Annotated in this window: 53 protein-coding genes and 1 pseudogene (2 of these 54 cut by a window edge); 17 read left to right on the top strand and 37 right to left on the bottom strand. The window is 69.9% G+C overall.

The window, feature by feature from the left end; all coding sequences use genetic code 11:
* Positions 1-389, top strand: the 3' end of a protein-coding gene (locus NRF20_RS30855; RefSeq protein WP_413753692.1) for an ABC transporter ATP-binding protein. It extends 1543 nt beyond the left edge of the window; only the last 389 of its 1932 coding nucleotides appear in the window; the start codon falls outside the window, past its left edge; it ends in the stop codon at positions 387-389.
* Between the two features lie 151 nt (positions 390-540).
* On the opposite strand, the gene NRF20_RS30850 is transcribed toward NRF20_RS30855, so the two are convergent.
* The 7 genes from NRF20_RS30850 to NRF20_RS30820 all read right to left on the bottom strand — a co-directional run bounded on the left by NRF20_RS30850 (position 541) and on the right by NRF20_RS30820 (position 8271).
* Positions 541-1644, bottom strand: coding sequence for an RNA polymerase sigma factor (locus NRF20_RS30850; RefSeq protein WP_398628647.1), 1104 nt, complete (start codon positions 1642-1644; stop codon positions 541-543).
* A gap of 273 nt (positions 1645-1917) precedes the next feature.
* Positions 1918-3825, bottom strand: a complete 1908-nt coding sequence (gene dnaG / locus NRF20_RS30845) for a DNA primase (RefSeq protein ID WP_398628648.1) — start codon at positions 3823-3825, stop codon at positions 1918-1920.
* Positions 3826-3984: 159 nt separating this feature from the next.
* A complete protein-coding gene (locus NRF20_RS30840; RefSeq protein WP_398628649.1) occupies positions 3985-5244 on the bottom strand; it encodes an NAD(P)/FAD-dependent oxidoreductase in 1260 nt (419 codons plus the stop codon).
* A 182-nt stretch (positions 5245-5426) separates the two neighbouring features.
* A complete protein-coding gene (locus NRF20_RS30835; protein ID WP_398628951.1) occupies positions 5427-6746 on the bottom strand; it encodes a deoxyguanosinetriphosphate triphosphohydrolase in 1320 nt (439 codons plus the stop codon).
* Between the two features lie 45 nt (positions 6747-6791).
* The gene (locus NRF20_RS30830) at positions 6792-7022 is read right to left on the bottom strand and encodes a hypothetical protein (protein ID WP_413753691.1); all 231 of its coding nucleotides are present in this window, start codon (positions 7020-7022) and stop codon (positions 6792-6794) included.
* A gap of 161 nt (positions 7023-7183) precedes the next feature.
* Complete coding sequence (locus tag NRF20_RS30825; RefSeq protein WP_398628651.1) at positions 7184-7996, bottom strand: Cof-type HAD-IIB family hydrolase; 813 nt, start codon at positions 7994-7996, stop codon at positions 7184-7186.
* Between the two features lie 62 nt (positions 7997-8058).
* Positions 8059-8271, bottom strand: a complete 213-nt coding sequence (locus NRF20_RS30820; protein ID WP_398628652.1) for a hypothetical protein — start codon at positions 8269-8271, stop codon at positions 8059-8061.
* Positions 8272-8539: 268 nt separating this feature from the next.
* Between NRF20_RS30820 and NRF20_RS30815 the strand changes: the two genes are divergently transcribed.
* Positions 8540-9253, top strand: coding sequence for a vancomycin high temperature exclusion protein (locus tag NRF20_RS30815; protein ID WP_398628653.1), 714 nt, complete (start codon positions 8540-8542; stop codon positions 9251-9253).
* 29 nt (positions 9254-9282) lie between these two features.
* On the opposite strand, the gene cutA is transcribed toward NRF20_RS30815, so the two are convergent.
* Positions 9283-9621 carry a divalent-cation tolerance protein CutA gene (gene cutA / locus NRF20_RS30810; RefSeq protein ID WP_398628654.1) on the bottom strand — a complete coding sequence of 113 codons (339 nt, stop codon included), beginning with the start codon at positions 9619-9621 and terminating at the stop codon, positions 9283-9285.
* A 219-nt stretch (positions 9622-9840) separates the two neighbouring features.
* Between cutA and NRF20_RS30805 the strand changes: the two genes are divergently transcribed.
* Positions 9841-11415: an IS200/IS605 family accessory protein TnpB-related protein gene (locus NRF20_RS30805; protein WP_413753690.1), complete on the top strand. Its 1575-nt coding sequence runs from the start codon at positions 9841-9843 to the stop codon at positions 11413-11415.
* Positions 11416-11492: 77 nt separating this feature from the next.
* Here the strand turns inward: NRF20_RS30805 and NRF20_RS30800 are convergent, their stop codons facing one another.
* Positions 11493-12119, bottom strand: a complete 627-nt coding sequence (locus tag NRF20_RS30800) for an NADPH-dependent FMN reductase (protein ID WP_398628656.1) — start codon at positions 12117-12119, stop codon at positions 11493-11495.
* Positions 12120-12207: 88 nt separating this feature from the next.
* Between NRF20_RS30800 and NRF20_RS30795 the strand changes: the two genes are divergently transcribed.
* The 4 genes from NRF20_RS30795 (at position 12208) to NRF20_RS30780 (ending at position 15412) form a co-directional block, all read left to right on the top strand.
* Positions 12208-13008, top strand: coding sequence for an aminotransferase class IV family protein (locus NRF20_RS30795; protein WP_398628657.1), 801 nt, complete (start codon positions 12208-12210; stop codon positions 13006-13008).
* Positions 13009-13102: 94 nt separating this feature from the next.
* Positions 13103-13564, top strand: coding sequence for a DUF5990 family protein (locus NRF20_RS30790; RefSeq protein WP_413753689.1), 462 nt, complete (start codon positions 13103-13105; stop codon positions 13562-13564).
* Positions 13565-13949: 385 nt separating this feature from the next.
* Positions 13950-14678 (top strand): hypothetical protein, encoded by a 729-nt coding sequence (locus tag NRF20_RS30785; protein ID WP_398628659.1) that lies wholly within the window; start codon positions 13950-13952, stop codon positions 14676-14678.
* A 110-nt stretch (positions 14679-14788) separates the two neighbouring features.
* On the top strand, positions 14789-15412 hold the full coding sequence (locus tag NRF20_RS30780) for a class F sortase (protein WP_413753688.1): 624 nt from the start codon (positions 14789-14791) through the stop codon (positions 15410-15412).
* A gap of 21 nt (positions 15413-15433) precedes the next feature.
* Here NRF20_RS30780 and NRF20_RS30775 read toward each other — a convergent pair whose 3' ends face one another.
* A complete protein-coding gene (locus tag NRF20_RS30775) occupies positions 15434-16222 on the bottom strand; it encodes a sulfite exporter TauE/SafE family protein (protein ID WP_266361637.1) in 789 nt (262 codons plus the stop codon).
* Between the two features lie 180 nt (positions 16223-16402).
* On the opposite strand from NRF20_RS30775, the gene NRF20_RS30770 reads away from it, so the two are divergent.
* Entirely contained in the window at positions 16403-17332 is a 930-nt protein-coding gene (locus NRF20_RS30770; protein ID WP_398628661.1) for an oxidoreductase, read from the top strand.
* A 31-nt stretch (positions 17333-17363) separates the two neighbouring features.
* On the opposite strand, the gene NRF20_RS30765 is transcribed toward NRF20_RS30770, so the two are convergent.
* The 4 genes from NRF20_RS30765 to dusB form a co-directional block, all read right to left on the bottom strand.
* The gene (locus NRF20_RS30765) at positions 17364-17777 is read right to left on the bottom strand and encodes a VOC family protein (RefSeq protein ID WP_413753687.1); all 414 of its coding nucleotides are present in this window, start codon (positions 17775-17777) and stop codon (positions 17364-17366) included.
* Between the two features lie 100 nt (positions 17778-17877).
* On the bottom strand, positions 17878-18852 hold the full coding sequence (locus NRF20_RS30760; RefSeq protein ID WP_413753686.1) for an ArsR/SmtB family transcription factor: 975 nt from the start codon (positions 18850-18852) through the stop codon (positions 17878-17880).
* Between the two features lie 502 nt (positions 18853-19354).
* Positions 19355-22102, bottom strand: a complete 2748-nt coding sequence (gene ppdK / locus NRF20_RS30755) for a pyruvate, phosphate dikinase (protein WP_413753685.1) — start codon at positions 22100-22102, stop codon at positions 19355-19357.
* Between the two features lie 642 nt (positions 22103-22744).
* Positions 22745-23893 (bottom strand): tRNA dihydrouridine synthase DusB, encoded by a 1149-nt coding sequence (gene dusB / locus NRF20_RS30750; RefSeq protein ID WP_398628664.1) that lies wholly within the window; start codon positions 23891-23893, stop codon positions 22745-22747.
* A 70-nt stretch (positions 23894-23963) separates the two neighbouring features.
* Between dusB and NRF20_RS30745 the strand changes: the two genes are divergently transcribed.
* Both NRF20_RS30745 and NRF20_RS30740 read left to right on the top strand, forming a co-directional pair.
* Positions 23964-25448 carry an MFS transporter gene (locus tag NRF20_RS30745; RefSeq protein WP_398628665.1) on the top strand — a complete coding sequence of 495 codons (1485 nt, stop codon included), beginning with the start codon at positions 23964-23966 and terminating at the stop codon, positions 25446-25448.
* Positions 25439-25591 (top strand): annotated as a pseudogene (locus tag NRF20_RS30740) (MFS transporter); the annotation flags it as partial. The gene NRF20_RS30745 and the pseudogene NRF20_RS30740, both read left to right, overlap by 10 nt.
* A 115-nt stretch (positions 25592-25706) precedes the next feature.
* On the opposite strand, the gene NRF20_RS30735 reads toward NRF20_RS30740, so the two are convergent.
* From NRF20_RS30735 to NRF20_RS30725, 3 genes are all read right to left on the bottom strand, one after another.
* Positions 25707-25976, bottom strand: a complete 270-nt coding sequence (locus NRF20_RS30735; protein ID WP_398628666.1) for a DUF6243 family protein — start codon at positions 25974-25976, stop codon at positions 25707-25709.
* 346 nt (positions 25977-26322) lie between these two features.
* Entirely contained in the window at positions 26323-26526 is a 204-nt protein-coding gene (locus tag NRF20_RS30730; RefSeq protein WP_398628667.1) for a hypothetical protein, read from the bottom strand.
* Positions 26527-26643: 117 nt separating this feature from the next.
* The gene (locus NRF20_RS30725; protein ID WP_266361628.1) at positions 26644-28026 is read right to left on the bottom strand and encodes a glycine--tRNA ligase; all 1383 of its coding nucleotides are present in this window, start codon (positions 28024-28026) and stop codon (positions 26644-26646) included.
* 208 nt (positions 28027-28234) lie between these two features.
* On the opposite strand from NRF20_RS30725, the gene NRF20_RS30720 reads away from it, so the two are divergent.
* The 4 genes from NRF20_RS30720 to NRF20_RS30705 all read left to right on the top strand — a co-directional run bounded on the left by NRF20_RS30720 (position 28235) and on the right by NRF20_RS30705 (position 31405).
* Entirely contained in the window at positions 28235-29188 is a 954-nt protein-coding gene (locus NRF20_RS30720; RefSeq protein WP_398628668.1) for a metal ABC transporter substrate-binding protein, read from the top strand.
* Between the two features lie 38 nt (positions 29189-29226).
* On the top strand, positions 29227-30009 hold the full coding sequence (locus tag NRF20_RS30715; protein WP_398628669.1) for a metal ABC transporter ATP-binding protein: 783 nt from the start codon (positions 29227-29229) through the stop codon (positions 30007-30009).
* A gap of 2 nt (positions 30010-30011) precedes the next feature.
* On the top strand, positions 30012-30905 hold the full coding sequence (locus NRF20_RS30710) for a metal ABC transporter permease (RefSeq protein WP_266361625.1): 894 nt from the start codon (positions 30012-30014) through the stop codon (positions 30903-30905).
* Positions 30906-30970: 65 nt separating this feature from the next.
* The gene (locus NRF20_RS30705) at positions 30971-31405 is read left to right on the top strand and encodes a Fur family transcriptional regulator (RefSeq protein WP_266361624.1); all 435 of its coding nucleotides are present in this window, start codon (positions 30971-30973) and stop codon (positions 31403-31405) included.
* 33 nt (positions 31406-31438) lie between these two features.
* Here the strand turns inward: NRF20_RS30705 and NRF20_RS30700 are convergent, their stop codons facing one another.
* The 7 genes from NRF20_RS30700 to leuA all read right to left on the bottom strand — a co-directional run bounded on the left by NRF20_RS30700 (position 31439) and on the right by leuA (position 39990).
* Positions 31439-32260, bottom strand: coding sequence for an isoprenyl transferase (locus NRF20_RS30700; protein WP_398628670.1), 822 nt, complete (start codon positions 32258-32260; stop codon positions 31439-31441).
* 35 nt (positions 32261-32295) lie between these two features.
* Entirely contained in the window at positions 32296-33042 is a 747-nt protein-coding gene (recO, locus tag NRF20_RS30695; RefSeq protein WP_093897111.1) for a DNA repair protein RecO, read from the bottom strand.
* A 57-nt stretch (positions 33043-33099) separates the two neighbouring features.
* Positions 33100-33783 (bottom strand): response regulator, encoded by a 684-nt coding sequence (locus NRF20_RS30690; RefSeq protein WP_398628671.1) that lies wholly within the window; start codon positions 33781-33783, stop codon positions 33100-33102.
* Positions 33780-35021 (bottom strand): sensor histidine kinase, encoded by a 1242-nt coding sequence (locus NRF20_RS30685; protein WP_413753684.1) that lies wholly within the window; start codon positions 35019-35021, stop codon positions 33780-33782. Before NRF20_RS30685 ends, NRF20_RS30690 begins: the two co-directional genes overlap by 4 nt.
* A 24-nt stretch (positions 35022-35045) precedes the next feature.
* Positions 35046-37148: an MMPL family transporter gene (locus NRF20_RS30680; protein ID WP_413753683.1), complete on the bottom strand. Its 2103-nt coding sequence runs from the start codon at positions 37146-37148 to the stop codon at positions 35046-35048.
* Between the two features lie 161 nt (positions 37149-37309).
* Positions 37310-37987 (bottom strand): TerB family tellurite resistance protein, encoded by a 678-nt coding sequence (locus NRF20_RS30675; protein ID WP_398628674.1) that lies wholly within the window; start codon positions 37985-37987, stop codon positions 37310-37312.
* A gap of 206 nt (positions 37988-38193) precedes the next feature.
* The gene (gene leuA / locus NRF20_RS30670) at positions 38194-39990 is read right to left on the bottom strand and encodes a 2-isopropylmalate synthase (RefSeq protein WP_413753682.1); all 1797 of its coding nucleotides are present in this window, start codon (positions 39988-39990) and stop codon (positions 38194-38196) included.
* A gap of 295 nt (positions 39991-40285) precedes the next feature.
* Here leuA and NRF20_RS30665 point away from each other — a divergent pair, with 295 nt between their 5' ends.
* A complete protein-coding gene (locus NRF20_RS30665; protein ID WP_398628676.1) occupies positions 40286-41362 on the top strand; it encodes a M4 family metallopeptidase in 1077 nt (358 codons plus the stop codon).
* 36 nt (positions 41363-41398) lie between these two features.
* A complete protein-coding gene (locus NRF20_RS30660) occupies positions 41399-41665 on the top strand; it encodes a protealysin inhibitor emfourin (protein ID WP_093897105.1) in 267 nt (88 codons plus the stop codon).
* A gap of 202 nt (positions 41666-41867) precedes the next feature.
* On the opposite strand, the gene era is transcribed toward NRF20_RS30660, so the two are convergent.
* The 9 genes from era to NRF20_RS30615 all read right to left on the bottom strand — a co-directional run bounded on the left by era (position 41868) and on the right by NRF20_RS30615 (position 50393).
* Positions 41868-42842, bottom strand: coding sequence for a GTPase Era (era, locus tag NRF20_RS30655; protein WP_266361616.1), 975 nt, complete (start codon positions 42840-42842; stop codon positions 41868-41870).
* Between the two features lie 61 nt (positions 42843-42903).
* The gene (locus NRF20_RS30650; protein ID WP_413753681.1) at positions 42904-43848 is read right to left on the bottom strand and encodes a WxL protein peptidoglycan domain-containing protein; all 945 of its coding nucleotides are present in this window, start codon (positions 43846-43848) and stop codon (positions 42904-42906) included.
* A gap of 92 nt (positions 43849-43940) precedes the next feature.
* On the bottom strand, positions 43941-45323 hold the full coding sequence (locus NRF20_RS30645; protein WP_398628678.1) for a beta-xylosidase: 1383 nt from the start codon (positions 45321-45323) through the stop codon (positions 43941-43943).
* Positions 45324-45539: 216 nt separating this feature from the next.
* Entirely contained in the window at positions 45540-45893 is a 354-nt protein-coding gene (locus NRF20_RS30640) for a cytidine deaminase (protein WP_398628679.1), read from the bottom strand.
* Between the two features lie 58 nt (positions 45894-45951).
* Positions 45952-46305 (bottom strand): MmcQ/YjbR family DNA-binding protein, encoded by a 354-nt coding sequence (locus tag NRF20_RS30635; RefSeq protein ID WP_398628680.1) that lies wholly within the window; start codon positions 46303-46305, stop codon positions 45952-45954.
* Positions 46302-47594: a hemolysin family protein gene (locus NRF20_RS30630; protein ID WP_266361611.1), complete on the bottom strand. Its 1293-nt coding sequence runs from the start codon at positions 47592-47594 to the stop codon at positions 46302-46304. Before NRF20_RS30630 ends, NRF20_RS30635 begins: the two co-directional genes overlap by 4 nt.
* Positions 47591-48088: an rRNA maturation RNase YbeY gene (ybeY, locus tag NRF20_RS30625; protein ID WP_093897100.1), complete on the bottom strand. Its 498-nt coding sequence runs from the start codon at positions 48086-48088 to the stop codon at positions 47591-47593. Before ybeY ends, NRF20_RS30630 begins: the two co-directional genes overlap by 4 nt.
* 12 nt (positions 48089-48100) lie before the next feature.
* Positions 48101-49129 carry a PhoH family protein gene (locus tag NRF20_RS30620; protein ID WP_266361610.1) on the bottom strand — a complete coding sequence of 343 codons (1029 nt, stop codon included), beginning with the start codon at positions 49127-49129 and terminating at the stop codon, positions 48101-48103.
* 139 nt (positions 49130-49268) lie between these two features.
* Entirely contained in the window at positions 49269-50393 is a 1125-nt protein-coding gene (locus NRF20_RS30615; RefSeq protein WP_398628681.1) for a carbohydrate kinase family protein, read from the bottom strand.
* Between the two features lie 339 nt (positions 50394-50732).
* Here NRF20_RS30615 and NRF20_RS30610 point away from each other — a divergent pair, with 339 nt between their 5' ends.
* A complete protein-coding gene (locus tag NRF20_RS30610) occupies positions 50733-52091 on the top strand; it encodes an MFS transporter (protein ID WP_413753680.1) in 1359 nt (452 codons plus the stop codon).
* Here the strand turns inward: NRF20_RS30610 and NRF20_RS30605 are convergent.
* The 4 genes from NRF20_RS30605 to NRF20_RS30590 form a co-directional block, all read right to left on the bottom strand.
* A complete protein-coding gene (locus NRF20_RS30605; protein ID WP_398628683.1) occupies positions 52055-53047 on the bottom strand; it encodes an adenosine deaminase in 993 nt (330 codons plus the stop codon). The two genes, NRF20_RS30610 and NRF20_RS30605, sit on opposite strands and share 37 nt — an antisense overlap.
* Before the next feature lie 35 nt (positions 53048-53082).
* On the bottom strand, positions 53083-53991 hold the full coding sequence (locus tag NRF20_RS30600; protein WP_413753679.1) for a ribonuclease Z: 909 nt from the start codon (positions 53989-53991) through the stop codon (positions 53083-53085).
* A gap of 18 nt (positions 53992-54009) precedes the next feature.
* Complete coding sequence (locus NRF20_RS30595; RefSeq protein WP_093897094.1) at positions 54010-54369, bottom strand: histidine triad nucleotide-binding protein; 360 nt, start codon at positions 54367-54369, stop codon at positions 54010-54012.
* Between the two features lie 159 nt (positions 54370-54528).
* Positions 54529-56591, bottom strand: the 3' portion of a protein-coding gene (locus NRF20_RS30590) for a S41 family peptidase (protein WP_413753678.1). 1171 nt of this gene lie beyond the right edge of the window; the window shows 2063 of its 3234 coding nt (coding positions 1172-3234); the start codon falls outside the window, past its right edge — the gene reads right to left on this strand; its stop codon occupies positions 54529-54531.

Here is a 56591-nt window from a genome sequence, read left to right as displayed (position 1 = left end):
ACCGTTTCATCCGCACCCTGCCGGACGGCTACGACACGGTGATCGACGACGAGGGCTCCGGCGTCAGCGCGGGCGAGAAGCAGCTGATCACCATCGCGCGGGCGTTCCTGTCCGACCCGGTGATCCTGGTGCTCGACGAGGCGACGAGCTCCGTCGACACCCGTACCGAGGTACTGATCCAGAAGGCGATGGCGCGCCTGGCGCACGGTCGCACGAGCTTTGTGATCGCGCACCGGCTCTCCACCATCCGGGATGCCGACGTCATCCTGGTGATGGAGAACGGCTCGATCGTCGAACAGGGCACGCACGACGAGCTGCTGGGTGCCGAGGGCGCGTACGCCCGGCTGTATTCGGCGCAGTTCGCGCAGGCGGTCGCCGAGGTCGACTAGAAGAAGCAGTCAGCGCATGAGGAGGGCCCGTACCGCCGGCCGGCGGTGCGGGCCCTCCTTCTTCGGGCCGGACCGAGCCGCTCTCATGGGCGAGGTGCCGACCCGGCCCGCTCACCGGCGGGTGCCGTTACGGCCCGGCGTCCCTGCGGGGTCAGTCGAGGTAGCCGCGAAGCTGGTCGGCGAAGGCGTGGTCCCGCAGCTTGTTGAGGGTCTTGGACTCGATCTGGCGGATGCGTTCGCGTGTCACGCCGAAGATCCTGCCTATCTCCTCAAGTGTGCGGGGCCGCCCGTCGGCCAGCCCGTAGCGCAGCTGGACCACCTTCCGCTCACGCTCGTTCAGAGTGGAGAGCACCGCTTCCAGGTGCTCGCGCAGCAGCAGGAACGCGGCTGACTCGACCGGGGACGCGGCGTCACCGTCCTCGATCAGGTCACCGAGGGCGACGTCCTCCTCCTCGCCGACCGGGGCGTGCAGCGAGACGGGTTCCTGGGCGAGCCGAAGGACTTCGCCGACCCGTTCCGGGGTGAGGTCGAGCTGGTCGGCGACCTCCTCGGGCGTCGGCTCGTAGCCGCGCTCCTGGAGCATCCGGCGCTGCACCCGTACGACGCGGTTGATCAGTTCGACGACATGGACCGGAACCCGTATGGTCCGCGCCTGGTCGGCGAGAGCGCGGGACATGGCCTGACGGATCCACCAGGTCGCGTACGTCGAGAACTTGTAGCCCCGGGCGTAGTCGAACTTCTCGACCGCCCTGATCAGTCCGAGGTTTCCCTCCTGGACGAGATCGAGCATGGTCAGCCCGCGGCCGACATAGCGTTTGGCGACGGAGACGACGAGGCGGAGGTTGGCCTCGATGAGACGGCGCTTCGCCATCCGCCCCATGACCACCAACCGGTCGAGATCGACGGCGAGTCGGGTGTCCGGGTCCGGGGTGCTCGCGAGCCGTTCCTCGGCGAAGAGACCGGCCTCGACGCTGCGGGCGAGCTCCACCTCGTCGGCGGCGGTGAGCAGCGGAATCCGGCCGATCTCCCGCAGATACTGGCGGAAGAGGTCGGAGGACGGGCCGGCGGTCTCCGGGCGGCCCCGCGGCTCCGGCGTTTCGGGCGCCCGGGGCAGCTCCTCCATGAGTGCCTCGGGTGGGTCGGGTGGATCGGATGGTGTCTGCGGCTCCACCGCGGCCTCCGGATGACGCACGGCCCGGTTCTGCGCGGGTATGGCCGAGACATGCTCGGTTTCGGTCAGGGTCCGGGTCTGCACGGGGGCGACCTCCAGGTGATCGCTGCCGGATCGCGGGGATGGAGGACCACCGTTCGGTGGGCCGGCCGCGCTCCGATGACTCAGGCACCGCCCCCCAGTGTGGGGGAAGACACATCGCTGCCACGAGGGGCGTGCGGGGATTTTCTGAGTCCGGTCCGTGACCGAGCGGTTACGGGAACGGCGGGTTTTTCGGGCCTGTCCGGCGATCGAGGACGGAACTGCGACCGGACGGACCCGGTGCGCCTTCCCGGGGCGCGGCGCCGGAACCTCGCGTCAGAGCGCGTCGGCGCCGTTGTTGCGCAGGGCCTGGGCGTACTGCTGGAGGACCCAGACCTCGTTCTGCGCGGCCGCGAGATGGTCCGGGGCGACATTGCTGCCGAGACGGGCGAGGCTGCCCTGTACGTCGTTGATCCGGCGGTCGACGGCGCGCAGCCGGACCTGCACGAGTTGCATGCCCGCGTAGGTCTCGTCGATGGACTTGCCGTGGAAGACCTCCACCGCCAGCTCGGTGACCAGCTTGCGCACCGTGTCGTTGGGGGTCGTGTCCAGCACCTGGGCCAGGTATTCGCGGGTCTCCGGGACGCCCGTCTCGGCGCCGCCCGCCTCCGCGATGCACTGGCGGACCGCGGCGTACGGCGGGGCGGTGAACTCGTCCACCCCATAGGCGTCGAAGGCCGGTGAGACGAGGGCGGGTTTCTGCAGGGCGAGCTTGAGCAGCTCGCGCTCGGTGCGGTGCGCCGGGCTGCGGAGGTTGAGCGCGGGGCCGGAGGGGGCGGCGGGGGCCTGGACCTGCTGGTGCTGCGCGCCGGCGCGGGAGGAGGCGGGCTCCGGTCCTCGCCGGTCGCCCCGCCCGCGGGCCCACTGGGCGAGCTGGTTGACCCGGTGCACGACGTACTCCTGGTCCAGGATGCCGACGAAGCCGGCCAGCTGGACGGCGACCTCGCGCTGCACGCTGCCCGTCTTGATCTTGGCGACGACCGGTGCCGCCTCGTCGAGCGCGGCGGCGCGGCCCGCCGGGGTCTCCAGGTCGTACCGGCCGACGATCTGGCGGAGCGCGAACTCGAAGAGCGGGGTGCGGGGTTCGACCAGGTCACGGACGGCCTCGTCGCCCTTGGCCAGGCGCAGATCGCACGGGTCCATGTTGTCCGGGGCGATCGCGATGTACGTCTCGGCGGCGAACTTCTGGTCGTCCTCGAAGGCGCGCAGGGCGGCCTTCTGCCCGGCCGCGTCACCGTCGAAGGTGAAGATCACCCGGGCGCTGCCGTTGTCCATCAGGAGGCGGCGCAGGATCTTGATGTGGTCGCCGCCGAAGGCCGTACCACAGGTGGCGATGGCGGTGGTGATCCCCGCGAGATGGCAGGCCATGACGTCGGTGTAGCCCTCGACGACGACGGCCCGGCTGGCCTTCGCGATGTCCTTCTTCGCCAGGTCGATGCCGTACAGCACCTGGGACTTCTTGTAGATCGCGGTCTCGGGGGTGTTGAGGTACTTCGGTCCGTTGTCGTCGTCGCGCAGTTTGCGGGCGCCGAAGCCGACGACATCGCCGGAGGTGTCGCTGATCGGCCACATCAGCCGGCCGCGGAACCGGTCGATGGGGCCGCGCCTGCCGTCCTGGGAGAGGCCGGAGGTGATCAGTTCCTTGTCGCTGAAGCCCTTGCCGCGCAGATAGCGGGTGAGGTGGTCCCAGCCCGCCGGGCTGTAGCCGACGCCGAAATGGGCGGCCGCCGCCTGGTCGAAGCCGCGCTCGGCGAGGAACTTCCGGCCGATCTCGGCCTCGGGGCCGTCCAGCTGCTCGACATAGAACTGGGCGGCCACCTTGTGCGCCTCGACCAGCCGGATGCGCTCACCGCGCTGGTGGGAGGGGTTGTACCCGCCCTCCTCGTACCGCAGGGTGATGCCCGCCTTGGCGGCGAGCCGCTCGACCGTCTCGGAGAACGAGAGATGGTCGATCTTCATCACGAAGGCGATCGTGTCGCCGCCCTCCTGGCAGCCGAAGCAGTGGAAGAGACCCTTGCTCGGGCTGACCTGGAAGGAGGGGGACTTCTCGTCGTGGAACGGGCAGAGGCCCTTGAGGTTGCCACCGCCGGCGTTGCGCAGCTGGAGATACTCGGAAACGACGGCGTCGATCGGGACCGCGTCCCGTACCGCCTTCACATCGTCGTCATTGATCCTGCCTGCCACGGGTGAAGTCTACGGGTGGGGTACGACAGCTGTGCCGCGCGGCGATGTGATCCGTGGAACCCGGCGGCGAGGACGCCTGGCGGTGCCGTACGGCTGAGCCGTCCCGTCCGGGGCCACCGGGCGGAACGGCCGACTCGGTTCGGCTCGGCTCAGTTCAGTTCAGTTCAGGGAGACCAGCGGTACCGACGGGTCCGCCAGCGCGTCCGGGTCGACCTGCCGGCCGGACCGGATCAGCTCCTGCACGGTCTCGGTGACGTCCCACACGTTGACGTTCATCCCGGCCAGTACCCGGCGGTCCTTCAGCCAGAAGGCGATGAACTCACGTTTCCCCGCATCGCCGCGGATGACCACCTGGTCGTAGCTGCCCGGCGGCGCCCAGCCCGAGTATTCGAGGCCGAGGTCGTACTGGTCGGAGAAGAAGTACGGCACCCGGTCGTAGCTGACGTCCTTGCCGAGCATGGCGCGGGCCGCGGCCGGGCCGCTGTTCAGCGCGTTCGCCCAGTGCTCCACGCGCAGCCGGGCGCCGAGCAGCGGATGAGCCACGTTGGCGACGTCACCGGCCGCGAAAATGTGCGGGTCACAGGTGCGCAGAGAGGCGTCGACGGCGATGCCGCCGCCGTCCTTGCGCGCGGCCATGTCGAGCCCCGCGGCTTCGGCGAGGGCGGTGCGGGGGGCGGCACCGATCGCGGCGAGCACGTCGTGGGCGGGGTGCTCCTCGCCGTCGTCGGTGCGGACCGCGAGGACCAGGCCGTCCTGGCCGATGATCTCGGTGAGGCGGACGCCGAAGTGGAAGCGGACACCGTGGTCGCTGTGCAGATCGGTGAAGATCTGGCCCAGTTCGGGCCCGACGACCTGATGCAGTGGCGTCGGCTCCGGTTCGACGACGGTGACCTCGGCGCCGTAACCGCGCGCCGCCGCCGCAACCTCCAGGCCGATCCAGCCGGCCCCGGCGATCACCAGATGGCCGTTGTCGCGGCCGAGGGAGGCCAGTACGTTGCGCAGCCGGTCCGAGTGGGCGAGACGGCGCAAATGGTGGACTCCGGCCAGGTCCGTACCCGGAATGGGGAGGCGGCGCGGCTCGGCCCCGGTGGCGAGGAGCAGCTTGTCGTAGTGGACGACGGTGCCGTCGCCGAGCTGTACGGAACGGGCCTCCCGGTCGAGGCTGGTGACGGGCTGGCCCAGGTGGAGCTCGATGTCGGCGCCCGCGTACCAGGCGGTCTCGTGGACGAAGACGCTGTCCCGTTCCTCCTTGCCGGTCAGATAGCCCTTGGAGAGCGGAGGTCGTTCGTACGGATGGTCGCGTTCATCGCCGAGAAGGATCACCCGGCCGCTGAAACCTTCCGCCCGGAGTGTCTCGGCTGCCTTCGCTCCTGCCAGTCCTCCGCCGACGATGACGAACGTCCGATGTGCGTCGACCACTTGATGCCTCCTCGGTGCTTGCTGCGCGGGGCCCAACTGCGAGCGTCCCGCACGCAGCGTGATGGCGAAAGAGGGTGTACACCGATCAGGTCACGCCCAGTGGTCACAGGCCGGTCTGCACGGCTCGGTGGATACCGCGCCGTGCGGCTCGCGGACACGACCGGCCGGGAACGGGAGCCCGGTCAACGGCGGCGGCCGGTGAGCGATGCATGCAGGGAGCGCGCGGAGGCATCGGTCAGGGCGGCGATCTGGTCGACCAGGACCCGCTTGCGGGCCCTGTCGTCGTGGGCGGCGTGGAACAGGGCCCGGAACTGCGGCTCCAGCCCCTCCGGGGCACGTGCGGTCAGCGCGGCGGCCAGTTCCGCGATGACGATCCGCTGGTCGGCGCGGATGGCCTCCTGCTCGGCGCGCTGCATGACGTACCGGTCTGCGACTGCCTTGAGCACGGCGCATTCGTTGCGTGCCTCGCGGGGGACGACGAGCTCGGCGCCGTAGCGGCCGAGTCGTCCCGTCCCGTACGCCAGCCGGGTGCTGCTCTCGGCGGCGAGACAGAACCGGCCGATCAGCTGGCTCGTCGCGTCCTTCAGCCGGGCCTGGGCGACGGCGGATCCGTCGTAGCCGTGCGGCCACCAGTCCTGGCCGATGAGCCGGTCCAGAGCGTCGGCCAGCTCCTCGGGGTCGGTGTCCGCCGGGACGTAGCGGCCGATGGCGACCGCCCAGATCTCGTTCCGCTCGGGCTCGGCGTAGAGACAATTGGGGTCGATGTGCCCGGCGTGCAGCCCGTCCTCGAAGTCGTGCACCGAGTACGCGACGTCGTCGGACCAGTCCATGACCTGGGCCTCGAAGCACTTGCGGTCCTTCGGGGCGCCCTGGCGGGCCCACTCGAAGACCGGCAGGTCGTCCTCGTACACCCCGAATTTCGGCGAGCCGGGGTCGAAGGGGTGCCCGCCACGCGGCCACGGGTACTTGGTGGCCGCGTCCAGAGCGGCACGGGTCAGGTTGAGTCCGACGCTGACCAGCCCACCGGTCCGGGTGTCGGGCACGAACCGCTTCGGTTCGAGCCTGGTCAGCAGGCGCAGCGACTGGGCGTTGCCCTCGAAGCCCCCGCAGTCCGACGCGAAGTCGTTGAGCGCCTGCTCCCCGTTGTGTCCGAACGGCGGGTGGCCCAGGTCATGGGCGAGGCAGGCCGTCTCGACCAGATCGGGGTCGCAGCCGAGCGCCGCCCCGAGTTCGCGGCCGACCTGGGCGCATTCCAGGGAGTGCGTGAGCCGGGTGCGCGGGCTGGCGTCCCAGGCGTGGCTGCGGGTGCCGGGGGTGACGACCTGGGTCTTCCCTGCGAGCCGGCGCAGCGCGGCGGAGTGCAGCACTCGGGCGCGGTCACGCTGGAATGCGGTGCGACCGGGCCGTTTGTCCGGCTCGGTGTCCCAGCGCTCGGCGTCGGCCGCACCGTAGGGGGCCATGCCGTGGTCCTGCGTTCCCTGTGTGCCCTGCGTACCGTCCATGCCGTCCATGGTTCCGACAGTAAACGGCCGGGCCGACAGGAGGGCTCAGGCGGATGCGCGGCGGGCGGCTCGGGGAAGGCGCTGTCCGGTCGTCGCGACCCCGGCCGCGAACCGCCGGACAGGCCCTGAATCGGGGGCCTGCGCGGCTCTTCGGGTTCCGTTCAGGGAGACGAGGCCGAGCTGGGTGCCGAGCTGTGCGGCAATGCGGGTCAACAGTTGCGCCGTGCTGTCGAGGGGCAGGGACTCATCGGGATGTGCCGGTGCCGACTCCGTCATGGACCGATGGTGCAGGGCCGAGGTTGCCGCACCGTTGCGTGAGGGTGACGGGTGCTTTCCGCGGCCGTATCGAGCGTCGGGGCCGTGCCGAAAGCGGGGTATCGGTGCCGGGCGGGGCATCAGTGCCGGGCGGGGCATCAGTGCCGGGCGGGGCATCGGTATCAGGCCGCGCCGCCGAAGAGCCGCTCGATGACGTGCGCGACCCCGTCCTCCTCGTTGGAGAGCGTGTGCGTCCGTATGGCGGCCAGCACGCTCGGGTGGGCGTTGCCCATCGCGTAGCCGGTGCCGGCCCAGCCGAGGACGGTCAGGTCGTTGGGCATGTCGCCGAAGGCGATGACCTCCGTGGCGTCGATGCCCCGCCCGGCGCACAGAATCGAGAGGGTGCCGGCCTTGGTGACGCCGGACGCGCTGATCTCCAGCAGCCCGCGCCCGCCGGAGTGGGTGAGCTGTACCTCGTCGCCCGCCCCTTCCTCGGCCGCGGCCAGCAGGGCGTCCGCGTCGAGCCGGTCCGACCAGGCGAGCAGCTTGGTGACGGGGACATCGGTCAGCCACAGATCCGCCAGCGACGGTACGGGCAGCTCGGCGTCGATGTCCTCGGAGAGCCGCAACCGGTAGGCGGGTTCGTACAGGACGTGGTTGCCGGTCTCCAGGGCGAAGCCGACCCCGGGCACGGTGGCGGCGAGCGCGGTGGCCACGCGCCGGGCGGTGGCGAGGGGCAGGGCGCGGGAGGAGACGACGGTGCGCGTCCCGATGTCGTACACCAGCGCCCCGTTGCTGCACACGGCTGTCCCCTCGAGGCCGGCGGCCTCGGCGAGCCGGTCGACGAATCTGGGCGGCCGGGCAGTGACGAGGACGACCTCCGCACCTGCGCTCTCGGCCGTGCGCAGGGCACGCAGGGTGCGGGGCGAGAGGGTGCCGTCGTTGCGCAGGAGCGTGCCGTCGAGATCGGAGGCGATCAGCCGTGGAAGCAACATTGCCCGATGCTACTGGGCGTCCTGCGGACAATCGCCGGTCTCAGTCCGAGTTGCACCAGAACTCAATGGGTTTTCCGGGCCGCCCGTTCGGCTGCCGCGTGCCACCACGCCGGGGCAGGCGGGAATCCTGGCTGCGAGGTCGGCCGGTCGGGATGGAGGCCGAGCGGAATCAGCACCGAAGCCCTGACGCGGACGGTGATCCAGCCGTGCCAGTGGCCGTCCGGGCCCGGGCCGCAGGCCAGGTCGATGTGCAGGTCGTCGACGGCGAACGGCATCCAGTCGATGCCCCGGTCCCGCAGTCAAGCGCGGACGGCAGCCGCGGGATGCGGCCGGCCCTTCAGATTCTCGTACGCGGCGACGGTCACCCAGCCGCCTATCCCGGTTCCAGGTCGGTTCATGGCGGCCATCATGCCCGAAGTGTCTGCGGCAAGACCGGAAACGGCTACGAAATCAATGAAATCGGAAGATAGAGAACCCTTTCTCCCCGCCGCTCGTCCGATCATGTGGGACAGCACGGCACAGGGCACGAACAGGGGGACACCCATGCGGGAGAAGCAGCCGGGACGGCTCAGGCGGCTCGGGCGGTTGCGGCCGCGATGGCCGCGGACGCGGCGCGGGCAGCGGTGGCTCGTGCAGGGGGTGATGGTCGCCTGTGTGGCGGCGCTGGCGCCCGCGACCTGGATGTACTCCGTGGCCGACGCCCGCGTCAGAACGACCGCGGACGCGCCCGCGCAGCAGGTCGCCATGGTGTTCGGGGCCGGTCTCTGGGAAGGCAAGCCGTCGCCGTATCTCGCGAACCGGCTGAACGCCGCTGCCGAGCTGTATCGGGACGGGAAGGTGAAGGTCGTGCTCGTGACCGGTGACAACAGCCGGAAGGAGTACGACGAGCCGGACGCCATGCGCACGTATCTCAGGGCGCACGGGGTGCCGGACGAGCGGATCGTGAGCGACTTCGCCGGGTTCGACACCTGGGACTCGTGCGTTCGGGCCAAGAAGATCTTCGGCGTCGACCGCGCAGTGCTGGTGAGCCAGGGGTTCCACATCCGGCGGGCGATCGCGCTGTGCCGCACCGCGGGGATCGATGCGTACGGGGTCGGCGTCGACGCCGTACACGATGCGACCTGGTACTACGGCGGGACGCGGGAGATATTCGCGGCCGGGAAGGCGGCGCTGGATGCCGTGTTCAGGCCCGACCCGCACTTCCTGGGGCCGGAGGAGCCCGGGATCGGGGAGGCCCTGGCGGCGGACGGGCGTTGAGGGCGGGCGCCCCCGGGCAGGTGCCGGCTCTACAGAGAGGTGACCGGGGCGGTCTCGGCCGAGACCCAGTCGAGATAGCGGGCGCTGCCCCGTACCACCGGGATCGCGACGATCTCCGGTGTTTCGTAGTCGTGCGCCGCCAGGAGGTGGGCCTCCAGTTCGTCGTACCGCTCGGCCGTCGTCTTGAACAGCAGCTGCCACTCCTCGGTGGTCTCGATGGCGTTCTGCCAGCGGTAGACCGAGGTGACGGGCGCGGAGATCTGCACGCAGGCGGCGAGCCGTGCCTCCACCGCGCCCTGCGCCAGGGAATGGGCCTTCTCCTCGCTGTCCGTCGTGGTCAGTACGGTCAGCAATGCCGGCGTCGTCACCTTCGGGCTCCTCTGCGTTGAAGTGAGTTGTGGTGAGCGGGAGTGAGTCCTGGCGGTGGGTTCGCGGGGTGGGAACAGAGGTTCCGGAGCCGAATGGGTGACCTTGGCGACTGCTGCTCGTTGGACTGGTTGGCAGGTGCCCGGCCTGGTGGGAGGGGGTGATGTGGTGGGTGGTTTGGGGAGCTGTCCGCGCCCTTCGTGGTGCCCGGGCCTTGCGGGGTGGCGGTCCGGGACCGTCTCAAGCACCTCACGCCCCAGGACGAGAAGGTTCTGCGTGCGGTCGGTGAGCATCAGGGGCGTCTGGCTTCGCGTGATCTCAGGGCCCGCTGTGCGGATGGCCTGGAGCACAGCAAGGATACCTGGGCGTCGCGCAAGCGGGACCTGACGCCGCTGTCGTCGTCGCGGATCGCGGGTGCGATCACCAAGGCCACGCACGATCAGTGGGCGCTGGCCCGCCGTTGCCAGGCCGCGCACATCCAGACGCTGGAAGCCGGGATCGGGACGCTGCGGCACCGCCTGTCCCTCCCGATCGGTGAGCCGGGAACGAAGCGGGCCGCGGGCGGCTACCGCTCCAAGGGCGAGTGGTTCCACAAGTCCCGCCGCCTCACCGCCCTGGAGGCACGGCATGCGGCCGTTGTCGCCGACCGGCAGGCCGGTCGGGTGCGCGTGGTGCGGGGCGGCAAACGCCTCCTCAATACCCGCCACCACCTCGCCCAGGCCCGGCTGACCGAAGCCCAGTGGCGGGAGCGCTGGGAAGCGGAACGCTGGTTCATCGCTGCGGATGGTGAGTCGGGGAAGCGGTTCGGGAACGAGACCATCCGCGTTACCCCGGACGGCGAGGTCAGCATCAAACTACCTGCCCCGCTCGCGCACCTGGCCAACGCCCGGCACGGCCGGTACGTCCTCACCGCCCGTATCGGCTTCGCGCACCGGGGCCAGGAATGGGCCGACCGCACCGAAGCGAACCGGGCCGTCGCCTACCGCATCCACCTCGACACCGACCGCCGCCGCTGGTACCTCACCGCATCCTGGCAACGCCCCGTCGTCCAGACCATCCCCTTGGAGGCCGCCCGCGCCCGGGGCATGATCGGCGTCGACACCAACGCCGACCACTTCGCCGCCTACCACCTCGACCGGCACGGCAACCCGGACGGCGACCCGCACCGCTTCCCCTACGACCTGTCCGGCACCGCCGATCACCGCGACGCACAGATCCGCCACGCCCTGACCCGCCTGATCAACTGGGCCAAGCAGGCCGGTGTTGCCGCGATCGCCATCGAAGACCTCGACTTCACCACCGAGAAAACGCGGGAGAAACACGGCCGCAGGAAGCAGTTCCGGCAGCTGATCTCCGGCATCCCGACCGGCAAACTCAAGGCCCGGCTGGTCTCCATGGCGGCCGAGCAGGGCCTGAGCATTGTCGCGGTCGACCCCGCCTACACCTCCCTGTGGGGTGCCCAGCACTGGCAGAAGCCACTGGCCACCCCGCACCGCAGAATGTCCCGTCACGATGCCGCCGGTATCGCGATCGGACGACGCGCCCTCGGACACCCGGTCCGGCGTCGGACGGCACCGCCCCCGCACGACCGGAGCGATCGTGCGGGGCATCGGACCGCCCAGGCCCCACCAGGCACCCGGGGGCGGGACGGAACCCGCCCACCCGCAACGGACCACGCCCCCAGAGACGTGCCGCCGAACGGGACGAGAAAGCGGCAACCCAGCGCATCCAACACCGTTCGGGATGCGCCCAGAACGCAGCAGTGGGTCCAGGACTCACTCATGCGCACTGGTTAGGAACGGTCGGTTACGGAGTGTCCTTGCTCCCATCGTCGATTGTCGGGGGCGTTGCGGCGCGGCGCAGCGCCTGGTGGTCAGACGCCGTAGGGATGAACGGCCTTGGCGTCGCGCAGCGCGCGCCCCCACCAGACCAGCTGGTCGAGCAGCGTCTTGGCCGCCGCGTCGCAGCCCGTCGGGTCCTTGTGCCTGCCCTCGTCGTCGAACAGAGCGCCCGCGTTGTGGAACGACACCGTTTCCCGGATACCGACGCTGTGCAGCTCGGCGAAGACCTGCCTCAGATGCTCGACGGCGCGCAGACCTCCGGAGACTCCGCCGTACGAGACGAAGGCGACGGGTTTGGCCTGCCACTCGGCGTGGTGCCAGTCGATGAGGTTCTTCAGCGGGGCCGGGTACGAGTGGTTGTACTCGGGGGTGATGACGACGAAGGCATCGGCCTGCGCCAACCTGGGCGAAACGGCCGCCAATTGGGCCTGCGCATCGGCGTCGGGCCGGTAGGAGAGGGCGATCGGGAGGTCGAGTTCCGCGATGTCGATCAGGTCGGTCCCGATGTCGGGGTGACCGGCGGCGCGCGAGAGAAACCAGTCGGAGACGACGGGGGCGAACCGTCCCTCGCGATTGCTGGCGAGGATGACCGCAACCTTCAGAGGTGCGGTGGAGGCGGTCGTGGATGTGGTGGATGAGGATGTTGCGGTGAGGTCCATACGGAGAGGCTCATATGTCAACCATGGTTGAGGTCAAGTCCTGTCCGTCAGGGGCCGCCGTCGCGCGCCGCAGCATACGGTGGATCGCATGACGACTCCTCCTCCCGCACCCTTCCCGTACGCCGAGTTCGACGGGCACCCGGCCACCGAGGCGGATCTGCGGATTCCCGCCTTCCTCAACTACGGCCATTTCACGGCCATGCAGGTCAGGGGCGGAAAGGTGCGCGGCTTCGCCCTGCATCTGGCCCGGCTGGACTCCGCCAACCAGGAGCTGTTCGAGCGCGGTCTCGACGGGGAGCGGGTCCGCGAGCTGATCCGGCACGCGCTGGACAGTGCCGGGGTACGGGACGCCTCGACCCGGGTGTACGGCTTTCCGTCGCCGGGCGGCACGGGGACGACCGTGATGGTCACGGTGCGCGAGCCGGCGCAGAAGTCCCGCGAACCGCACGACCTGATGTCCGTTCCGTACGCCCGGACCGTGCCGCACATCAAACGTCCCGGCGAGTTCGGCCAGACGTACTACGCAAGGCTCGCGGCACGCGCCGGTTTCGACGAGGCCCTGCTGACCACGCCGGACGGCGCGGTGACCGAGGGTTCGATCACCAACATCGGTTTCTGGGACGGCACTTCGGTCGTCTGGCCAAAAGCCCCCTGCCTGCTCGGCATCACCATGGCGCTGCTGGAGCAGGAACTGCCCGGCGCGGGGCTGGAGTCCGTACGGCGCCCGGTGATGCTGGACGGGCTGGCCGCGTTCCGGTCGGCATTCATCACCAACTCGCAGGGCATCGCGCCGGTCCGGCGCATCGACGACACCGAGTTCACGGTGGACGAGGAGCTGATGAAACGGATCGGGCAGGCGTACGACGGTGCGCCGTGGGACACGATCTGACGCCTCCTGGCCTCACACCTGCTTGCACGGCGAACTCCACGCCCTGCTGAGGACGGCGGTCCGAAGGCGCACCGGAGGAAGGGAGCATGGGGGCATGCAGATCCATATCGAAGGCTCGCGTCTCCCCGGCCTCACCTGTGGGCCGGACAGCGACTTCCCCGGTGCCCACAACATCCACGTGGGCGTGCAGCGCAAGGACAGACCCGGTGAACTGCTCGACCTGCACCCGGGCGACGCCCCGTCGGCCTCGTGGACCTTGGACTGCACCGCCGACCCGGCCGAGGACGGTGTCGAGATCAAGGGGCCCTACGTGCAGAACCGGCTGGGCGGGCGCTTCGTCTACCTGTCCTGGGGCACGGTCGACGAGAACGGCGTCTTCACCATGTTCCGGCGGGCCAAGCTGATGCTGGGCGACATCGATCCGGCCGTACTCGAAGCCGCCGTGCGCTCCGGGCATCTCACCGCGCGACTGTCCCTCTCCGATACCAGGGGGCAGCCGCTCTGTGCCCGGGTGCGGCCGCCGACCGTCGAATGGTCCGCCGCCGCTCCGGCCTGAGAGCGCCGCACCGCGGGATGCCACGGCACGGAACCGCCCTGACCGGGCCCAGGGGGGATGGGCCCGGTCAGGGCGGCGGCCTGGGGCGGCCTGGTTCACCGTCCCGTGGGGGGTGTCAGACGTGTGCCCGACACCCACAAGGTCATGCATGTGATGTGCGCCACTCTCCTCCTGGGCGGCATCACCCAATCGGCACCGAGCGGTACCGGACCGGCCACCCTCGCTTCGATCACCGCTGTGACCTGCACACATGCAGCTTGGCAAGGATGCCGCGCCGAGCCATTCGGGTGAAAGCTGACTTCATGTCAGCAGGCATGGGTGGCGGACCGCCCGTTAGCTCGAGGTCAGGACACACCCACTCGCGCAGTTGCCGGAGGAACACCCCATGCGTCCTGCCCGCCCAGTGACCGGTACCGCCGCTTCCGCGGTCACCATAGCCGCGCTCGGCCTCTTCATCGCCGGGCCGTCCGCGTACGCAGGTGATGCCGGCGCGCTGCGGGCCGGCCCGGCTGCCGCACCGCGGACCAATGGCGCCCCGGAGGCGCAGACCGACGATGGCGGGTCGGACAACCCCTCCAGGTCCGGAAACAACGCCCCCTTCGGCCTCAACAACCCTTCCGGCCTCAATGTCCCCTCGTTGCTCGACTCCGTCGGCGGGCTCGACGCCCTCTCAGGGCTCCGCATCCCTTCCGGGGACGAGGGCTCGGCAAGGCACGACAGCTCGTCGTCCGGGCGCGACAACCAGTCGGGTCGTGACAACTCATCCGGACGCGACAACCAGTCCGAAGACGACAACTCATCCGGACGCGACAACTCCTCGTCCGGGCGTGACAACTCGTCCGGACGCGACAACCAGTCCGGAGGCAACAACTCGTCCGGACGCGACAACCAGTCCGAAGACGACAACTCATCCGGACGCGACAACTCCTCGTCCGGGCGTGACGACTCGTCCGTGCCAAACGCCCCCAGCGGGCACGTCAAAACAGGCGTCGGCGGCAGCGTCCGGCCCGACACCACCCAGATCGCGGCGGGCGCCGGCGTACTCGCCGCGACCGCCGTCGGCGGAGCCTGGCTCCTGCGTCGCCGGGCGAGCGGCACGCAAGGAGCCGGCTGACGGAGACGGATTCACGTCTCCGTACCGCCTGATTTCCGTCCCGGTGGCCGCGCGCCACCGGGACGGGACCGTCCCCGTACCGTCCCCATTTCGTCATCCGGAGGACGACTGTGTCCCAGAAGGCCAAGAGCTGGCTGCTGCTCGTCGCAGCGCTGGCCGGTATCTGGCTGATCCGTCGCGGCGCCGGTGCCCAGCTGATCCCGCCCCAGCCGACCGCCGCCCAGGCGTTCGCGAGCGGCCCGGAGCCGCAGCCGGGGTCTCCGGTCGCCGAACCGCTGAAGCCCTCGGCGCCCATACGCATCCGGATCCCGAGCATCCGGGTGGACGCACCGATGATGCGACTGGGACTCGGGGCCGACGGCAGTCTCGATGTGCCGCCGGCCGGGAACCGTGACGTCGTCGGCTGGTACCGGAACGGCACTCCGCCCGGCTCCAGGGGCAGCGCGATCGTCGCCGGTCATGTCGACAACGCACAGGGGCCGTCGGTCTTCTACAACCTGGGCACCCTGCAGAAGGGCAGCACGGTCGAGGTGGTCCGCCAGGACGGGCGTACCGCCGTCTTCTCACTCGACGCGATCGAGGTCTACGAGAGCAAGAACTTCCCCGACAAGCGGGTGTACGGCGCCTCTCCCTACGCCTCGCTGCGGCTGATCACCTGCGGCGGCGGATTCTCGAAGACGACGGGTTACCGGGGCAATGTGGTGGCGTACGCACACCTCACCGGGGTGCGGTGAACCCGCCCCGATGCCCGTCGTTCATGCCATCCACTGATCGAACGCCAACTTGGCGACCAGCGAGAACACCACGACCAGCAGTACCCCGCGGACGAACTCGCTGCCCTTCCTGAGCGCCATCCGCGCCCCGATCAGCCCACCCGCCAGGTTGAACACGGCCATCAGCGCGGCCAGTTGCCACATCACGCTGCCCTGGTAGGCGAACATCGCCAGCGCCCCGCCGTTGGTGCAGACGTTGACGATCTTGGCGGTGGCGGACGCCGTCACCAGATCGAGGTGGAGCACCGCGGTCAGCGCCAGCACCAGGAACGTTCCGGTGCCGGGGCCGAACAGCCCGTCGTAGAAGCCGATGCCGCCGCCGACCAGCACGATCGCGGTGACGGTGCGGGCCCGGGTGACCTTGTGCCGCGTACCGTCGTCCGTCGCCCTGCCGAACGAGGGCCGCAGCATCACGAACGCCGCGACCGCCAGCAGCACAACCATGATCACCGGGCGCAGTACCTCGCTGCTGATCCCGGCGGCGAAGAACGCACCGGCCATCGATCCGGCCAGCGCCGCGAGCCCGATCCGCAGGGCCGTCCCGACCTTCACCGGCGCCTTGCGTACGTACGTCACGGCGGCGCCCGACGTACCGACGATCGCGACCGCCTTGTTCGTGCCGAGGACGTGCGCGGCCGGGACGTGCGGCAGTCCGAGCAGCAGGGCCGGCAGCAAGAGCAGTCCACCGCCGCCGACCACCGCGTCGATCCAGCCGGCCGCGGCTGCGGCGAGGCAGAGGACGACCAGAGTGGTGAGTGCTATGTCGGGCATGGTCGCGACCATAAGGAGGCGATACGTGCCCCGTCCAACTGCCTCGGCCGGATCGCGGGAAAGTTGAGCCAACTCTGAGGTTCCCGACCTTCCGGGCCCGCCCGGGCCCTCGCGAACCCGGCGGAATCCGGACCGGCCCGGCCCGTCCGGCCGGTGCGCCGTGATCGTACGCTTTGGCCCATGAGCCAGGGCTGGAACGCGAGCGACATCCCCGATCAGAACGGCCGTACGGCCGTGGTCACCGGAGCCAACAGCGGCATCGGACTGATCACGGCGCGGGAGCTGGCCCGGCACGGCGCGCGGGTGCTGCTCGCCTGCCGCGACGAGACGCGCGGCAAGGAGGCCGAGTCCCTCATCCGGACGGCCGTGACCGGCGCGGACGTGGAGTTCGTACCGCTCGATCTGGCCGATCTGGATTCCGTACGCAAGTTCGCCGCGACCCACACGCCCGACCGGATCGATCTGCTGATCAACAACGCGGGCGTGATGGCCCTTCCTTACGGGAAGACGGCCGACGGCTTCGAGAGGCAGTTCGGCGTCAACCACCTCGGGCACTTCGCGCTCACCGGACTGCTGCTCCCGAAGCTCCTCGACACCCCCGGGGCGCGCGTGGTGAGCGTCTCCAGCGGCATGCACGCCCTGTCCAACATCGACATCGGGGATCTCAACAGCGAGCGGAACTACCGCCGCTGGATCGCCTACGGCCGCTCGAAGACCGCCAATCTGCTCTTCGTCCACGAGCTGGCGCGGCGGCTTTCGGCAGTCGGTTCCGAGGTGGTGGCCGCCGCAGCGCACCCCGGTTACGCGGCGACCAATCTGCAGACGGCGGGCGTCCGGATGGAGAGCCGCAAGGCGGCGGAACGGGTGGTCGAGCTCGGTAACCGGATCATCGCCCAGCCCGCGTCGTCCGGTGCGCTGCCCACCCTGTACGCGGCCACCGCGCCCGGCGTGCGCCCCGACTCGTTCACCGGGCCGAGGCTGCTGGGCTGGCGCGGTGCGCCCGCCCCGTCCTGGCGGGCGGGCTGGACGCTGAACGATGTGGCGAGCGAACGGCTCTGGGTGGCGTCCGAGCAGCTCACAGGGGTGGCGTATCCGGGCCTGACGCCCTGAGGACCGCTCCCCCGCCCCCTCATCGCCGAGCTCAGCCCTGCCGGCCCTCGACGGCGGAGGGGTCCATCCACATGACCTCCCAGATGTGGTGGTTCGGGTCCTGGAAGGAACGGCCGTACATGAAGCCGTAGTCGATCGGCTCGTTGGCGGGCGACCCCCCGGAGGCGAGGGCGGTATCGACCAGCTCGTCGACCTTCTCGCGGCTCTCGGCGCTCAGGGCGAGGATGACCTCGGTGGACTTCGAGGCGTCGGCGATCTCCTTCTTGGTGAACTCCTTGAAGCGGGGCTCCGTGAGGAGCATGGCGAAGATGGTGTCGCTGATGACGAGGCATGCGGTGTTCTCGTCGCTGAACTGCGGGTTGAACGAGAAGCCGAGCTTGCCGAAGAAGCTCTTGGTCGTCTCGAGGTCCTTGGCCGGCAGGTTCACGAAGATCATCTGAGGCATGGCCGTTTCGCTCTCTCTGTTGTTCGAACGTTTCGACAGGTAGACGGCTGGGCTGCGCAGAACTCATCGGTCCCGCGAAGAAAACTTTGGCCCTCCGGCGTCAGGACATGGCGAGCGGCGCGCCGCCCCGGAGCAGCGATCCGCCCAGCGGGGTCAGCGTGTGCAGGACCGAGCTGCCGTGCCGCAGGGTGTGTATCAGGCCTGCCTCGCGCAGTACACAGGCGTGCTGGCTCGCCGAGGCGAGGGAGACTCCTGCCCGGCGGGCGAGTTCGCTGGTCGTGCAGCCGTTGCCGATGGCTCTCAGAACCGTCGAGCGGGTGTTGCCGAGGAGCCGGCCGAGCCAGGGCCCCGGTTCGGCGAAGACCGGGGCGCGGGAGTGGGTGACCGGGTAGACGAGGACCGGCGGCAGCTGCGGGTCGCGGTAGACGACCGGGGTGACGCGACAGAAGTAGGACGGCTGGAGCAATAACCCCCGCCCGTCCAGATGGAGTTCGCGGTCGACGGGGTAGTCCGCCTCCAGCACGGGGGCCCGCCAGCGGATCACGGGCGGGAGTGAGGCGAGCAGCTCTTGCGCCCCGCCGTCCAGGAGGGCGCGGCCGCGGACGGCACGGTCGGCCTCGACGCTGGCCTGGATGTGCGGCCAGTACGGTTCGATCGCGGCGCGGTGGTAACCGCGCAGGGCGCCGATGAGCCGGTCGAGCAACTCGGCGTGCCCGTCCGGGGTGCGGCCCGCCTCGCGGCGCTCGGCGGCCAGCAGGGCGAGTTCGGCGCGGATCCGCAGGGGCGGGGTGTCGCGCAGCGCTTCAATTCCGGCGTCGATACCGTACGGCTCGCCGCCTTCCTGAGAAGGCGTCAGAAAGTCCGGGAAATAGCCGCGCGGTGGAATCACGGCGGCCAGCAGGCGTACTTCACCATTCAACCGGGGCCGGGTTTCCGTACGCCATTTCCCGAACACCGTGGAACCGCGCCGGTCCCTCAGCCGATGGAAACTCAGAATGGTTTCCCACAGCGCATCCGGCCGGGTGGCCATCCGCACCTTGGAAAGGTCCACTCCGGACATATGGATACGCAGCACCGAACCCCCACCTGTTGCACCTGCAATCACCCCCACCCAAGGGTATGTGATCCGTAACAGCACGTCACCACGGGGTTTCGGCCAGAGGTGAAACGTCTCGCCTCCACATGCCGTCTCCCGAAAAGCTGTACGACGTCGGGTACGAATCCGGAGCCACCGGAAGAGCGAGTGAAGGCCGTGGGGGGTTTCGCTCGTTCGGCGGCGGTCGGCGACGGTGCGGCTCCGTACCCGACGGAGGTAAGCCGGGTGCGGCCCAGGGATGGGGATCCATGGGCCGCACCCCGGTCCGTTCCCGGCCCAGGTCTTTGCGTATTGAACGAACTTTGCGTATTGAACGAAGAAAAGGCACAACGTCGAACAACCATTTTCCCCAGAACAAAACGAAGCGGCGGCATCCCCGCACAGGGTGCCGCCGCCTCCGGGAGTTCCGGAGTTGCCGTCGAGTCGGTGAGGGTACGGGTGAGCCGACGGCAGCTCCGGAGTCAGGGGGTGTGGTGTCGGATCAGCGGCTGTCGCTGCCCTTCGAGTCCGCCGCCGCACGGCCCGCCTCCAGGCGGGCGACGGGGATACGGAACGGGGAGCAGGACACGTAGTCCAGACCCGCCTCGTGGAAGAAGTGCACCGACTCCGGATCGCCGCCGTGCTCGCCGCAGACGCCGAGCTTCAGATCCGGGCGGGTGGCCCGGCCGGCCGCGACGGCACTGCGGACCAGCGAGCCGACACCGTCCTTGTCGATCGTCTCGAACGGCGACACCCCGAAGATGCCCTTCTCCAGGTACGCGGTGAAGAACGAGGCCTCCACGTCGTCACGGGAGAAGCCCCACACCGTCTGGGTCAGGTCGTTCGTACCGAAGGAGAAGAACTGTGCGGCCTCGGCGATCTGACCGGCGGTCAGCGCGGCGCGCGGCAGCTCGATCATCGTGCCGATCGTCAGCTTCAGCTCGGTGCCGGTGGCCGCCTCGACCTCGGCGATGACCCGGTCGGCCTCCTCGCGGACGATCTCCAGCTCCTGGACCGTGCCGACGAGCGGAATCATGATCTCGGCGCGCGGGTCGCCCTTGGCGTTCTTGCGCATCGCCGCGGCCTCGGCGATCGCCCGTACCTGCATGGCGAACAGGCCGGGGATGACGAGACCGAGACGGACCCCGCGCAGACCGAGCATCGGGTTCTGCTCGTGCAGCTTGTGCACGGCCTGGAGCAGACGCAGGTCGTTCTCGTTGGCGTCCTTGCGGGACTCGGCGAGCGCGACCCGCACCGAGAGCTCGGTGATGTCGGGCAGGAACTCGTGCAGCGGCGGGTCGAGCAGCCGTACGGTGACGGGCAGTCCGTCCATCGCCTCGAACAGCTCGATGAAGTCGGACTTCTGGAGCGGAAGCAGCTCGTCCAGCGCGGTCTCGCGCTCGGCGTCGGTGTCCGCGAGGATCAGCTTCTCGACCATCTCGCGGCGCTCGCCGAGGAACATGTGCTCGGTGCGGCACAGGCCGATGCCCTGGGCGCCGAAGCGGCGGGCGCGCAGCGCGTCCTCGGCGTTGTCGGCGTTGGCCCGTACCCGCAGCCGGCGCACCCGGTCCGCGTACGCCATGATCCGGTGCACGGCGGCGACCAGCTCGTCGGCGTCGTCGGCGCCCGCGTGCATCCGGCCCTCGAAGTACTCGACGACCGGGGACGGCACGACGGGGACCTCGCCGAGGTACACCTTGCCGGTGGAGCCGTCCACCGAGACGGTGTCGCCCTCCTCGACGACGGTCCCGCCGACGGTCAGCCGACGCCGCTTGGTGTCGACCTCGATCTCCTCGGCGCCGCAGACACACGTCTTGCCCATGCCGCGGGCGACGACGGCGGCGTGCGAGGTCTTGCCGCCGCGGGAGGTCAGGATGCCCTCGGCGGCGATCATGCCGTCGAGGTCGTCGGGGTTGGTCTCGCGGCGGATCAGGATGACCTTCTCGCCGGAGCGGGACCACTTGACGGCGGTGTACGAGTCGAAGACGGCCTTGCCGACCGCGGCGCCCGGCGACGCGGCGATGCCACGGCCGAGCAGCTGCGTCTTGGCATCCTCGTCGAAGCGGGGGAACATCAGCTGCGCCAGCTGCGCCCCGGTGACCCGCTGGAGCGCCTCGGCCTCATCGATCAGACCCTGGTCGACCAGCTGCGTGGCGATCCGGAAGGCGGCACCCGCCGTGCGCTTGCCGACCCGGGTCTGGAGCATCCACAGCTGGCCGCGCTCGATGGTGAACTCGATGTCGCACAGGTCCTTGTAGTGCGTTTCGAGCGTTTCCATGATCTGCATCAGCTGGTCGTACGACTTCTTGTCGATCGACTCCAGCTCGGCGAGCGGCACGGTGTTGCGGATACCGGCGACGACGTCCTCGCCCTGCGCGTTCTGCAGGTAGTCGCCGTAGACGCCCTGGTGGCCGCTGGCCGGGTCGCGGGTGAACGCGACACCCGTACCGGAGTCGGGACCGAGGTTGCCGAAGACCATCGAGCAGATGTTGACGGCCGTGCCGAGGTCACCGGGGATGCGCTCCTGGCGGCGGTAGAGCTTGGCCCGGTCGGTGTTCCACGAGTCGAAGACGGCCTTTATGGCCAGGTCCATCTGCTCGCGCGGGTCCTGCGGGAAGTCACGTCCGGCGTCCCGCGAGACGATCTTCTTGAACTGCTTGACCAGCTTCTTCAGGTCGGCCGCGTCGAGATCCACATCGACCGTGACGCCCTTGGCCTCCTTCGCCGCCTCCAGCGCCTCCTCGAAGAGGTCGCCGTCGACACCGAGGACGGTCTTGCCGAACATCTGGATGAGGCGGCGGTAGGAGTCCCACGCGAACCGCTCGTCGCCGGCCTGGGCGGTGAGACCGGCCACGGACTCGTCGGAGAGGCCGATGTTGAGGACCGTGTCCATCATGCCGGGCATCGAGAACTTCGCGCCGGAGCGGACCGAGACCAGGAGCGGGTCGTCCGCCTGGCCGAGCTTCTTGCCCATCCGCGCCTCAAGGGCGTCGAGATGCGCGCTGACCTCGTCGCGCAGCTTCGTCGGCTCCTCGCCACTGTCGAGGTAGACCTTGCACGCCTCGGTGGTGATGGTGAAGCCCGGAGGGACGGGGAGCCCGAGATTGGTCATCTCGGCGAGGTTGGCACCCTTCCCGCCGAGCAGGTCCTTCAGATCCTTGTTGCCCTCGGTGAAGTCATAGACGAACTTCTCGCCCTGGGGCTCCCGGGATTCCGGGGTGGATACGTGGGGATCTTTGTTTTCCGACACGGGTCTCGACTCCTCGAGGACGCTGTGGCTGCCCTGACGGCGAGGAACATACCCAGATCGAAGGTGTCTGGGTACGTCCACTTGCGCGTCATGAGGCCTCAACCACCCGTCCGCCAGCAGATCGAAAGTGACATGGCCTGTCCCTCGATCGAAGGATGTCTTCACTTCTTGAACGAATAAGCACTCAGCGCGACCGGAAGCCCCCAAGTCGACCACGCAGCGCAGTGGAAGCGTCGATCGATCAAAGTGAAGCCCCTTGGCACCCAGTGCCACCATTTGAGAAGTGCAGCTCCCAAATTGACGCTCATTTGAGCGACATGGTTCTCAGGGTGGCGAGAATCACTCTACGATCGGCGCTCAGATGTCACCATCCGGACGGGTGGGAGGCGGCTGATGGTCACCCTTTGATCATCAAGATGCAGCCGACCGTGAGCAGATTCGACGCGCGATGCCCCGGGCGGGCGCATTAAGACTCATGCTTGGCTGAATATCGCCGAATCCGGCTCAATGCAGCGCTCAGATGAGCGAGGTAAAGGAAGAGGCACGCGGTGCCTGTGATGCCGCGTGCCTCTTGAAGGCCCCGGAGGGCCGAGGAAGCTGTTAGAGCCCCCGTCGGACCCCTGTCAGGCCCCGGGAGCGTTCTCAGCCGCCCGAGGTGTCCAGCTCCGCGTCGGCGCTCACACCCGCGCAGTCGTACGGGTCCTTCAGCCAGCCGTCCGGCAGGACCACCCGGTTGTTGCCCGAGGTGCGCCCGCGCGGCCCGTCCGCGCCGTCCGGCCACGGCTGGTCCAGGTCCAGCTCCTGCAGCTGACCGCCCAGCTCCTCCAGCGACGAGGTGACCGCCAGCTTCTTGCGCATCTCGGAGCCGACCGAGAAGCCCTTGAGGTACCAGGCCACGTGCTTACGGAAGTCGATCACGCCACGGGTCTCGTCACCGATCCACTCCCCCAGCAGCGTCGCGTGCCTCAGCATGACGGTGGCGACCTCCCGGAGCGCCGGCGCCCGCCTCGTCTCCGTACCCTCGAACGCGCTCACCAGGTCGCCGAAGAGCCAGGGACGGCCCAGGCAGCCCCGGCCCACGACCACGCCGTCGCAGCCGGTCTCGCGCATCATCCGGCGGGCGTCGTCCGCGCACCAGATGTCGCCGTTGCCGAGGACGGGGATCTCCGGGACGTGCTCCTTGAGGCGGGCGATGGCTTCCCAGTCCGCGGTGCCGCCGTAGTGCTGGGCGGCCGTCCTGCCGTGCAGGGCGACGGCCGTGACGCCCTCCTCGACCGCGATCCGGCCCGCGTCGAGGTAAGTGGTGTGGTCGTCGTCGATGCCCTTGCGCATCTTGATGGTGACCGGCAGATCGCCCGCGTTGGAGACCGCCTGGTTGAGGATCGCGCGCAGCAGTGGCCGCTTGTACGGGAGCGCCGAGCCGCCGCCCTTGCGGGTCACCTTGGGGACCGGGCAGCCGAAGTTCAGGTCGATGTGGTCGGCGAGGTTCTCGTCGACGATCATGCGGACGGCCTTGCCGACGGTGACCGGGTCCACTCCGTACAGCTGGATCGAGCGCGGGGTCTCGCTCGCGTCGAAGTGGATGAGCTGCATGGTCTTCTCATTGCGCTCGACCAGCGCCCGCGTGGTGATCATCTCGCTGACGAACAGCCCCTTGCCGCCGGAAAACTCCCGGCACAGGGTGCGGAACGGGGCGTTGGTGATGCCGGCCATGGGGGCGAGCACCACCGGCGGCTGCACCGTGTGGGGGCCGATCCGGAGCAGCGGGAGCGAAGGGGCGAGCGTGGTCATTGCTCCATTGTCGCGTACGGCTCGGAGCGGCCTGCCAGCAGAGTTCGTTAGTTAACCGTACTATCCATGTATGCCTGAGCTAAGCCGTCGCCGCCGTCAACTGGTGCTCGCGATCTGCTGCCTGAGCCTGCTGATCGTCAGTCTCGACGCCACCGTCCTCAACGTCGCCCTGCCCTCCATACAGAAGGAACTGCACGCCACCGTCGCGGGCATGCAGTGGACGATCGACGCCTACACCCTCGTCCTCGCCTCGCTGCTGATGCTCTCGGGCTCCACCGCCGACCGGATAGGGCGCCGGAAGATCTTCAAGATCGGGCTGGTCCTCTTCACCCTCGGCTCGGTGCTCTGCTCCCTGGCACCGAACCTGGAGACACTGGTGGTGTTCCGGATGGTGCAGGCGGTGGGCGGCTCGATGCTCACCCCTGTCGCGATGTCGATCATCACCAACACCTTCACCGACCCGCGCGAGCGGGCGCGCGCCATCGGGGTGTGGGGCGGTGTCGTCGGCATTTCCATGGCGGCGGGACCACTGGTGGGCGGCCTGCTGGTGGACTCGGTCGGCTGGCGGTCGATCTTCTGGATCAATCTGCCGGTCGGCCTCGCCGCGCTCCTGCTCACCTGGCGGTACGTCCCCGAGTCCCGCGCCCCGAAGCCGCGCCGCCCCGACCCGGTGGGGCAGCTGCTGGTGATCGGGATGCTCGGTTCGCTGACGTACGCGATCATCGAGGCGCCCTCGGAGGGCTGGGACTCGCCGCGGATCCTGCTGTTCGCCGCGCTCGCCGGGTGCTCCTTGATCGGGCTGCTGCTGTACGAGCCGCGGCGTGCCGAGCCCCTGATCGATCTGCGCTTCTTCCGCAGCGCCCCGTTCAGCGGGGCCACCGTCATAGCGGTCTGCGCCTTCGCCGCGCTGAGCGGATTCCTCTTCCTCAACACCCTCTATCTGCAGAACGTGCGCGGGCTGAGCGCACTGCACGCCGGTCTGTACATGCTGCCGATGGCGGCCCCGACCTTTGTCTGCGCACCCCTGTCGGGCCGGCTCGTCGGCAGCCGGGGGCCGCGGCTGTCGCTCCTGGTGGCGGGCGTGGCCATGACGGCGTGCGGGCTGTTGTTCGCCGCGTTCGACGCGGAGACGGACGACGTCCTGCTGTTCACCGGCTATGTGCTGTTCGGTCTCGGCTTCGGCATGGTGAACGCGCCGATCACCAACACGGCCGTCTCCGGGATGCCGCGCTCACAGGCCGGTGTGGCGGCGGCGGTCGCCTCGACCAGCCGGCAGATCGGCGGAACGCTCGGGGTCGCCGTGATCGGCGCGGTGCTGGCGGCGGGCGTGGCCGGTACCGGTTCGCCGCGCGGCGCCGAGTACGCGGCCGCCTTCGTGGACGCGAGCAAGCCCGCCTGGTGGATCCTCGCCGGGTGCGGGCTGTGCGTCCTGCTGGTGGGGGCGCTGACCAGTGGGCGCTGGGCGCTGGAGACGGCACGCCGTACCGCGCAGCGGCTGGAAGCGCCGACGGGTGTCCCCGCCGGGGATCAGGCGTCGGTGAGCTCCAGGGCCTGAAGCCGGGGCCGGCGGCCGCGGGTCTCTCGACGGCCCCGATGGCGGTGGCCTTCTTCGTGGCGTCACGGGCGGGTCCGCGGCTGATTCTGCGGTACGGCAGCCGGGTCGTGACGGCCGGCGGGCTGATCCAAGCGGTGAGTCTGCGGCTGCCGCGCACGGCGGCGTGAGCGAAGGGCGGCAACGGGGCTTGGACAAGGGCGTGGGCCCGGATCACTCCACGTGATCCGGGCCCACGGTCGTACGGGTGATGAGGGAGCGTCAGCTCTGTGCAGAGGTGTCCTGCTCGGACGTACTCGGCTGCGCGGAGTCGTCCGACGCCTGCCCGGTCTGCGCGGCGGACCCGGCAGCCTGTGCGGAGGCCGGTTCCGACTGCGCACGCTCACGCATCTTGCGCAGCAGCTCCTGCTTCTGCTCGGCAGCCGTCTTGCGGTCGGCATTGCGCGCAGGGCCCGCGCCCTGCTGCTCGGCGCGGGACAGCTTCTTGCGCTGTCCGCCCACACCGAGGAGGTTGTTGCGGCTCTTGGCCACGGCGTTCTCCCATTCGTGGTGAGAAGTGAGGTCTGAAGCGACCTGGAATCGATCCGATGGGCGGCGGGTCGTCGGACCCGCCACGCTCTCACTCGTAAATCTGGAAGAACGAAGACATGCCGGAACCGTACCTCGGCCCTGTCGGCCACCGCACCCGGTTTTCGGCGCGGCCGGGTGAAGCGTCGCGACAACGGACCGACAGATCACAAAGGCCGTTCCGCGCGAGGCCGTGACCGGCCGCTGCCGGCTGCGGGAGATCGTCGAGGAGGCCGTGTCGGGCCTGCTGCTGCGCGGCCTGCGCGCGTGACGGCACCGCGCACCACGGGAGTGGGCGCGGGCGGCCCGCTCAGGCGGTCGGGTCGACCGTCGCCCGGTGGGCCTCGGCGAGGTGTTCCTCGGCCTTGAGCCAGGGCAGGAACTGGACGCCCTTGCGCCAGCCGCAGGTGTCGCAGCTCAGCTGCCGCTGCATCCCCGACTTCCGCACATGGACGACATGTTCACGGCCGTGCTGATCCCATCTGCTGACCTTGCTCGTGGTCATGGACGGCATCCGAGCCTCCTGTTGACGCATTGACGCGTTGACACAACTGCTCAGCGTGGCCAGTGTGCAACGAAGCCCCCGGTTCCGTACGAGGAACCGGGGGCTTCGCCGTGAAACCGTGGTGCGTCAGCAGCCCAGCAGCCGGGCGCCGAGGTAGGCCTGGATCTGGTCCAGGGAGACGCGCTCCTGCTTCATGGTGTCGCGCTCGCGCACGGTCACCGCGTTGTCGTCGAGGGTGTCGAAGTCGACGGTGACGCAGAACGGCGTACCGATCTCGTCCTGACGACGGTAGCGGCGGCCGATGGCGCCCGCGTCGTCGAACTCGATGTTCCAGTTCTTCCGCAGGTCGGTCGCGAGGCCCTTGGCCTTCGGCGACAGCTGCGGGTTGCGGGACAGCGGCAGGACGGCGACCTTGACCGGTGCGAGGCGCGGGTCGAGACGCATCACGGTGCGCTTCTCCATGACGCCCTTGGCGTTGGGCGCCTCGTCCTCGATGTAGGCGTCGAGGAGGAAGGCGAGCATCGCACGGCCGACACCGGCTGCCGGCTCGATGACGTACGGAGTCCAGCGCTCGCCGGCCTCCTGGTCGAAGAAGGACAGGTCCGTGCCCGAGGCCTTGGAGTGCGCCTTGAGGTCGTAGTCCGTGCGGTTGGCGACGCCCTCCAGCTCGCCCCACTCGCTGCCGCCGAAGCGGAAGCGGTACTCGATGTCAGCGGTGCGCTTGGAGTAGTGCGAGAGCTTCTCCTGCGGGTGCTCGAACCACCGCATGTTCTCCTCGCGCATGCCCAGGCCGGTGTACCAGTTCCAGCGCTGCTCCATCCAGTATTCCTGCCACTTCTCGTCCTCGCCCGGCTTGACGAAGAACTCCATCTCCATCTGCTCGAACTCGCGGGTGCGGAAGATGAAGTTGCCCGGAGTGATCTCGTTCCGGAAGGACTTGCCCATCTGGGCGATACCGAACGGCGGCTTCTTGCGCGAAGTCTGCTGCACCTGGCCGAAGTTGGTGAAGATGCCCTGGGCGGTCTCGGGACGCAGGTAGGCGACCGAGCCGGAGTCCTGGGTCGGGCCGAGGTGGGTGGAGAGCAGACCCGAGAACTGCTTGGGCTCGGTGAAGGTGCCCTTGTTGCCGCAGTTGGGGCAGTTGAGCTCGGACAGGCCGTTCGCGGGCGCGTGGCCGTGCTTCTCCTCGTACGCCTCTTCCAGGTGGTCGGCGCGGAAGCGCTTGTGACAGGAGGTGCACTCGGTCAGCGGGTCGGTGAACGTGGCGACATGGCCGGAGGCAACCCAGACCTCGGGGGCCAGGATGACCGACGAGTCGAGTCCGACCACGTCCTCGCGCGAGGTGACCATGTAGCGCCACCACTGGCGCTTGAGGTTCTCCTTCAGCTCGACGCCCAGCGGCCCGTAGTCCCAGGCGGCGCGCTGACCACCGTAGATCTCACTGCAGGGATAGACGAAGCCACGGCGCTTGCTCAGGCTGACGATGGAGTCGATCTTGTCGGCGGCCACGGTGCTCTCTTCATTACGACGACGAAATTGGACAGGGGTGGCGCGAAGCGCCTCGATGGGGGGTGGTGGTCGGGAGACGGGCGGGCGAATGCTTCAGATTACCGGCGGGCACGCCCCTTGGATCAAATCGGTATCGGCGCAGTCGGCCGAGCAGTCACCTCATCAGCCTTGTTGACAATCGTTTCCAGTTTTGTTGAAAATGACTGTCATGAACGTAAGCCGCCTCATACCCACAGCCGCCGTCGCCGGAGCAGTCGTCCTCGGCCTCACCGCCCTCACCGCCTGCTCCGCCTCGGACGCCGCCGACCACAAGAACGGCGACAAGCTGAACGTGGTGGCCTCGTTCTATCCGATGCAGTTCCTGGCCGAGCAGATCGGCGGAAAGCACGTCTCCGTCACCACGCTGACCAAGCCGGGCGTCGAGCCGCACGATCTGGAGCTCACCCCGCGGCAGATCGGCGGACTCGGCGACGCCGACTACATCCTGTACCTCAAGGGCATCCAGCCCGCCGTCGACGACGCCATCAAGCAGTCCGGCTCGAAGGACGCCGTCGACGCCTCGACCCTCACCGTGCTGGAAGACCACGGCACCGAGACCGGCGCCGACGAACACGGTCATGAGAACCACGGCGACAAGGCCGGAGCCGACCCCCACATCTGGCTGGACCCGGTGAAGTACGCCGAGGTCGCCAAGGGCGTCGGAAAGTCCCTGGAGAAGACCGATCCCGACCATGCCGCGGACTACCGCAAGAACACCGACACGCTGGTCCACAAGCTCGACGCGCTGAACACGGCGTACGAGACGGGCCTGAAGGACACCGCGACCAAGACCTTCATCACCACCCACTCCGCCTTCGGCTACCTCGCCGAGCGCTACGGCCTGACCCAGGAGGGCATCGCCGGCGTCGACCCCGAGGCCGAGCCCAGCCCCGCCCGGATCAGCGAGATCCACACCGTCGCGAAGAAGAACAAGGTCACCACCGTATTCTTCGAGACGCTCGCCAGCGACAAGACCGCGAAGACCCTCGCCAAGGACACCGGCCTGAAGACCGACGTCCTGGACCCGCTGGAGGGAATCACGGACAAGTCCAAGGGCGACAACTACATCGAGGTCATGCAGTCCAATCTCGCCGCCCTGCAGAAGGCGCTCGGCGCGAAGTGACCCACGTAACACCCGCCACAGCAGCATCGGAGGCGCTCATGCCCGAGCCCGGGAGCACCACAACCGAACCCGTGATAGCCCTGCGGGGCGCCACGGCCACGCTCGGCGCGCGTCCGGTGCTGCGCGGCATCGACCTGACCGTCCGCCGCGGCGAGGTCGTCGCCCTGCTCGGCGCCAACGGCTCGGGCAAGTCGACCGCCGTACGCTCCGCCATCGGCCAGGTCCCGCTCACCGGCGGCTCCATCGAGTTGTTCGGCACCCCGCTGCGCCGCTTCCGCAGCTGGGCGCGCATCGGTTACGTACCCCAGCGCACCACGGCGGCCGGCGGGGTGCCCGCCACGATCCGTGAGGTCGTCTCCTCCGGGCGCCTGTCCCGTACGAAGCTGGGGCTGCTCCGCAAGGCCGACCGGGCCGCCGTCGACCGGGCCATCGACCTCGTGGGCCTCGCCGACCGGGCCAAGGACTCCGTGAACGCGCTCTCCGGCGGGCAGCACCAGCGGGTGCTGATCGCCCGGGCGCTGGCCGCCGAACCGGAGCTGCTGATCATGGACGAGCCGATGGCCGGCGTCGACCTGGCCAGCCAGGAGATCCTCGCCGCGACGCTCCGCGAACAGGTCGCGGCCGGCACCACGGTGCTGCTCGTGCTGCATGAGCTCGGCCCGCTGGAGCCGCTGATCGACCGCGCGATCGTGCTGCGCGACGGCTGTGTGATGCACGACGGGCCGCCCCCGAAGGCACTGGGCCAGCACGCCCTGCCCGGACACGACCATGTACACCCCCACGCGGCCTCCGAGCCCGTCCGGACGGGACTGCTGAGCTGATCATGGAATTCCTCGACCCTCCGTTCATGCAGCGGGCCCTGCTCGCCGCCGTACTGGTCGGCGTCATCGCCCCCGCCGTCGGCATCTATCTCGTCCAGCGCCGCCAGGCCCTGATGGGCGACGGCATCGGCCATATCGCGATGACCGGTGTCGGCCTCGGCTTCCTGCTCTCCACCAGCCCGGTGTGGATGGCCACGGCGGTCGCCGTCGTCGGCGCCGTCGTGATGGAGCTGATCCGCTGGTACGGACGCACCCGCGGCGACATCGCGCTGGCCATGCTGTTCTACGGCGGTATGGCGGGCGGTGTCCTGCTGATCAACCTCTCCGACACCGGCTCCAACGCCAACCTCACCTCGTATCTCTTCGGTTCCCTCTCCACGGTCTCCACCGAGGACATCACCGCGATCTGTCTGCTGGCCGCCTTCGTGCTGCTGGTGACGCTGGGGCTGCGACGGCAGCTGTTCGCGGTCAGCCAGGACGAGGAGTTCGCCCGGGTCACCGGGCTGCCGGTGCGCGCACTGAATCTGCTGGTCGCCGTGACGGCGGCGGTGACGGTCACCGTGGCGATGCGGGTCGTCGGGCTGCTGCTGGTCAGCGCGCTGATGGTGGTGCCGGTCGCGGCCGCGCAGCAGATCTCCAGGTCCTTCAAGGTGACGTTCGTACTGTCCGTCGTCATCGGTACGGCGGTGACCCTGGCCGGCACCGTGACCTCGTACTACCAGGACGTCCCGCCCGGCGCGACGATCGTGCTGCTGGCCATCGTGGTCTTCGTCGTCCTGACGCTGCTCGCGACCCCGCTGGCCAGAAGGCGCGCCCGCCGGAGCGAAGCGGCGTCCGAGGAGTGCACTCTTGAGGTACCGGCCTCCCGCCCGGCCACGGACGAGCTCCGGGTTTGACCGTGATGCCCGGACGGGCTGGCACAATGGCCCGACACAAGTACGGGCGACACGAGGAGGCTGCTGTGGCGACGGCGCCGATCAGTGGAACGAACGCGGCCCCGGTACGCGGCCGGTCGACCCGGCAGCGGGCGGCGGTGGCTGCGGCGCTCGACGAGGTGGACGAGTTCCGCAGCGCCCAGGAGCTGCACGATGTGCTCAAGCACCGCGGTGACTCGGTCGGGCTGACCACCGTCTACCGCACGCTTCAGTCCCTTGCCGATGCGGGCGAGGTCGATGTGCTGCGCACCACGGACGGCGAGTCCGTGTACCGGCGCTGCTCGACCGGCGACCACCACCACCATCTGGTGTGCCGGATGTGCGGCAAGGCCGTGGAGGTCGAGGGGCCCGCGGTGGAGCAGTGGGCGGAGACGATCGCCGCGCAGCACGGGTATGTGAACGTGGCCCACACGGTGGAGATCTTCGGAACGTGCGCGGAGTGCGCGAGCGCGAAGGGATGACGGCCCGGGGCAGCGCCCCCGGGCCCGCCTTCCTCAGCCCTTCGGCTTCTGGGCCGCCTCCACCGCACCGCCGAAGCGCCGGTCCCGCTGGGCGAACTCCAGGCATGCCCGCCACAGGTCGCGGCGGTCGAAGTCCGGCCAGAGCACGTCCTGGAAGACCATCTCGGCGTATGCGCTCTGCCAGATCAGGTAGTTGGACGTGCGCTGCTCGCCGCTGGGGCGGACGAAGAGGTCGACGTCCGGCATGTCCGGGTAGTAGATGTACTTCGCGAACGTCTTCTCGTTGACCTTGGACGGGTCCAGCTTCCCGGCCGCGACGTCCTGCGCGATGCGCTGCGCGGCGTCGGCGATCTCGGCCCGGCCGCCGTAGTTGACGCAGAAGTACAGCGTCATCCTGTCGTTGTCCTTCGTCTGCTCCTGGGCGACCTGGAGCTCCTGGACGACGGACTTCCACAGCTTCGGCATGCGCCCCACCCAGCGGATGCGGATGCCCAGTTCGTCCATCTCGTCGCGGCGGCGCCGGATGACGTCCCGGTTGAAGTTCATCAGGAACTTCACTTCCTCCGGGGACCGCTTCCAGTTCTCGGTGGAGAACGCGTACAGCGAGAGGTTCTTGACGCCCATCTCGATGCAGCCCTTGAGGACGTCCATGACGACGCCCTCGCCGACCTTGTGGCCCTCGGTGCGCGGGAGGCCGCGTTCCTTGGCCCAGCGGCCGTTGCCGTCCATCACGACGGCGACGTGCTTGGGCACCAGCTCGCCGGGGATCTTCGGGGGCGTGGCACCGGAGGGGTGCGGCTCCGGGGTCTTGTAGTCGCGCCGGTTACGGCCGCCGAGAATCCCGCGTACTGCCATGAACTGTCTCGCTCCCTGTGCCTGATCTGCCTTTGTCACTTCTCTACGTACCGCAGTGAGCGCAGTCCGCGCTCCAGATGCCAGTGCAGATAGGCGGACACCAGTCCGCTGCCCTCCCTGACATGACGCGCCTCGCACGCGTCCGCCGTCTCCCAGTCGCCGGTGAGTAGTGCGCTCAGCAGGGTGACGGCCTCAGCCGAGGGTACGACGCTGCCGGGTACCCGGCAGTCGCCGCATATGACGCCGCCCGCCGCGACGGAGAAGAACCGGTTCGGTCCGGGCATTCCGCACTTCGCGCAGTCCTCGAAGCTGGGTGCGTAGCCGTTGACGGCGAGCGAACGCAGCAGGAAGGCGTCGAGGACGAGATGCGGCTCGTGTTCGCCGCGGGCAAGGGTGCGCAGCCCTCCGACGAGCAGCAGGTACTGCTGAACCGCGGGCTCGCCCTCGTGGTCGGTGAACCGCTCGGCGGTCTCCAGCATCGCGGTGCCCGCGGTGTAGCGGGCGTAGTCGGTGACGATGCCGCCGCCGTACGGGGCGATCGTCTCGCTCTGGGTGCAGAGCGGGAGACCGCGGCCGATCAGCTCGCTGCCCCTGGCGAAGAACTGCACATCGACGTGGGAGAAAGGTTCCAGCCGTGCCCCGAACTTGGACTTCGTACGCCGCACACCGCGCGCGACGGCCCGCACCCGGCCGTGGCCGCGGGTCAGGATCGTGATGATCCGGTCGGCCTCGCCCAGCTTCTGCGTGCGCAGCACCACGCCGTCGTCCCGGAACAAGCTCATGCGTCCATTGTCCGGTACGGGAACGGCTCATCGGGCCCGCCCCCGGGCCGGGGCCGCTCACGTTCCGTCCGCCCCACCGGCAGCCGGTACGACCAGCCCCGATTCGTACGCGACGATCACCAGCTGGGCCCGGTCGCGGGCGCCGACCTTGCCCATGATCCGGCTGACATGGGTCTTCGCGGTGAGCGGGCTGAGGCCGAGGGTCTCGGCGATCTCGGCGTTGTTCAGCCCGCGTCCGACGAGGCAGAGCACCTGGCGCTCCCGTTCGGAGAGGCGGTCCGGACCGCCCGGTACTCCGGCGGGCGGGGTCCGGGGGCTGCTCAGCACCCTGGCGATGAGCCGGGCGGTCGGTCCGGGCGAGAGCAGGGACTCGCCCGCCGCCACGGTCCTGATGGCGGCCAGGAGCTCGGCGGGCCTGGTGTCCTTGACGAGAAAGCCGCAGGCGCCCGCGCGCAGTGCGTCGACGATGTGTTCATCGGTGTCGTACGTGGTCAGGACCAGCACCTTCACTCCGGCGAGGTGCTCGTCGGCGGCGATGCGGCGGGTCGCCTCGATGCCGTCGAGCTCGGGCATCCGGATGTCCATGACGACGAGGTCGGGCCGGTGCGCGCGGGTCAGCTCGACGGCTTCGAGACCGTTGCCTGCCTGGCCGACGACCTCCATGTCCCGGTCGGACTCGACGAGCATCGCGAAGGCCGCCCGTACCAGGGTCTGGTCGTCGGCGAGCAGTACGCGGATCATGGTGTGGCCTCCACCTCCTGGAACGGCAGCAGCGCCGAGACCTCGAAGCCGCCGCCGGGGCGGGGTCCCGCGTCCAGCGTGCCGCCCGTGCTGCGGGCCCGTTCCCGCATGCCCACAATGCCGAACCCCGGTGCGGAACCGTCCTTCGGGGGTCCTGTGCCGTCGTCGATGACGGTGACCCGCAGCGCGTTGCCGCCGTCCGGTGCCACGGCGACCCTGACCTGTACACCGGCTCCCGCGTGCCGTACCGCGTTGGTCAGCGACTCCTGCACGATGCGGTACGCGGCCGCGCCGGTCGCCGGGGCGAGCCCGGCCGGGGCGCGTACCGCGAGGTCGACGTGTGCCCCGGCAGCCTCGGCGGCCCGTACGAGACCGGGCAGCGCCGCCAGATCGGGCAGTGGGCCTTCCGCGTCGTGCCGGTCGTGACTGTCGTGCCGGCCGTCGCGCAACACCTCCAGGGTGGTGCGCAGCTCGGCCCGGGCCTCCCGGCAGGTGTCGGCGATGTCCTCCAGCGATGCGGCGATCGCGCGCCGGTCGAGCCGGTCCGGGTCGACGGTCAGGATGTGCGACGCCACCGAGGTCTGGACGCCGATGAGGGTGATGCTGTGGGCCAGCAGATCGTGCAGATCGCGGGCGATCCGCAGCCGTTCCTCGGCGACCCGCCGCCGGGCCTCCTCCTCACGGGTGCGCTCGGCTCGTTCGGCGCGTTCCAGCACGGAGGCCATGTACTGGCGGTAGACGCGCATGTCGACGCCGCAGAACAGCACGGCGACGATCCAGCCGGAGATGCGCAGAAGTTGCATGCCCTCATGGGTGTTGATGGTGAGCACCACCGTCACCATGACGGACAGGACGCCGACCCCGGTCAGCACCGTGCGCAGCGGACGGCCGGTCACCGCCACGGTGTAGAGGGCGATCCAAGTCTGCGGCATCGGCGCCGTATGTGCGTTGTCGAGCGCGTGGTACGGGATGAGGAGCGGGATCATGGCGAGCAGTGCGAGCAGCGGGCTGCGCCGCCGCCAGACGATCGGCACGGCGCTCGCGATGAGCAGCACCCAGCCGAGTGCGTCGGGCGTCCGGGCGGGGTCGGTGAGAAGGGCGAGTACGACGCAGAGCGCACCGGCGCCCCCCGCTATGAGGGCGTCGGTGCGCGTCTTGTGCGGTGCTTCCATGGGGTCGCGGTTGACGACGGCCAGGATGCGCTCGCGACGGCGCGTGGTTCGGGACACGCTTGCCATCCTCCAGTACGGGTGGGGAAACCGTCAGGCGGTTGTGAGGAGTTCGGGTTCGCGGGGGCCGTCGGGTGCGGTGGGGGTCCGGCTGAGTGCGCCGGGCCACCAGATCTTCCGCTGGAGTGCCACGCTCGCCGAGGTCACCAGATAGGTGCGGACGAGGAAGGTGTCGAGGAGTACGCCGACGGCGATGACGAAGCCCATCTGGACCAGGCTCACCATCGGCATGTTCATCAGGACCGCGAAGGTGGCCGCGAGCACCAGGCCCGCAGAGGCGATCACCCCGCCCGTGGTGCGCAGTGCGGTGAGTGCGGCGGTTGTCGGTGCGGCGCCGGAGAGGGTCTCCTCGCGGACCCGGTGCATCAGGAAGATGCCGTAGTCGACGCCGAGTGCCACCAGGAAGACGAAGGACAGCAGCGGCAGCCCTGGGTCGGTGCCCTTCATCCCGAGGAGCGGTTCGAAGACGAGTCCGCCGATGCCGAGCGAGGCGCCCCACACCGCGACGACGGCGGCGACCAGCAGCAGCGGAGCGACGAGGCTGCGCAGCAGTGCGATCAGGATCAGCAGGACGGAGATCAGGACGAGCGGGACGACGATCCTGAGATCCCGGGCGTTGGCCGTCTCCGCGTCCATCTGCTGGGCGCTGGGCCCGCCGACGTGGCTGCCGTCCAGAAAGTCGCGCAGGGCCTCGATGGTCGCCCGCTCCCCCGCGGACTCGGGCCGGTCGGTGGCGGCGACGGACAGTTCGGTCCAGCCGCCGCCGCTGCGGCCGCGTTCGACGGCGGCGACGCCCTCGGTGGCACGGGCCTTCGCCAGGGCCGCCCCGGCCCCTTCGGTGGGGGTGATCACGGTGATCGGCTGGGTGGAGCGTCCGGGGTAGGCGGCGGCGAGGGTCTCCATCGCCACGATCGAGTCCGGCTTGCTGGAGAAGGAGTCCTCCTGCTTGAGATCGCCGGGCAGGTTGAACGTACCGAGCGCCAGCGCGCCCAGCAGTACGCCCCCGCAGGCGAGCACGGCCAGCGGCCTGCGCCCGGCCGAGCCGCCCATCGCGGCGAACAGCGAACGACGCTGCTTGGGCAGGCTGCCGTACGCGGGGACGAGCGGCCAGAACACCCGGCGGCCGAGCAGCACCAGGAGCGCCGGCAGCAGCGTCGTCATGGCGAGCAGTGCGCAGAGCACCCCGACGGCGGCGATGGGGCCCATGCCCCGGCTGCTGGTGAGGTCGGCGGCGAGGAGGCACAGCAGACCGGCGGCGACGGTGCCGGAGGAGGCGATGACCGCGGGACCGCAGCCGCGCAGGGCGGCCACCATGGCGTCGTACGGCCGGTCGATGCGAGTCAGTTCCTCCCGGTAGCGGGAGACGAGCAGCAGCGCGTAGTCGGTGCCCGCGCCGAAGACGAGGATGGTCATCACCGCGGAGCTCTGGCCGGTGACGGTGATGTCGAAGCCTCGGTCGAGTCCGTACACGACGGCCATGGACAGGGCGTCGGCGACGCCCGCGACGACGAGCGGCACCAGCCACAGCAGCGGGCTGCGGTAGATGAGGATCAGCAGGATCGCCACGACGGCGACGGTCGTATAGAGCAGCGGGCCGCCCAGGGACTCGTAGACCTTCTGCGCGTCGGCGTTCAGCGCCCCGGGGCCGCCGACATCGACGCTCAGTCCGCCGCCGCCCTCGGCGACCGCGCGCACCTCGTCGACGAAGGCGGTCCTGGCGTCGTCGTCCTGTCCCGGCTCGGTGGAGGAGACCGGGTACATCAGGGTCGTACCGTCCTCGGACGGCACGGCTCGCGGCGTCCCGGTGAGTGTGTGACTGCGGGCGACCTCGGCGGTCTGCTCGGCGGCCAGGGTCCGGTCGGCGGCGGTCAGTCCGCCGTCGCGGTGGTAGACGAGGACGAGTTCGGTGGCCTCGCCGCCGGGCAGCGCGTCCTGGATCTTCGCCACCTGGGTGGAGTCGGCGCTCGCCGGGAGGTAGTCGACGGCGCGGTTGGTCTGTACGCCGCCGAGCTTGGCCGCCAGCGGCCCGGCGAGCGCGATCACGGCGACCCAGAGGGCAAGGATCGCCCAGGGCAGCACGCGCCGCCGGTTGCGTGGCCGTGACCGCGTGCCACTTGGTTTCACTGCGGCCCTCATGACGGGCCCCCCTTTCCGCCGGGTGTCTGGTTCCTCTCCAGACTCCCGGCGGAAAGCGGACGGTACGTCGCGCCAGGGGCCGACTTCGCGGCTACTGCCACGGTGGGCGCACGGGGCCGATTACTCCCGAGGGAGTACGCGCCCGGTGCGGACGGGGCCGTTCAGGAGGGGGTACGTGCCGCTGCGGCGAGCAGCCGGGCCGTGTCCTCGGCGCAGAGCTGCAGCGCCGCGCCGACCGTGGCCAGCACCTCGCGCTCCGCCGGACCGTACGGGCCGTCGGCGAGGGCGATCCTGGCGCCCTGCAGCAGGATCGACTCGCGTCCGGCGGGGGCCAGATGCGGGGCAAGGGGTTCCAGCGCCTCGTGCAGTTCGATGGCGAGGGCCGCTCCGCAGGCCTCGGCCGCCGGGTCGAAGGCGGAGCCGTTGCCGATGTCGGCGGAGAGGACCTCGACGACGGTGGAGAGCTGTTCCTCCGTGCAGTCGTCGAATCCGGCGTCGCGCACGGTGGCGGCCGCGGTCTCCAGAACCGTACGGGAGGTGGTGCCGCCGGCCGCGAGGACGCCGAGCGCGACCGTGTGGACGGCGTCCCGGAGCAGGGCGGAGAACCGGGTGGTGGTGGGGTGGTCGAGCACATCGGTGTCGAAGTGCGCCCGGCAGGCGGCACATTCGACGACGGGGCCCGCGGTGCCGCGCCCCAGCATCGGCACGCCGAGCACCGCGAAGCGGCGACGGCCGGTGAGCCGACGGTAGTTGCGGTCGCCGCCGCAGCCGGGGCAGAAGAACTCGCCGTCACCGACGGTGTCCCAGATGGTGCGGATGCCGCAGATACGCAGCTTCATGGCGCGTTGTCCCAGGGCTGACCGCACGTCGCACACCTCCGTAACGCTCCGGCAACATTGCCGTGTGGACGTGATGTTAACCACAGTCAGGATGTGACGTCAGCACCTCGATCGTCACAACCGCCGGAGATGGCCGAACCCCGCCCCCCGGATACCGGTGGACGGGGTCTTCGGCCGTGCGACTTCATGCCCTTTCGGGCACCGGGTCAGCGGGTGGCGCGGTTGACGGCGGAGACGACCGCCTTCAGTGAGGCACGCGTGGTGTTGGCGTCGATGCCGATGCCCCACAGGACCTTTCCGTCGATCGCGCACTCGATGTACGAGGCGGCCTGGGAGCTGGCGCCCTCGCTCATGGTGTGCTCGGTGTAGTCCAGCAGACGGGCATCGATGCCGATGGCCTGCAGAGCTTCGAAGAACGCGGAGATCGGGCCGTTGCCGGTACCGGTCAGTACGGTGTCCGCGCCGTCCACGGTCGCGTCGACGGTGATCGTGTCCCGGCCGTCGGAACCGGTCGTCGTCTGCCCCGAGCGGATCTGTACGCGACCCCATTGAGCCGCAGCGTTGTCCGGGTTCGGCAGGTACTCGTCCTGGAACGTGGACCAGATCTGCGCCGGCGTGACCTCGCCGCCCTCGGCATCGGTCTTGGCCTGAATGATCCGGGAGAACTCGATCTGCATCCGGCGCGGCAGGTCCAGCTTGTGGTCGTTCTTCAGGACGTAGGCGATTCCGCCCTTGCCGGACTGCGAGTTGACCCGGATGACGGCCTCGTAACTGCGGCCGACGTCCTTCGGGTCGATCGGCAGGTACGGCACCGCCCACTCGATGTCGTCGACCGTCCTGCCCTGGGCGGCCGCGTCGGCCTCCATGGCGTCGAAGCCCTTCTTGATGGCGTCCTGGTGGGAGCCGGAGAAGGCGGTGTAGACCAGGTCGCCCGCGTAGGGGTGGCGCGGGTGGACCTCCATCTGGTTGCAGTACTCGCTGGTGCGGCGGATCTCGTCGATCTGCGAGAAGTCGATCTGCGGGTCGACACCCTGCGAGAACAGGTTCATGCCCAGGGTGACCAGGTCGACGTTGCCGGTGCGCTCGCCCTGGCCGAACAGGCAGCCCTCGATCCGGTCCGCACCGGCCATGACGGCCAGTTCGGCGGCGGCGACGGCGGTGCCGCGGTCGTTGTGCGGGTGGACCGACAGACAGACGAATTCGCGGCGCGACAGGTTGCGCGACATCCACTCGAACCGGTCCGCGTGCGTGGACGGGGTCGAACGCTCCACGGTGGCGGGCAGGTTGAGGATGATCTCGCGGCCCTCCTCCGGCTGCCAGACGTCACAGACCGCCTCGCAGACCTCCAGGGCGAAGTCCAGTTCGGTGTCGGTGAAGATCTCGGGGCTGTACTGGTAGCCGAAGATCGTCTCCGGGCCCAGCAGCTTCTCCGCGTACTCCATGACCAGCCGGGTGCCGTCCACGGCGATCTGCTTGATGTCGTCCTTCGAGCCGCGGAAGACGACCCGGCGGAAGGTGGGTGCCGTCGCGTTGTACAGGTGCACGGTCGCGCGGCGGGCGCCGACGATGGATTCGACGGTCCGCTCGATCAGGTCCTCGCGGGCCTGCGTCAGTACGGAGATCGTCACGTCCTCGGGGATCGCGCCCTCTTCGATGATGGAGCGGACGAACGCGAAGTCGGTCTCGCCGGAGGACGGGAAGCCGACCTCGATCTCCTTGTAGCCCATGCGTACGAGCAGATCGAACATCTCACGCTTGCGGGCCGGCGACATCGGGTCGATCAGCGCCTGATTGCCGTCGCGCAGATCGGTGGACAGCCAGCGGGGCGCGACGGTGATCCGGTTGTCCGGCCAGGTGCGGTCGGGGATCTCGACGGCCTCGTAGCGGCCGTACTTGTGGATCGGCATCCCGGACGGCTTCTGCAGCTGAGTCGCGTTGGTGATCGGCGTGGGGCGGCCGACGGCGTTCTCGGCGGGGCTCTGAGCGGGATTTGCGGCGGTCATGGCGTACGGCTCCTCGGGGGTCCAACCAATGGGACGGCCGACTGTGTCGCTGCAACACCAGACTCCGCGGGGAGGGGGTCGGCCTACGACTACAGGCCCTCGCCGCGGCAGCTAAGAAGAAGCAGCCCGAAACGCATGATGCGACGAGAGTAGCCGAGAGGCGTCTGATGCGGCCGTCCCGTATCAGTATGCGGGACCGGACGCCGGAAACGCCCAAGAGTGATCAATCACTCCATTTCATCAATCCTGGTCGCAACCGGTGACATCGTAATCACCCGGTGCCACAGTCGGCTCCATGCAGCCTCAGTCTCAGCACGGGTTCCGCCCCGTCTTCTGCACCATCGTGCCGCCCCATGTCCTCGACAAGCTGTCCCAGTCCGACAACCCCGATCTCGCGGGCCCCGCCCGCCGCACCCTGGAGAGCGACGCCGCCCGCCGTACCCGCCGCCAGATGGCAACGGTCGTCACCGTGCCTGTCGCCCCCGCGACCGACGGGGAGGCGTCCGACAAACCCGACCGGACGCTGTACGACTGCCGTCACCGCACCCAACTGCCCGGCACCGAGGTCCGCGCCGAGGGCCAGGAGCCGACGAAGGACGCAAGCGTCAACCGCGCGTACGCGGGACTCGGCGCCACTTTCGAACTGCTGCTCAAGGCGTACGGCCGTCGTTCGATCGACGGCAACGGGATGCCGCTGATCGGCTCCGTGCACTACGACGAGAAGTACAACAACGCCTTCTTCGACGGCGAGCAGATGGTCTTCGGCGACGGGGACGGGGAGATCTTCCTGGACTTCACCGTCGCCATCGATGTGATCGCCCATGAGCTGGCGCACGGCCTGACCCAGCACACCGCCAATCTGAGCTACTACGGCCAGTCCGGCGCACTCAACGAATCGGTGTCCGACGTCTTCGGCTCCCTGGTCAAGCAGTACTCGCTGGGCCAGAGCGCCGACCGGGCCGACTGGCTGATCGGCGCCGGGCTGCTGGCGCCCCGGGTCCAGGGCGACGCCCTGCGCTCGATGAAGGCGCCGGGAACCGCGTACGACGACGATGTCCTCGGCAAGGACCCGCAGCCCGCGTCGATGGAGGACTACGTCCACACCAGCGAGGACAACGGCGGGGTGCACCTCAACTCGGGCATCCCGAACCGCGCGTTCTATCTGCTGGCGACGGCGCTCGGCGGCAATGCGTGGGAGCGGGCCGGACAGCTCTGGTTCGATGTGCTCACAGGTGGTCAACTGGCCGTGGACGCGGACTTCGCGTCCTTCGCCCGGCTGACGGTGGCCGCGGCCCGCAGCCGCTTCGGGGAGGGCGACGAGGCGGAGGCGGTCCTGAAGGCATGGTCGGAGGTGGGCGTCCCGACCGCGTAGAACAGTTCCGGCCCGTCCGGCGATGGAGGACACCGTATGCGGATTCAGGTCAGCAGGACCGGCGGCTTCGCCGGCATCGCGCGCCACCGCGAGGTCGACACCACCGGACGGGCCGACGCCTCGGAGTGGGAGGCCCTGGCCGAATCGGCGCTCGCCGCGGGCCACCACACCCCGCCCCAGGGCGTACCGGACGGCTTCCGCTACCGGATCACGGTCGGCGACCGGACGGTCCACTGCGCGGACCCGAAATTGACCGAAGCCCAGCGCGCACTGGTCTCACGCGTCCTGAAGGAGGGCGCGTGAGAGGGGCGTACGCTGCCTGACTCCGCGGCCGGAACCCCGGCTCCGGGCCGGAAGTCCCGGACTCGGGCAACGGTCAGAACCCCAGCTTCCGCAGCTGCTTCGGGGCCCACCCGCACGGCCGCCCTCGCGCCCCTCGGCCCCAGGGGGCCTCAGCGGCTTCGGACGGCTGCGCCGGCCTCCGGCCGCCGGACTCGGGAAGCGGTCAGAACCCTAGCTTCCGCAGTTGCTTCGGGTCGCGCTGCCAGTCCTTGGCCACCTTCACATGCAGGTCCAGGAAGACCGGCGTGCCGAGCAGGGCCTCGATGTGCTTGCGCGACTTCGTGCCGACGTCCTTCAGCCGCTTGCCCTTCGGGCCGATGATGATGCCCTTCTGGCTGGGGCGCTCGATGTAGACGTTGGCGTGGATGTCGAGCAGCGGCTTGTCCGCCGGGCGATCCTCGCGCGGCAGCATCTCCTCGACGACGACCGCGATGGAGTGCGGCAGCTCGTCCCGTACGCCTTCGAGCGCGGCCTCGCGGATCAGCTCCGCGACCATGACCATCTCCGGCTCGTCGGTGAGGTCGCCCTCCGGGTAGAGCGGCGGGCTCTCCGGGAGCAGGGGGGCGATCAAATCGGCCAGCAGGCCCACCTGCTTGTCCTTCACCGCGGAGACCGGAACGATCTCGGCCCACTCGAAGCCGAGCTCCTCACCGAGGCGGGAGACGGCGAGCAGCTGTTCGGCGAGCTGCTTGGAGTCGACCAGGTCGGTCTTGGTGATGACGGCGATCTTCGGGGTCTTCTTGATGCCCGCGAGTTCCTTGACGATGTACTTGTCGCCGGGGCCGAGCTTCTGGTCGGCGGGCAGGCAGAAGCCGATGACGTCGACCTCGGCCCAGGTGGTCCGTACGACGTCGTTGAGACGCTCGCCCAGCAGCGTGCGCGGCTTGTGGAGGCCGGGGGTGTCGACGAGGATCAGCTGCGCGTCCTCGCGGTGCACGATGCCGCGCACGGTGTGCCGGGTGGTCTGGGGCCGGTTGGAGGTGATCGCCACCTTCTGGCCGACCAGAGCGTTCGTGAGGGTGGACTTGCCCGCGTTGGGGCGGCCCACGAAGCAGGCGAAACCGGCCCGGTGGGGGGCGTTGTTCGCAGCCTGCTGTGCAGCGGCTTCTGTGTCAGGTCGAACGCTCATGGCGCCCATTGTCCCCGATTCCGGCGGCCCCATCGCACCAAAGGCCCGGCGGGGCCTGTTGCGCGTCGTCTCAGGCCCTGCGGGTACGGCTCCGACGGGCCCGAATCCACATCCCCGTACCCCCGCCGACGATCACCAGCAGGACCCCGGCCACCAGCCAGGGCAGTGCGAAGTAGGAGACGGCGGCGGACTCGCGGGTGTCGCGGGCGCTCGCGGTCAGTTCTATCTCGCCCCATTCCAGCTGGGGCGCGTCGGCCCACTGTTCGGTCAGCCTGACCTGCTGGCGGGGCAGCAGTTCGGAGGGGATCTTCTTGAGATCCCGGGCGAGCAGGGTGCGGCCGAAGAGGCCCTCGGCCTTGAGAGCGACCTTGGGGTTGAGGGTGACATTGCCCCGGTTGTGGAGCGTGTACGAGACAACGGCCCGGCTCCTGCCGGTGCCCGGGACCAGTGGCTGGGTGTGCTCGACCTCGACGTCGTCGACGGAGAGCGCGGGCATGGTCGGACCGTTGATCCGCAGATAGATCCGGGCACCCACCGCCTTCTGGATGCCGACGGCGACGGCTCCCGCGTCGGCGGGGTCGATGCGTTCGTCGAGGGCGACGAGTGCGCCGGGGTGGTCGCCCGGCTCGGCGTCCTTCGGGACGGTGATGGTGACCGGGACGGTGACCGAGCCGTGCGGGCGCACGGTGACCCGTTCGCGGCCGGTCCTCGCCCAGGCGCCGACCGAGCGCTGTTTCTCGTTCTGGGCGCGGACGGCGAATCCGCCGTCGCGTGCAGTGTTGTAGGCGTCGGCCGCGTACAGCCGGAAGGTCTGCGGCCGGTCCGTCTTGTTGGTGACGGTGACCTTGTCGTCGAGCGTGGCGCCGGGGTCGGCGGAGAGGTAGAAGTACGGGCGCTGACCGGCCTGTGTGGTGGCCGGGTAGACCGACCAGCTGCCGTTGTCCGCGGCGTGGACCGCCGGGGCTCCCATCAGCATGAGGGCGCCGGCCACGAGGAGTACGTACAGCTTGCGCACGGTGCAAGGCCTCCGGGTCGGTCGGTTGGTCTCGGTTCGGGGCGGTCCGGGCGGGTGCGCGCCCGGTCCACCGGTTGATCGGGGCTGCTCGGTCACGTGAGGGTGAGGGTGAGCACGCCGGAGTAGGCGCCGGGGGCGGTGTACGCCGGTACGTTCAGCGCGAGCCGGGCGTCGACGGTGAACTCGCCGCCGGTGAAGTTTCCGTTCGGCGTGGACGCCAGCGTGGCGCCCGCGCTGCCGACCGGTCCCTCGGAACCGGCCGCACAGGTACTGGGGCTGCCGGCCTTCGTCGCGCAGACCGGGGTCCAGCCGAGTGCGGATGCGCCGATCGTCGCGCCGCCTGGACCCTTGAAGTCGGTGACCTTTCCGGTCAGGGACCAGCCGGCGGGTCCGCCGCGGTAGTCCTCGACCGTCACCGTCTGCAGGGAGCCGCGGGAGGCGCCGCCCCTCCCGAAGTCGACCGCCGACATCTCGACGGTGTCCCCGGCCTGGACCATGGACAGCGTGCCCGCCTTGACGGACGAGTTGAGCCGCTGGCTGCCGTCCGGGATCTCGCCGCCGCCACCGGTGACGGTGTAGGCCTGCGGGCCCGCGCCCTTGGCCGCGTCCCAGCTGCCGCCCTCGTAGGCGACGATTCCGGTGGTCGCCGGATCGTTGACGGTGAGCCGGCCGCTGAAGCCGCCGGAGCCGTCCGCCTTGACGGTGGCCGTGTCGGCGGTCCGGGTGTCACCGGCCCGGCCCGCGAGCGTGACGTCCGCGCCCGCGGTGAACTTCGACCCGGTCACGGCGACCGCGTCGCCCGCCTTGCCGGATGCGGTCCCGAGCTGGATGGCACGCTCGTTGACCTGGCCGCCGCCGTCCGTCGCGATGATCGTCTCGGAGACGGGAGCGGGCGGATTCGTCACCGTGCAGGGGGTGTCCAGCTCCATGATGTAGCTGGTGTGGATGTTGTAGTCGCCGGGCGACAGCGTGATCTGACCGGGTGCGGTGACCGTGAAGGTGCCGGTCATCGAGAACGGCGGGAATTCGCCCTTGCCGGGTACGGGGCCGTTCTTCTTCGGGCCCGCGACGGTGACGCTCGCGGACTGCGCACCGCCGACGGTGACCTTGCCGGTCGGCGTCATGATGTCGGCGGGCAGCGCCAGATCGACCGGGTTGCTCGCGGCCGGTTTGACGACGGTGTACGTGACCGTGACCGTGTCGCCCACCTCCGGGGCGGCGTTGTCGACGGTGATCTCGGCCTTCGTGGTCCCGTCGATCGGCGGGATGCCCGCGATGGCCGGCGGAATGCAGTGGGTGGGAAAGTCCACCGGTACGGAGGCCGTCGCCATGGCCTGTGCGGGGCCTGCGAGTCCCCCTCCCCCGGCGACGACGAGCGCGCCCACGCCCAGCGCGGCGGCCCAGCGGCGGCCGCGCGCGGGACGTTTTCGGAAATCGGATCTATGCAGGCTGATTCTTCGAACGGTCGGACGCATGGAGCCCCCTCCTGCCGGATGCGGCGCAGCGGCTCTTCTGCGCCGACAGGGGGCCCATTGACGACTCCGGCCGAAAAGAAGTCAATGGAAGCGAAATGCGCCGACTGATGGACCATCAGATGCTGTCAAGATCCTCATTCCCCTCACATGGTGTGCGAACACCCCGCGCCGGTGAGGTGCGGGGCGTTCGTACACGGTGTGTGGATTCTGTCGACGTCAGCCCGCCGTCACGCTGACCCGCAGCGTGCCGTCGGGTCCGGCAAGCAGTACCGGCGTGTCCGGGCCGCCCAGGTCCCGTACCGCGGCGCGGTCCGCGTCCGACGGGGTCTGCACCTCGGAGACGACCGCGGCCGCCTCCAGCGAGGTGGCGCCGCTGGCCACGGCCATCGCCACGGCGGTCTGCAACGCGCTGAGCTTCAGCGACTCCAGCTGCACGGTGCCCGCGACGTACGTACGTCCGGTCTCGTCCCGTACGGCCGCGCCCTCCGGGACACCGTTGCGGGCGCGGGCGCTGCGCGCCAGCGTGACGATCTTGCGGTCCTCGGGGCCGAGGTCGGTGCTCTCAGTCATGTGCCGAGCATACGAACCGGAGGACTCGTTCCCCGCCCCGCCCCACTCCTGCGGGGACCTACGCCCGGTCCAGCCGCAGCCGTTCCGCCTTCGGCAGCCCCGCCACCACCAGGTCGTAGGAGTCCTCGATCAGCTCACGGAGCACCCGGTCCGGCACCCCGGACACCGTCACCGTGTTCCAGTGCCGCTTGTTCATGTGCCAGCCCGGCACCACCGCGTCGTACTCCTCCCGCAGCCGCACCGCCTCGTCCGGATCGCACTTGAGGTTCACCGTCAGCGGTCGCGCATCCAGCGCGGTGAGCGCGAACATCTTGCCGAGCACCTTGAAGACGGACGTCTCCGGCCCGAACGGGAACTCCTCGACGCCCGCATTGAACTCCAGGCAGAACGCTCTCAGCTGCTGCGGAGTCACCCCGCGTCCACCCCCTGGGGCCCCACGGGCTCCACCAGCACCGTGACGATCTTGTTCCGGCGGCCCGCCGGAGACTCCGCGGTCAGCCGCAGCCGGCGGCCGTCCGGCAGGTCGACGACCGACGACGCCCCGGCGATCGGCACCCGGCCCAGCGCCTTCGCGAGCAGTCCGCCGACCGTTTCCACATCCTCGTCGTCGTACTCGTCGAGGCCGAACAGCTCCCCGAGGTCGCCGATGTCGAGGCGCGCGGTCACCCGGAAGCAGCCGTCCTCCAGCTCCTGGACGGGCGGGAGTTCGCGGTCGTACTCGTCGGTGATCTCGCCGACGATCTCTTCGAGGATGTCCTCGATGGTGACGATGCCCGCCGTGCCGCCGTACTCGTCGATCACGACGGCGACATGGCTGCGGTCCTGCTGCATCTCGCGCAGCAGATCGCCGGCATTCTTCGTGTCGGGCACGAACGCCGCCGGCCGCATCGCCGTGGAGACCGGATCGGCCTCCGACTCGCGGTTGATGTGCGTCTTGCGGACCAGGTCCTTGAGGTACACGATGCCGACGATGTCGTCCTCGTTCTCCCCGGTGACGGGGATCCGCGAGAAACCGGAGCGCAGCGCCAGGGTCAGCGCCTGCCGGATCGTCTTGTAGCGCTCGATGCAGACCAGGTCGGTCCGCGGCACCATGACCTCGCGTACGAGCGTGTCACCGAGCTCGAAGACCGAGTGCACCATGCGGCGCTCCTCGTCCTCGATGAGCGACTCCTGCTCGGCGAGGTCGACCATCGCCCGCAGTTCGGCCTCGCTGGCGAACGGTCCCTTGCGGAACCCCTTGCCCGGCGTCAACGCGTTGCCGATGAGGATCAGCAGCTGCGGGACGGGGCCCATGACCCTGGCGAGCGGCAGCAGGACGTACGCCGCCGCCGTGGCCGTGTTCAGCGGGTGCTGGCGGCCGATGGTGCGCGGCGACACACCGATGGCGACATAGGAGACGAGAACCATCACGGCCATGGCGACGGCCAGTGCCTCCCAGGTCTCCGGGAACTCCTTCAGACAGACGTACGTGACGAGCACACCGGCCGACATCTCGCAGGCGACCCGCACCAGCAGGGCGACATTGAGATAGCGGGTCGGATCAGCCGCGACCTGTTCCAGCTTCTGGCTGCCACGCCGGCCGGAACGGACCGCCTCGGCGGCCCGGAAGCTGGACGTACGGGCGATGCCCGCCTCCGCACAGGCCGCCAGCCAGCCGACGACGACCAGCAGGACGGCACCCAGGACGAGGGGAACGCTCACGACACGGTGGGCGCGGGCGACGGGCCGGTCAGGCCGTGCTCGGCGCGCCAGCCGTCGACGATCGCGGCCTGGAGACCGAACATCTCGGCCTTCTCGTCCGGCTCCTCGTGGTCGTACCCGAGGAGATGCAGCACTCCGTGGACGGTGAGGAGCTGGAGCTCCTCGTCCATGGAGTGCTGCGTCTGAGCGTCCTCGCCCTGCTTCTTGGCGACTTCCGGGCAGAGCACGATGTCACCGAGGAGCCCCTGCGGGGGCTCCTCGTCGTCCTTGGACGGCGGACGGAGTTCGTCCATCGGGAAGGACATGACATCCGTGGGTCCCGGCAGGTCCATCCACTGGATGTGGAGCTGCTCCATGGCGTCGGTGTCCACCACGATCACCGAGAGTTCGGAAAGCGGGTGGATCCGCATCCGCGCGAGCGCGTAGCGGGCGATGTCGAGGATCGCCTGCTCGTCGACCTCGGTTCCGGACTCGTTGTTGACGTCGATCGACATGGTGCGCTGCGACTACTTCCGTTTGTGGCTGTCTCGGCTGTCGTACTTTTCGTACGCGTCGACGATACGGCCGACCAGCTTGTGCCGGACGACATCCTGGGAGGTGAGCCGGGAGAAGTGCACGTCCTCGACGCCGTCCAGGATGTCCTGGACCTGACGCAGACCGCTCTTGGTCCCGTTCGGCAGGTCGACCTGGGTGACGTCACCGGTGACGACGATCTTCGAGTCGAAGCCGAGCCGGGTCAGGAACATCTTCATCTGCTCGGCGCTGGTGTTCTGCGCCTCGTCGAGAATGATGAACGCGTCATTGAGCGTGCGGCCGCGCATGTACGCCAGGGGCGCGACCTCGATCGTGCCCGCCGCCATCAGCCGCGGGATCGAGTCGGGGTCGAGCATGTCGTGGAGCGCGTCGTAGAGCGGACGCAGGTAGGGGTCGATCTTCTCGTAGAGCGTGCCCGGCAGGAAGCCGAGCCGCTCGCCCGCCTCGACGGCGGGGCGGGTCAGGATGATCCGGTTGACCTGCTTGGACTGCAGGGCCTGGACCGCCTTCGCCATGGCGAGATAGGTCTTGCCGGTGCCCGCGGGGCCGATGCCGAAGACGACCGTGTGCTTGTCGATGGCGTCGACGTACCGCTTCTGGTTGAGCGTCTTGGGGCGGATCGTGCGACCGCGGCTGGAGAGGATGTTCTGGGTGAGCACCTCGGCCGGTGTCTCCGGGCCGTCCCCCTCGCCGCTCTCCGTCGCCCTCAGCATGGCGATCGAGCGTTCCACTGCGTCCTCCGTCATCGGCTGACCGGTGCGGAGCACCAGCATCATCTCGTCGAACAGGCGCTGGATCAGGGCGACTTCCGTCGCGTCTCCGGCGGCGCTGACCTCATTTCCCCGGACATGGATGTCGGCCGCCGGGAAGGCCGTCTCGATCACGCGCAGCAGGGCGTCACCTGAGCCCAGAACGGTCACCATCGGATGCTTGGCCGGAACGGTGAACTGGGCTCGTGCCTGCCCCGGCGCGGGGGTCTGGGCTGTGGATGTCTGAGTCATGGGCCGGCTCTGTGGCCTGCACATACCTCCCGTTGCAAGGTTCTCGCCGATCGACAACCTCTGGATTACCAAGCGTACGACTCCGCACCGACAACACCGAGGGCTTTTTCGCACAGGCTGCGAACACATGTGCCCGGGGTTACGCCGGTCGGCGGAAGCCGATCGTCGGGACGGCCCTGCGCAGCGGCCACGGCCGGGCCGCCGCGGGCAGCAGTTCCTCCAGGAACGCGTATCGCTGGAGCGCCGCCGGGTCCTGGTCGGCGAAGGTGCGGACCTGCTGCCACCAGGCGGCGATCTCCTCCCAGTCCGGCGCCGACAGCGATCCGCCGAACTCCTGCACCGAGAGCGCCGCGGTGAGTCCGGCGAAGGCCAGCCGGTCGGCCAGCGGCCAGTCCGCCAGGGTGCCGGTGACGAATCCGGCGACGAAGACATCGCCCGCCCCGGTCGGGTCCAGCGCCTCGACCTCGATCGCGGGCACCTCGGCGCTCGCCCCGGTCGCCGCGTCCACCGCGTACGCGCCCTCCGCGCCCAGGGTGACCACGGCGAGCGGCACCCGCTCGGTCAGGGCGTGGGCGGCGGCCCGCGGGCAGTCGGTGCGGGTGTAGCGCATCGCCTCCTCGGCGTTGGGCAGGAAGGCCTGGCAGTGCTCCAGGTCGACGAGGGCGTCCAGGTCCCAGCGGCCGGTCTCGTCCCAGCCGACGTCGGCGAAGATCCGGGCGCCGTTCCTGGCCGCCTTGGCGACCCAGGGCTCGCTGCGGCCGGGGACGAGCGAGGCGATGGCGGCCCGGGCACGGGGCGGGCAGCTCGGGAACACGGGCTCCTCGGCGGGGATCGCGACGCCGGGGGTGCCCGCGGGACCCGGGGCCTCGTGGCCGTGCGAGACCATCGTCCGCTCGCCCTCGTACGCCATCGAGACGGTCACCGGCGAGTGCCAGCCGGGGACGGTGTGCGACATCGACAGATCGATGCCCTCGCCCTGCTCCAGGGCGTCCCAGCAGTACTCCCCGTAGTGGTCGTCGCCGAACGCCGCGGCCAGTGAGGTGTGCAGTCCCAGCCGGGCCAGCGCGGTGGCCATGTTGGCGACCCCGCCGGGGCTGGAGCCCATGCCGCGCGCCCAGGTCTCGGTGCCGCGCACCGGGGCGCTGTCCAGGCCGGTGAAGATGATGTCGAGGAAGACCGTGCCGGTGAGGAAGACGTCGCAGGCCGGGTCCTGCGGGGCGCGCAGCCCGACCAGTGGGTCGATGCCTGGAATGTCTGTGCTCACCTTGCACTCCCCGGTCGTGGCAGATCTGGCCAGTGTGCCCGATTCACCCGCGTAACCGGAGGGTCCGCGCCGCCGCTCCCGGAGGGTCGGCAACGACCCCGCGCACACAGATGCTGACCTGCATAAACGGCAGCTGCTACCCGGACGTTCGAAGGGTAAACGCATATGTGGCCCGGATCACACAGGGGTGCCTTTCGGTCACCCTGAAGCAGTTGATACAAATTGGCCCGCGAGCCCCGTCGGCAACAGTCGCCGCCGCGTGCCCCGCCTCCCTCCGTATTTCCCGCATTGCCCTCCCCTGCCTTCTCTGCCTCCTTCGGCATGTCTTCAGGAACGCCCATGTCCTCGCGCCCTCGCGCCGCGTGGCCCCTGGTCGCCGTGTTCACCGCCGGTTACCTCGCCGCCTATCTGCTCCCCACCATCGTCGGGCGGCTCTCCGTCTACCTGGGCCTCAGTACGGCCCAGGCCGGTCTGGTGGGCAGCGCCCTGCTGCTGAGCTCGGCCACCGCCGGGTTCACGCTGGCGGGCCGGGTCGAGACGTACGGACCGCGAAGGGCGGCCCGGACCGGACTGGTGCTGGCCATGGTGGGATACGGCTGCGCAGCGCTGGCGGGCTCCGTGCCGCTGGTCGTCATGGGCGCGATGATCGGCGGCTTCGGCTCCGGCACGGCGACCGCGGTGGCCGCGGCGGGCATCGCCGCCCAGCGCGATCCGCACCGGACCTCGTCGCTCGGTCTGCTCAGCGTCTCCGCGACGGCGGGCGCTCTCTATCTGACGATCCCGCACCTCGGCGGCGGCCACCGGCTGCCGTTCGCCTCGATCGCCCTGGCCGCCCTGCTCGTCTGGCCCGCCACCGCGCGGCTCGGCGGTGCCGCGCCCAGTGGTCCCGCCGCCCCCGTCGCCGGCCGGCTGCCGCACCGCCGTTCCGGTCTGGTGCTGGCGGGCGGAATGCTCGTCTGGTCCATGGCGCAGAACGCGCTGTGGGGCGTCAGCGGCCGGATCGGTGTGGTCCGGGCCGGGCTCTCCGAGGTCACCGTCGGTGCGGTGTTCGCCGCCGCGCTCGGCGCGGGTCTGCTCGGGGTGATGGGCGCCGGAGTGCTGGGCGCCAGGCTCGGCCGTGCGGTACCGATCGGTCTGGGCACCGTGATCATCGCGGTGAGCATCGTGCTCAGCTCGTCGGCCGGGAATCTCGGTTCGTTCGCGACCGGCGAGATCCTGTGGAACACCGTGTACCCGGTGGTCCTGTCGTATCTGATCGGCCTGGCCGCTTCCCTGGACGTACGCGGCCGCTGGGCGGTGCTCGCGGGCTCCGCGTCATCCGTCGGAGTGGCCTGCGGACCGGTGCTCGGCAGCGTGCTGTCCGAGCAGGCCGGCTATCCGGTCATGGGCCTGATCCTGGGCGCCGTCACGCTCCTGGTCGCGGCCCCGGTCACGGCTGTCGCCCTGCACACCGGTGGCCGTCCGCTGGTGCCGGGATCGGTGCGCCGCAGGGGCGGCGCACCGGCCGCGCTGCTCGCCGTCACCACCGGAGCGGTGCCCGGTGCCGTGCCCAAGCTGGGCGCGCCCGAGCAGGCCGTCACGGAGATCAGCCTGCCCGCGCTGCGTCGCAGGCGCCCGGTCAGGAACGCGTTCCTGACCGCCGGCCCGTCGGGTGCGGCCGGTCAGTCGAACTCGTACGCCTCGACCTCGGCCAGATAGCGCGCCCTGCGCTCCTCGTCGTGGTCGAGGAAGGCCGCCACGAAGGAGTTGCGGGCCAGCGTGCGCAGTTGCTCACGCTCCAGGCCGAGCGCCTCGTGGACGGCGTGGAAGGTGTCTGAGACGTATCCGCCGAAGTAGGCGGGGTCGTCGGAGTTCACCGTGCAGAGCAGCCCGGCATCCAGCATGGCCCGCAGCGGGTGGTCCTCCAGGGTGTCGACGGCGCGCAGCCGTACGTTGGACAGCGGGCAGAGCGTGAGCGGCATCCGCTCGGCGACGAGCCGCTTCACCAGGTCCGCGTCCTCCATGCAGCGCAGCCCGTGGTCGATACGCTCGACCCCGAGGACGTCCAGGGCCTCCCAGATGTACTCGGGCGGGCCCTCCTCGCCGGCGTGTGCGACCTTGCGCAGCCCGAGCGCCGCGGCCGCCTCGTACACCTCACGGAACTTGACGGGCGGGTGCCCGACCTCCGCCGAGTCGAGGCCGACCGCGCTGATCCGGTGCAGATACGGCTTCGCGGCCTCCAGGGTCTCCAGCGCCGACTCGGCGGACTGGTCGCGCAGGAAGCACATGATCAGCTGGGTGGAGATGCCGTGCTTCTCCTCGCTGCGGTCCAGCGCCCGGCCGAGCCCGTCGACGACCGTGCCGATCGGCACACCGCGGGCGGTGTGTGCCTGCGGGTCGAAGAAGATCTCCGCGTGCCGGACGCCCTGGGCGGCGGCGCGGGTGAGATAGGCGTCGGCGAGTTCCTCGAAGTCCTCCTCGGTCCGGAGCACCGCCATCAGGGCGTAGTACAGATCGAGGAAGGTCTGCAGATCGTCGAAGAGGTAGGCGGTGCGGAGCTCCTCGGTGTTCGCGTACGGCAGCTGCACGCCGTTGCGTTCGGCGAGCGCGAAGGCCAGCTCGGGTTCGAGGGTTCCTTCGATGTGGAGGTGGAGTTCGGCTTTGGGGAGGGGCACGGGTTTTTCACGCTCACAAATGGTGTTGATGTGTTTCAGAGGTGCCGGGTGGGCACGGCAACCCGGCCGAGGTCCCGGGCGACGGTCAGTTCGCCCTCGAACCCCGCGGCGCGGGCCTGGGCCTCGAAGACGGCCGGGTCGTCGTACCGCTGCGAGAAGTGCGTCAGCACGAGGTGCCGTACGCCCGCGTCCCGGGCCGCCCGGGCCGCCTGGCCGACGGTCAGATGGCCGTGGTCGGTGGCGAGTCGTTCGTCCTCGTCGAGGAAGGTCGACTCGATGACCAGCAGGTCGCATCCCTCGGCGAGCACGTGCACGCCGTCGCAGAGCCTTGTGTCCATGATGAACGCGAACCGCTGCCCGCGCCTGCGCTCGGAGACGTCGTCGAGCGTGACGCCGCCGAGGGAGCCCTCCCGCTGGATCCGGCCGACGTCCGGCCCCCTGATGCCGTGCTCGGCGAGCTTCGCGGGCAGCATGCGGCGCCCGTCCGGCTCGACGAGCCGGTAGCCGTACGACTCGACGGGGTGCGAGAGCCGGTGGCTGCTGAGCGTGTACGCGTCCGTGGTGGCGAGCACGCCGTCGGCGGCGACCGGGGCCTCGGTCAGCTCGACGGTCTCGCGGTAGGCGGTCGCGTACCGCAGCCGCTCGAAGAAGCGCTGCCCGCTCGCCGGGTAGTGCGCGGTGACCGGGTGCGGGACCTGGTCGAGGTTGATCCGCTGGATCACCCCGGCCAGGCCGAGCGAGTGGTCACCGTGGAAGTGCGTGACGCAGATCCGGTTGATGTCGTGCGCGGCGACGCCGGCCCGCAGCATCTGGCGCTGAGTGCCCTCACCCGGGTCGAAGAGGATTCCCTCGCCGTCCCAGCGGAGCAGATAGCCGTTGTGGTTGCGGTGCCTGGTCGGGACCTGGCTGGCGGTGCCGAGGACCACGAGTTCACGTACGGACACGGTGTGCGATCGACCGTTCTAGCCGGGGGGCCACTGCAGTCCGCGGCCGCCCAGTACGTGGGCGTGCGCGTGGAAGACGGTCTGGCCGGCGCCGGAACCGGTGTTGAAGACGACCCGGTAGCCGCTGTCCACGATCTTCTCGTCGGCGGCGACGTGTCCGGCCTCGCGCAGTATGTCGGCGGCGATCCCCGGCTCGGCGGCGGCGAGGGCGGCGGCGTCCGGGTGGTGGACGCGGGGGATGACGAGTACGTGGGTGGGGGCCTGCGGGTTTATGTCCCGGAAGGCGACGGTGGTTTCGGTCTCCCGGACGATGGTTGCCGGGATGTCACCCGAGACGATCTTGCAGAACAGGCAGTCGGGCTGCGGTTCTCCCGCCATGGGTCGGCTCCTCGGTCGGTGGTGATCGTTGTACGGCATGGTATCGGGACGCCTGCGGCGGGCTCGCTCCCCTGCCCGCCCCTTCCCGCATCCGGGGGCAGAGCCCCGGTTCGGGCAGAGGAGGCTGGGGGCAGGGCCCGCCGCAGGCGCACCCGCCCGCTACGCCCCCGGCCGCTCCGGTGCCCGCTTCGCCGGCGTCTCCGCCAGCGACGCGAGCGCGATCCGGATCGCCTCGTCCAGCTGCGGATCGCGCCCCGCGGCATGGTCCTGCGGCGCCATCACGACCTCGACGTCGGGATCGACCCCGTGGTTCTCCACACCCCAGCCGTAACCCTCGAACCAGAACGCGTACTTGGGCTGGGTGACCGACGTCCCGTCCACGAGCTTGTACCGGCTGTCGATGCCGACCACCCCGCCCCAGGTACGCGTGCCGACCACCGGCCCGATGCGCAGCGCCTTGATCGCGGCGTTCACGATGTCGCCGTCCGAGCCGGAGAACTCGTTGGCGACGGCCACCACGGGGCCGCGCGGTGCGTCCTCCGGGTAGCTGTACGGCTGCATCCCGCGCGGCAGGTCCCAGCCGACGATGCGCCGGGCGAGCTTCTCCACGATCAGCTGCGAGGTGTGACCGCCCCGGTTCTCCCGGACGTCCACCACCAGCCCCTCGCGGGCCACTTCGATCCGCAGGTCGCGGTGGAGCTGCGCCCAGCCCGAGCCGACCATGTCGGGGACATGGAGGTAGCCGAGGCGTCCGCCTGAGTGCTCGTGGACGTAGGCCCGCCGGTCGGCGACCCACGCGTGGTAACGCAGCGCCTCCTCGTCGGCGACCGGTACGACGACGACATGGCGCGGGTCACCGCCGTCCACCGGTGTGACGGTCAGCTCGACCGGTTTGCCGGCCGAACCGGTGAGCAGCGGTCCGGGCCCGGCCACCGGGTCGACCGGGTGCCCGTCGACGGCGATGATCGCGTCCCCGACGCGCACCGCCACCCCGGGTGCGGCGAGCGGCGAGCGGGCCGCCGGGTCGGAGGTCTCGGACGGCAGGATCCGGTCGATGCGCCAACTGCCCTCGTCCGTACGGGAGATGTCCGCACCGAGCAGCCCCTGCCGGGCCGAGTCGTCGCACCATCCGCCGGGCGGCGTCACATAGGCATGGGAGGTGCCGAGCTCGCCCTGCACCTCCCACAGCAGGTCGATCAGGTCGTCATGGGTGGCGACGCGCTCCAGCACCGGGCGGTAGCGGTCCAGGACTCCGTCCCAGTCGATGCCGCCCATGTCGGGACGCCAGAAGTTGTCCCGCATGATGCGCCCGGCCTCGTCGTACATCTGACGCCACTCGGCGGCCGGGTCGAGGGTCCGGCGAATCCGGGAGAGGTCGACGGTGACGCTGTCGCCGCCCCCGTCGTGGTCGTCGTCGCCGGCCGGGACACGGCTGTCGGACGGTACGACGCGCAGCTTGCCCCGGGTGTGCAGGACGATCCGCTTGCCGTCGCCGCTGACCGCGAAGCCGTCGACGTCCGAGGCGAGTTCCTCGCAGCGCAGCTTCTCCAGGTCGTACCGTTCGAGGACGGTCTCGGGCCGGCGGGCGTCGGGTGTGGCGCCGCTGGTACCGAGCACCCCGGTCACCGGGTGGCTCAGCCACAGCAGCCCGTCCTTCGCGGCGCGCAGCGTGGAGTAGCTGGCGGCCTCGACGGGCAGCGGCACGATCCGGTCGGCAAGTCCGTCGAGGTCGATCCGGGTGACGGGCAGCGCAGTGGGATTGTCCTCGCCCTCGCCGCCGCTCTTCTCCTTCTCGGTCGGGCGGCCGTGGCGCTGCGGCCCGAACGGGGAGGGCGTGGTGGCGGCGAGCGTCAGCAGATGCGGACGGCAGGCGCCGATGAACGCCAGGTCGAAGACATGGGCGTCGTAGACCGGGTCGAAGGACCGCTCGGAGAGGAACGCGAGGTGCTTGCCGTCGGTGGTGAACGCGGGGGCGAAGTCCCGGAAGCGCAGCGGGGTGGCCTCGGCGACCGACAGATCGGCGAGGTGCGCGAGCTTGAGCTGCCTGAGCGGCTCGGGCCCGGGGTGCGACCAGGCGAGCCAGGAGGAGTCGGGCGAGAAGACAAGGCCCGAGGCGTCGCCGTGCTCACTTCGGTCCACCTCGTGGACCTCGCCGCTCTCCCGCTCGACGATCAGTACCCGCCCGTCGTGCGCGGCGACGGCGAACCGGCTGCCGTCCGGGG

It is taken from the genome of Streptomyces sp. R-74717 (assembly GCF_047305335.1).
In the GTDB taxonomy this organism is placed as follows: Bacteria; Actinomycetota; Actinomycetes; order Streptomycetales; family Streptomycetaceae; genus Streptomyces; species Streptomyces atratus.
The sequence above is the reverse complement of the archived record's forward strand: the minus strand, read 5'-3'. Positions and strand labels throughout refer to the sequence as shown.

Bases quoted from the DNA above. Each gene is read 5' to 3' on its own strand.
- NRF20_RS30745 (WP_398628665.1), top strand. From the start codon at position 23,964: ATGCCTGAGCTAAGCCGTCGCCGCCGTCAACTGGTGCTCGCGATCTGC.
- NRF20_RS30675 (WP_398628674.1), bottom strand. From the start codon at position 37,987: ATGAAGCTGCGTATCTGCGGCATCCGCACCATCTGGGACACCGTCGGT.
- dusB (WP_398628664.1), bottom strand. From the start codon at position 23,893: ATGACCACGCTCGCCCCTTCGCTCCCGCTGCTCCGGATCGGCCCCCAC.
- NRF20_RS30680 (WP_413753683.1), bottom strand. From the start codon at position 37,148: ATGAGGGCCGCAGTGAAACCAAGTGGCACGCGGTCACGGCCACGCAAC.
- NRF20_RS30830 (WP_413753691.1), bottom strand. From the start codon at position 7,022: ATGACGGAGTCGGCACCGGCACATCCCGATGAGTCCCTGCCCCTCGAC.
- NRF20_RS30800 (WP_398628656.1), bottom strand. From the start codon at position 12,119: ATGGACCTCACCGCAACATCCTCATCCACCACATCCACGACCGCCTCC.
- NRF20_RS30685 (WP_413753684.1), bottom strand. From the start codon at position 35,021: ATGGCAAGCGTGTCCCGAACCACGCGCCGTCGCGAGCGCATCCTGGCC.
- NRF20_RS30665 (WP_398628676.1), top strand. From the start codon at position 40,286: ATGCAGCCTCAGTCTCAGCACGGGTTCCGCCCCGTCTTCTGCACCATC.
- recO (WP_093897111.1), bottom strand. From the start codon at position 33,042: ATGAGCTTGTTCCGGGACGACGGCGTGGTGCTGCGCACGCAGAAGCTG.
- NRF20_RS30640 (WP_398628679.1), bottom strand. From the start codon at position 45,893: ATGACTGAGAGCACCGACCTCGGCCCCGAGGACCGCAAGATCGTCACG.
- NRF20_RS30595 (WP_093897094.1), bottom strand. From the start codon at position 54,369: ATGGCGGGAGAACCGCAGCCCGACTGCCTGTTCTGCAAGATCGTCTCG.
- NRF20_RS30770 (WP_398628661.1), top strand. From the start codon at position 16,403: ATGAGCCAGGGCTGGAACGCGAGCGACATCCCCGATCAGAACGGCCGT.
- NRF20_RS30660 (WP_093897105.1), top strand. From the start codon at position 41,399: ATGCGGATTCAGGTCAGCAGGACCGGCGGCTTCGCCGGCATCGCGCGC.
- NRF20_RS30715 (WP_398628669.1), top strand. From the start codon at position 29,227: ATGCCCGAGCCCGGGAGCACCACAACCGAACCCGTGATAGCCCTGCGG.
- NRF20_RS30645 (WP_398628678.1), bottom strand. From the start codon at position 45,323: ATGCGTCCGACCGTTCGAAGAATCAGCCTGCATAGATCCGATTTCCGA.
- ybeY (WP_093897100.1), bottom strand. From the start codon at position 48,088: ATGTCGATCGACGTCAACAACGAGTCCGGAACCGAGGTCGACGAGCAG.
- NRF20_RS30835 (WP_398628951.1), bottom strand. From the start codon at position 6,746: ATGGACGGTACGCAGGGCACACAGGGAACGCAGGACCACGGCATGGCC.
- NRF20_RS30820 (WP_398628652.1), bottom strand. From the start codon at position 8,271: ATGCCGTTCGCCGTCGACGACCTGCACATCGACCTGGCCTGCGGCCCG.
- NRF20_RS30775 (WP_266361637.1), bottom strand. From the start codon at position 16,222: ATGCCCGACATAGCACTCACCACTCTGGTCGTCCTCTGCCTCGCCGCA.
- NRF20_RS30815 (WP_398628653.1), top strand. From the start codon at position 8,540: ATGCGGGAGAAGCAGCCGGGACGGCTCAGGCGGCTCGGGCGGTTGCGG.
- era (WP_266361616.1), bottom strand. From the start codon at position 42,842: ATGGGCGCCATGAGCGTTCGACCTGACACAGAAGCCGCTGCACAGCAG.
- NRF20_RS30700 (WP_398628670.1), bottom strand. From the start codon at position 32,260: ATGGCAGTACGCGGGATTCTCGGCGGCCGTAACCGGCGCGACTACAAG.
- NRF20_RS30610 (WP_413753680.1), top strand. From the start codon at position 50,733: ATGTCCTCGCGCCCTCGCGCCGCGTGGCCCCTGGTCGCCGTGTTCACC.
- NRF20_RS30765 (WP_413753687.1), bottom strand. From the start codon at position 17,777: ATGCCTCAGATGATCTTCGTGAACCTGCCGGCCAAGGACCTCGAGACG.
- NRF20_RS30785 (WP_398628659.1), top strand. From the start codon at position 13,950: ATGCGTCCTGCCCGCCCAGTGACCGGTACCGCCGCTTCCGCGGTCACC.
- NRF20_RS30620 (WP_266361610.1), bottom strand. From the start codon at position 49,129: ATGACTCAGACATCCACAGCCCAGACCCCCGCGCCGGGGCAGGCACGA.
- NRF20_RS30690 (WP_398628671.1), bottom strand. From the start codon at position 33,783: ATGATCCGCGTACTGCTCGCCGACGACCAGACCCTGGTACGGGCGGCC.
- NRF20_RS30710 (WP_266361625.1), top strand. From the start codon at position 30,012: ATGGAATTCCTCGACCCTCCGTTCATGCAGCGGGCCCTGCTCGCCGCC.
- NRF20_RS30730 (WP_398628667.1), bottom strand. From the start codon at position 26,526: ATGCCGTCCATGACCACGAGCAAGGTCAGCAGATGGGATCAGCACGGC.
- leuA (WP_413753682.1), bottom strand. From the start codon at position 39,990: ATGACCGCCGCAAATCCCGCTCAGAGCCCCGCCGAGAACGCCGTCGGC.
- NRF20_RS30720 (WP_398628668.1), top strand. From the start codon at position 28,235: ATGAACGTAAGCCGCCTCATACCCACAGCCGCCGTCGCCGGAGCAGTC.
- NRF20_RS30825 (WP_398628651.1), bottom strand. From the start codon at position 7,996: ATGTTGCTTCCACGGCTGATCGCCTCCGATCTCGACGGCACGCTCCTG.
- NRF20_RS30790 (WP_413753689.1), top strand. From the start codon at position 13,103: ATGCAGATCCATATCGAAGGCTCGCGTCTCCCCGGCCTCACCTGTGGG.
- NRF20_RS30795 (WP_398628657.1), top strand. From the start codon at position 12,208: ATGACGACTCCTCCTCCCGCACCCTTCCCGTACGCCGAGTTCGACGGG.